The organism is Acidimicrobiales bacterium, from assembly GCA_025455885.1.
Taxonomy (GTDB): domain Bacteria; phylum Actinomycetota; class Acidimicrobiia; order Acidimicrobiales; family Acidimicrobilacustridaceae; genus Rhabdothermincola_A.
Map to the genome: position 1 here is coordinate 1 of JALOLR010000012.1, position 57671 is coordinate 57671.

54 protein-coding genes, 1 tRNA gene and 2 pseudogenes (1 of these 57 running past the window's edge) are annotated in these 57671 nt (G+C 72.1%); 30 read left to right on the plus strand and 27 right to left on the minus strand.

Annotated features, from left to right (window positions below; all coding sequences use genetic code 11):
• The 12 genes from MUE36_11325 to dnaA all read right to left on the minus strand — a co-directional run.
• Positions 1-710 (minus strand): sigma-70 family RNA polymerase sigma factor (locus MUE36_11325; protein ID MCU0311517.1); only part of this gene is annotated, 710 nt, incomplete at its 3' end.
• Between the two features lie 155 nt (positions 711-865).
• On the minus strand, positions 866-1873 hold the full coding sequence (locus tag MUE36_11330) for a hypothetical protein (protein ID MCU0311518.1): 1008 nt from the start codon (positions 1871-1873) through the stop codon (positions 866-868).
• Positions 1870-2007 carry a hypothetical protein gene (locus MUE36_11335; GenBank protein ID MCU0311519.1) on the minus strand — a complete coding sequence of 46 codons (138 nt, stop codon included), beginning with the start codon at positions 2005-2007 and terminating at the stop codon, positions 1870-1872. The genes MUE36_11330 and MUE36_11335 overlap by 4 nt, the downstream gene beginning before the upstream one ends.
• 2 nt (positions 2008-2009) lie before the next feature.
• Positions 2010-2083 (minus strand) — tRNA-Ile (locus MUE36_11340).
• 77 nt (positions 2084-2160) lie between these two features.
• Positions 2161-2775 (minus strand): DUF3566 domain-containing protein, encoded by a 615-nt coding sequence (locus MUE36_11345; protein ID MCU0311520.1) that lies wholly within the window; start codon positions 2773-2775, stop codon positions 2161-2163.
• A gap of 43 nt (positions 2776-2818) precedes the next feature.
• Positions 2819-3211, minus strand: a complete 393-nt coding sequence (locus MUE36_11350; protein MCU0311521.1) for a pilus assembly protein TadG-related protein — start codon at positions 3209-3211, stop codon at positions 2819-2821.
• Positions 3212-3304: 93 nt separating this feature from the next.
• Positions 3305-5764 carry a DNA gyrase subunit A gene (gyrA, locus tag MUE36_11355; protein MCU0311522.1) on the minus strand — a complete coding sequence of 820 codons (2460 nt, stop codon included), beginning with the start codon at positions 5762-5764 and terminating at the stop codon, positions 3305-3307.
• 67 nt (positions 5765-5831) lie between these two features.
• Positions 5832-7769, minus strand: coding sequence for a DNA topoisomerase (ATP-hydrolyzing) subunit B (gene gyrB / locus MUE36_11360; protein MCU0311523.1), 1938 nt, complete (start codon positions 7767-7769; stop codon positions 5832-5834).
• 202 nt (positions 7770-7971) lie between these two features.
• A complete protein-coding gene (locus MUE36_11365) occupies positions 7972-8298 on the minus strand; it encodes a DUF721 domain-containing protein (GenBank protein MCU0311524.1) in 327 nt (108 codons plus the stop codon).
• A gap of 59 nt (positions 8299-8357) precedes the next feature.
• Positions 8358-9440, minus strand: coding sequence for a DNA replication/repair protein RecF (gene recF / locus MUE36_11370; GenBank protein MCU0311525.1), 1083 nt, complete (start codon positions 9438-9440; stop codon positions 8358-8360).
• Between the two features lie 16 nt (positions 9441-9456).
• Positions 9457-10551: a DNA polymerase III subunit beta gene (dnaN, locus tag MUE36_11375; protein ID MCU0311526.1), complete on the minus strand. Its 1095-nt coding sequence runs from the start codon at positions 10549-10551 to the stop codon at positions 9457-9459.
• A 256-nt stretch (positions 10552-10807) separates the two neighbouring features.
• Complete coding sequence (dnaA, locus tag MUE36_11380; protein ID MCU0311527.1) at positions 10808-12247, minus strand: chromosomal replication initiator protein DnaA; 1440 nt, start codon at positions 12245-12247, stop codon at positions 10808-10810.
• Between the two features lie 299 nt (positions 12248-12546).
• Between dnaA and rpmH the strand changes: the two genes are divergently transcribed.
• From rpmH to MUE36_11400, 4 genes are all read left to right on the plus strand, one after another.
• A complete protein-coding gene (rpmH, locus tag MUE36_11385; protein ID MCU0311528.1) occupies positions 12547-12681 on the plus strand; it encodes a 50S ribosomal protein L34 in 135 nt (44 codons plus the stop codon).
• 343 nt (positions 12682-13024) lie between these two features.
• Positions 13025-13279 carry a membrane protein insertion efficiency factor YidD gene (gene yidD, locus MUE36_11390; protein MCU0311529.1) on the plus strand — a complete coding sequence of 85 codons (255 nt, stop codon included), beginning with the start codon at positions 13025-13027 and terminating at the stop codon, positions 13277-13279.
• A gap of 3 nt (positions 13280-13282) precedes the next feature.
• Entirely contained in the window at positions 13283-14464 is a 1182-nt protein-coding gene (yidC, locus tag MUE36_11395; GenBank protein ID MCU0311530.1) for a membrane protein insertase YidC, read from the plus strand.
• 8 nt (positions 14465-14472) lie between these two features.
• The gene (locus tag MUE36_11400; GenBank protein ID MCU0311531.1) at positions 14473-15387 is read left to right on the plus strand and encodes a Jag N-terminal domain-containing protein; all 915 of its coding nucleotides are present in this window, start codon (positions 14473-14475) and stop codon (positions 15385-15387) included.
• Positions 15388-15463: 76 nt separating this feature from the next.
• On the opposite strand, the gene MUE36_11405 is transcribed toward MUE36_11400, so the two are convergent.
• Positions 15464-16060, minus strand: a complete 597-nt coding sequence (locus MUE36_11405) for a class I SAM-dependent methyltransferase (protein MCU0311532.1) — start codon at positions 16058-16060, stop codon at positions 15464-15466.
• A gap of 354 nt (positions 16061-16414) precedes the next feature.
• Between MUE36_11405 and MUE36_11410 the strand changes: the two genes are divergently transcribed.
• Entirely contained in the window at positions 16415-17209 is a 795-nt protein-coding gene (locus tag MUE36_11410) for an AAA family ATPase (protein ID MCU0311533.1), read from the plus strand.
• Positions 17184-17795, plus strand: a pseudogene (locus tag MUE36_11415) (ParB/RepB/Spo0J family partition protein). The gene MUE36_11410 and the pseudogene MUE36_11415 overlap by 26 nt, the downstream one beginning before the upstream one ends.
• A gap of 379 nt (positions 17796-18174) precedes the next feature.
• On the opposite strand, the gene MUE36_11420 reads toward MUE36_11415, so the two are convergent.
• The 8 genes from MUE36_11420 to MUE36_11455 all read right to left on the minus strand — a co-directional run bounded on the left by MUE36_11420 (position 18175) and on the right by MUE36_11455 (position 26020).
• Positions 18175-18948, minus strand: coding sequence for a peptidoglycan-binding protein (locus tag MUE36_11420; GenBank protein ID MCU0311534.1), 774 nt, complete (start codon positions 18946-18948; stop codon positions 18175-18177).
• Between the two features lie 246 nt (positions 18949-19194).
• Entirely contained in the window at positions 19195-19521 is a 327-nt protein-coding gene (trxA, locus tag MUE36_11425; protein ID MCU0311535.1) for a thioredoxin, read from the minus strand.
• A gap of 80 nt (positions 19522-19601) precedes the next feature.
• Positions 19602-20567 carry a thioredoxin-disulfide reductase gene (gene trxB, locus MUE36_11430; GenBank protein ID MCU0311536.1) on the minus strand — a complete coding sequence of 322 codons (966 nt, stop codon included), beginning with the start codon at positions 20565-20567 and terminating at the stop codon, positions 19602-19604.
• Between the two features lie 70 nt (positions 20568-20637).
• Entirely contained in the window at positions 20638-21099 is a 462-nt protein-coding gene (locus MUE36_11435; protein MCU0311537.1) for a hypothetical protein, read from the minus strand.
• 11 nt (positions 21100-21110) lie between these two features.
• Entirely contained in the window at positions 21111-22292 is a 1182-nt protein-coding gene (locus MUE36_11440) for a protein kinase (protein MCU0311538.1), read from the minus strand.
• 22 nt (positions 22293-22314) lie between these two features.
• Complete coding sequence (locus MUE36_11445; protein MCU0311539.1) at positions 22315-23160, minus strand: DegV family protein; 846 nt, start codon at positions 23158-23160, stop codon at positions 22315-22317.
• Between the two features lie 53 nt (positions 23161-23213).
• Positions 23214-25292, minus strand: coding sequence for a DUF6049 family protein (locus MUE36_11450; protein ID MCU0311540.1), 2079 nt, complete (start codon positions 25290-25292; stop codon positions 23214-23216).
• Positions 25289-26020, minus strand: coding sequence for a GNAT family N-acetyltransferase (locus MUE36_11455; protein MCU0311541.1), 732 nt, complete (start codon positions 26018-26020; stop codon positions 25289-25291). The genes MUE36_11450 and MUE36_11455 overlap by 4 nt, the downstream gene beginning before the upstream one ends.
• Positions 26021-26088: 68 nt before the next feature.
• Here MUE36_11455 and MUE36_11460 point away from each other — a divergent pair, with 68 nt between their 5' ends.
• Both MUE36_11460 and MUE36_11465 read left to right on the plus strand, forming a co-directional pair.
• Positions 26089-27102, plus strand: a complete 1014-nt coding sequence (locus MUE36_11460) for a histone deacetylase (GenBank protein ID MCU0311542.1) — start codon at positions 26089-26091, stop codon at positions 27100-27102.
• A gap of 77 nt (positions 27103-27179) precedes the next feature.
• The gene (locus MUE36_11465) at positions 27180-28565 is read left to right on the plus strand and encodes a CCA tRNA nucleotidyltransferase (GenBank protein MCU0311543.1); all 1386 of its coding nucleotides are present in this window, start codon (positions 27180-27182) and stop codon (positions 28563-28565) included.
• A 9-nt stretch (positions 28566-28574) separates the two neighbouring features.
• Here the strand turns inward: MUE36_11465 and MUE36_11470 are convergent, their stop codons facing one another.
• Entirely contained in the window at positions 28575-29285 is a 711-nt protein-coding gene (locus MUE36_11470) for a class I SAM-dependent methyltransferase (GenBank protein ID MCU0311544.1), read from the minus strand.
• Between the two features lie 146 nt (positions 29286-29431).
• Here MUE36_11470 and MUE36_11475 point away from each other — a divergent pair, with 146 nt between their 5' ends.
• The 17 genes and pseudogenes from MUE36_11475 (at position 29432) to MUE36_11555 (ending at position 45772) form a co-directional block, all read left to right on the plus strand.
• A complete protein-coding gene (locus MUE36_11475; GenBank protein ID MCU0311545.1) occupies positions 29432-29830 on the plus strand; it encodes a DUF5318 domain-containing protein in 399 nt (132 codons plus the stop codon).
• 7 nt (positions 29831-29837) lie between these two features.
• Entirely contained in the window at positions 29838-32030 is a 2193-nt protein-coding gene (locus tag MUE36_11480) for a PBP1A family penicillin-binding protein (GenBank protein MCU0311546.1), read from the plus strand.
• 132 nt (positions 32031-32162) lie between these two features.
• Complete coding sequence (gene panB / locus MUE36_11485) at positions 32163-33026, plus strand: 3-methyl-2-oxobutanoate hydroxymethyltransferase (GenBank protein ID MCU0311547.1); 864 nt, start codon at positions 32163-32165, stop codon at positions 33024-33026.
• A gap of 56 nt (positions 33027-33082) precedes the next feature.
• Positions 33083-33634, plus strand: coding sequence for a DUF192 domain-containing protein (locus tag MUE36_11490; protein ID MCU0311548.1), 552 nt, complete (start codon positions 33083-33085; stop codon positions 33632-33634).
• Positions 33635-33961: 327 nt separating this feature from the next.
• Positions 33962-34306 (plus strand): 30S ribosomal protein S6, encoded by a 345-nt coding sequence (rpsF, locus tag MUE36_11495; GenBank protein ID MCU0311549.1) that lies wholly within the window; start codon positions 33962-33964, stop codon positions 34304-34306.
• A gap of 17 nt (positions 34307-34323) precedes the next feature.
• On the plus strand, positions 34324-34782 hold the full coding sequence (ssb, locus tag MUE36_11500) for a single-stranded DNA-binding protein (protein MCU0311550.1): 459 nt from the start codon (positions 34324-34326) through the stop codon (positions 34780-34782).
• Positions 34782-35030, plus strand: a pseudogene (gene rpsR, locus MUE36_11505) (30S ribosomal protein S18). Before ssb ends, rpsR begins: the two are co-directional and overlap by 1 nt.
• Positions 35031-35239: 209 nt before the next feature.
• Positions 35240-35686, plus strand: a complete 447-nt coding sequence (gene rplI / locus MUE36_11510) for a 50S ribosomal protein L9 (protein MCU0311551.1) — start codon at positions 35240-35242, stop codon at positions 35684-35686.
• A 368-nt stretch (positions 35687-36054) separates the two neighbouring features.
• Positions 36055-37413 carry a replicative DNA helicase gene (dnaB, locus tag MUE36_11515; protein ID MCU0311552.1) on the plus strand — a complete coding sequence of 453 codons (1359 nt, stop codon included), beginning with the start codon at positions 36055-36057 and terminating at the stop codon, positions 37411-37413.
• Positions 37414-37490: 77 nt separating this feature from the next.
• Positions 37491-40079, plus strand: coding sequence for a cation-transporting P-type ATPase (locus tag MUE36_11520; GenBank protein MCU0311553.1), 2589 nt, complete (start codon positions 37491-37493; stop codon positions 40077-40079).
• A 64-nt stretch (positions 40080-40143) separates the two neighbouring features.
• Positions 40144-41823, plus strand: a complete 1680-nt coding sequence (locus MUE36_11525) for an amidohydrolase family protein (GenBank protein MCU0311554.1) — start codon at positions 40144-40146, stop codon at positions 41821-41823.
• A 125-nt stretch (positions 41824-41948) separates the two neighbouring features.
• Positions 41949-42614: a helix-turn-helix domain-containing protein gene (locus MUE36_11530; protein ID MCU0311555.1), complete on the plus strand. Its 666-nt coding sequence runs from the start codon at positions 41949-41951 to the stop codon at positions 42612-42614.
• Complete coding sequence (locus MUE36_11535; GenBank protein MCU0311556.1) at positions 42611-43363, plus strand: aquaporin family protein; 753 nt, start codon at positions 42611-42613, stop codon at positions 43361-43363. Before MUE36_11530 ends, MUE36_11535 begins: the two co-directional genes overlap by 4 nt.
• Positions 43356-43790, plus strand: coding sequence for an arsenate reductase ArsC (locus MUE36_11540; GenBank protein ID MCU0311557.1), 435 nt, complete (start codon positions 43356-43358; stop codon positions 43788-43790). Before MUE36_11535 ends, MUE36_11540 begins: the two co-directional genes overlap by 8 nt.
• Complete coding sequence (locus tag MUE36_11545) at positions 43787-44440, plus strand: arsenate reductase ArsC (GenBank protein MCU0311558.1); 654 nt, start codon at positions 43787-43789, stop codon at positions 44438-44440. The genes MUE36_11540 and MUE36_11545 overlap by 4 nt, the downstream gene beginning before the upstream one ends.
• A gap of 103 nt (positions 44441-44543) precedes the next feature.
• Entirely contained in the window at positions 44544-44993 is a 450-nt protein-coding gene (locus MUE36_11550; protein ID MCU0311559.1) for a VOC family protein, read from the plus strand.
• A complete protein-coding gene (locus MUE36_11555; protein ID MCU0311560.1) occupies positions 44942-45772 on the plus strand; it encodes a zinc-dependent peptidase in 831 nt (276 codons plus the stop codon). The genes MUE36_11550 and MUE36_11555 overlap by 52 nt, the downstream gene beginning before the upstream one ends.
• Here the strand turns inward: MUE36_11555 and MUE36_11560 are convergent.
• Entirely contained in the window at positions 45747-46802 is a 1056-nt protein-coding gene (locus tag MUE36_11560) for a hypothetical protein (protein MCU0311561.1), read from the minus strand. The genes MUE36_11555 and MUE36_11560 overlap by 26 nt on opposite strands.
• Before the next feature lie 197 nt (positions 46803-46999).
• On the opposite strand from MUE36_11560, the gene MUE36_11565 reads away from it, so the two are divergent.
• Both MUE36_11565 and MUE36_11570 read left to right on the plus strand, forming a co-directional pair.
• On the plus strand, positions 47000-47887 hold the full coding sequence (locus MUE36_11565) for a fructose bisphosphate aldolase (GenBank protein MCU0311562.1): 888 nt from the start codon (positions 47000-47002) through the stop codon (positions 47885-47887).
• A 31-nt stretch (positions 47888-47918) separates the two neighbouring features.
• Positions 47919-48650 (plus strand): DUF1275 family protein, encoded by a 732-nt coding sequence (locus MUE36_11570; GenBank protein MCU0311563.1) that lies wholly within the window; start codon positions 47919-47921, stop codon positions 48648-48650.
• Here the strand turns inward: MUE36_11570 and MUE36_11575 are convergent.
• From MUE36_11575 to MUE36_11585, 3 genes are read right to left on the minus strand one after another with little or no spacing between them, the layout of a single operon-like run.
• Positions 48636-49601 carry a hypothetical protein gene (locus MUE36_11575; protein MCU0311564.1) on the minus strand — a complete coding sequence of 322 codons (966 nt, stop codon included), beginning with the start codon at positions 49599-49601 and terminating at the stop codon, positions 48636-48638. The two genes, MUE36_11570 and MUE36_11575, sit on opposite strands and share 15 nt — an antisense overlap.
• Complete coding sequence (locus tag MUE36_11580; GenBank protein ID MCU0311565.1) at positions 49598-50881, minus strand: cation:proton antiporter; 1284 nt, start codon at positions 50879-50881, stop codon at positions 49598-49600. Before MUE36_11580 ends, MUE36_11575 begins: the two co-directional genes overlap by 4 nt.
• Before the next feature lie 5 nt (positions 50882-50886).
• Positions 50887-51363 (minus strand): hypothetical protein, encoded by a 477-nt coding sequence (locus MUE36_11585; protein MCU0311566.1) that lies wholly within the window; start codon positions 51361-51363, stop codon positions 50887-50889.
• Positions 51364-51437: 74 nt separating this feature from the next.
• Here MUE36_11585 and MUE36_11590 point away from each other — a divergent pair, with 74 nt between their 5' ends.
• Entirely contained in the window at positions 51438-55265 is a 3828-nt protein-coding gene (locus MUE36_11590; GenBank protein ID MCU0311567.1) for an ABC transporter ATP-binding protein/permease, read from the plus strand.
• Positions 55266-55272: 7 nt separating this feature from the next.
• Here MUE36_11590 and MUE36_11595 read toward each other — a convergent pair whose 3' ends face one another.
• The gene (locus MUE36_11595; GenBank protein MCU0311568.1) at positions 55273-56577 is read right to left on the minus strand and encodes an inositol-3-phosphate synthase; all 1305 of its coding nucleotides are present in this window, start codon (positions 56575-56577) and stop codon (positions 55273-55275) included.
• A 95-nt stretch (positions 56578-56672) separates the two neighbouring features.
• Between MUE36_11595 and MUE36_11600 the strand changes: the two genes are divergently transcribed.
• Positions 56673-57581 (plus strand): LysR family transcriptional regulator, encoded by a 909-nt coding sequence (locus MUE36_11600; protein MCU0311569.1) that lies wholly within the window; start codon positions 56673-56675, stop codon positions 57579-57581.
• A gap of 70 nt (positions 57582-57651) precedes the next feature.
• Positions 57652-57671, plus strand: the 5' end (the start) of a protein-coding gene (locus MUE36_11605; protein MCU0311570.1) for a hypothetical protein. 1258 nt of this gene lie beyond the right edge of the window; only the first 20 of its 1278 coding nucleotides appear in the window; the start codon lies at positions 57652-57654; its stop codon lies off the right edge, out of view.

Consider the following 57671-nt stretch of genomic DNA (forward strand, 5'->3'; position numbering starts at 1 on the left):
CCGACCTTGAGCATCTCCAGGGCCTCGGAGCGGAGCTGGCTGACGCGCGATTCGGTGACGCCCAGGAACCGGGCGAGGTCCCCCGACGTCCGCCCCTCGAGGAAGTACCCGACGATCACCAGGCGGTGACGCTCCGGGAGCAGGCGCACGGCGTCCTCGAGGTACCCCATCAGCTCGCGCCCCTCGAGCACCTCGTCGGGACTCAACGAGTCCCGGTCGGTCAGCACGTCGACGAGGGTCAGCGTCTCCTCACCGCTCGTCTGGGTCGGGTGTTCGAGCGCAAGCACGACGGATCGGTAGACGCGATCGCTGAGACGGGCCAGCTCCTCGGGCTCGACGCCGAGGCCGGTCGCCATCTCGGCGGCCGAGGGGGGGCGCCCGAGCCGGGCGACGAGGGCCTGCTCGACCTCCCCGAGCTGCCGAGCGAGCGCTCGCACCGACCGCGGTGCCCAGTCCGCGGCGCGGACGGCATCGAGGATCGCCCCCTTGATGCGCCGGGCCGCGAAGCGGTCGAACGGCACCCCGCGGTCACCGTCCCACCGCCGAGCCGCCTCGACGAGCCCCAGCGCACCGGCGCGAGCGAGGTCCTCGCGATCGACGTGGCGAGGGAAGTGGACCGAGACCTGGAAGACGATGTGCTTGACGAGAGGGAGCTGCTCCTCGACGAGGCGCGTCATGGTCGGGTCGAGCCTCGCCGCCGTCTCACTCACGTCACGCCACCTCCGTCGGCCACCGTGCACCACGACCCGCGAGGAGCTGGCGGACCGACCCGCCCTCGACGAGCGACGCAAAACTACGGCAGCAGTTCGCCGATGTTGAGGACCGTTCGGCCCATTTTTCGATCGTGGCCCGGACGACGCCCGGGTCAGCGGGCGGAGGGGGCCTGGGCGCCGTGGCCCTCGAAGACGGCCGCCCGCACACCCCGTCGATCCAACTCGAGGAGGAACGCCAGGGGGTCGACGAGCTCCGCCAGGCCGGCCGCCCCGTCGCGGCGAAGGCGCCCGGCGAGGACCCAGTCGACCGCCACGGCCCCGACGGCACCGGCCGCGACGGCGGGACGGTCCATCGCCCCGAGGACCACCACGTCGGTGGCGCCGTCGCGTTCACCGCGCAGTTCCACCCGGATCCCGCCCGGACCACCCTCGGGGTGGGTGGGCCAGAGCATCGGCAGTCGGGCGGTGAGGCGGTCCCGGCGGGTGGCCGCCACGCGGGCGGTGACCCGGTCGACCCCGGGGAAGGCAGGGACGAGCAGGAGCGCGTCGGGCAGGGCTCCGCGATAGCAGTCCTCGGCGCCGATCGGGTCGGGGAACCAGCACAGCTCCCGACCGGAGCCACCGGGCCTCTGCTCCCACCCGCCACCCCGCCAGTCGACCGCCGTCCGGCCGAGCGCCCGATGGTGCTGGCGGGCGCACGCCGGGCCGCCCGTGCCAACCTTGGCGACGTGGACCTCCCGCACCGTGTCGAACCGGGCCGCGCCGTGGGTCGCCAGCACACAGGTCAGGCCGGGCGCGAAGCCGGCGCCGACCACCACGGACGATCCCCGCTCCCGTGCCTCGTGATCGAGGTCGAGAAGGGCACGCACGGTGTCGATGTCGTCGCTCGTCGAGACCACCGGTGTCCCGCGGCGGAGGAACGCCACCGCCTGGTCGGGGTGGACGCTGCCCGGCCCGGCCAGCACCGCGGCATCGACGTCGAGCGGATCGGTGAGCGCTCCGGGGTCGGCGATCGCTCCGTCGCCCAGGCTGGTCGCCACGGCGTGGAGCCGATCCGACCGTTCGTCGCGCAGGACGACCTCGTCGACACCGGTCGACAGCAGCTGGCGGGCCAGGCGGGCGCCGACCGCGCCGACCCCCAGGATGGCGACCCGGGTCACGTCAGCTCGGGGCCGGACAGCTCCCGCCAGCCCCCGGACTGAGGGGGCGTTCCCCCGGTGCCCCGCAGGCGCAGCGCCGCGGCGACCAGCGTCGCGAAACCAAGAGCCATGAACGCACGGCGGATCATCTTCATCGTGGGGCTAGCTGGAATCGAACCAGCGACCTCACCCTTATCAGGGGTGCGCTCTAACCAACTGAGCTATAGCCCCGCTGGGGCAAACGCGCACGATAACGGATCGCTCGGAGGCGGACCAAAGGGGTCGCCGCGGCCCTGACCGCGCCACCGTCACCGATCGCCGCGGGCGCGGCGGGCCGTCTCGAGCTCGATGACCGTGGCCCGGATCCCGCCCGTGAGACCCGAGATCAGGTTGAACAGGACGCTGAACGTGACGGCGAACAACGCCCCGGTGACGACCAGCACGAGACCGGCGATGACCGACCCGCGCAGGATCTGCATCCCGTCGATCACGAAGCTCTCCTCGGCGAGGAGCTGGGCCACGAAGTTCTCGAACTTGCCGATCGTGCCGGTGGCGACCGCCACCCGCCAGAGGACGATGCCCGCCACGACCAGGATCAACCAGAGGGACAGGGAGAGGAACAGCGCCACCTTCAGCACCGACCACGGGTCGATCCGGGTGAGGATCCGCTGGACCTGGCGGGCCTCGATCCGCGAGCGACCCGGGCCCGGGGTCCGCTTCGGCGCCTCGGAACGGGGGACCGCGAACCCCGGGGACCCGGAGGGCTCCGGCGGCCCCGATGGCGTCACCGGCCGGGCCCGCGCCGGCGCCGGACCCACGACCGGCGCGGAGATCTGCGCCGTGGGCGGACCATCCGGGGCGTCCACCGACGACGAGTCCGCTCCCACGAGGGGCGGAGTGTCGATCCGGGGGTCGAGCGACATCGGGCCGAGTGTAGGCACCTCGGCCGTCCGATCCCCGCCAGCCTCACCAGGAGAGCCGGGCCCGCGCCACCGCCTCGACGTCGCCGATGCGGACCGTCACCTCGACCTCCTCCCCCACGTCGACGAACTCGACGAGCGCACCGCCGTTGGCGTCGGCCACCTCGACCGCGGCCTCACGGCCCTCCGCGGCACCGGCCAGTGCGGCGGCGTCGGCGGCGGTGTGGGCCCGCGCCCGGTCGGTGACGACCCCGCCGACGCGCACCACACCGACGGCGAGCACCGCGGCGATGGCCAGCACCGCCGCCGCCACGACGACCGCGCTGCCCGCGTCGCCCGGCGCCCCGGCGGACCTTCGCTGATGCGGCCCGGACGGGGGCGGATCGACCGCCCGGAACGGTTCGACGGACGGTTCGGACGGGAACGGGTTGTGTGCCACTGCGGGCTCCTCGGGTGGGCGGCGACCGGCGCCGTCGGGGTGGGGCGGCCGGGGCCACCGAGGAGCCGCCGGAGCGGCGAGGGTGATCGGCGCTCAGTCGTCGACGCCGAGGACGGGTGCCACCGAGGCCACCGTCTGGTCGGCGTCGAGGGCCATCACCCGCACGCCGGTGGCGTCACGCCCCTGGGAGGAGATGTCGCGGACACCCATGCGGATGACCACGCCACCGCTGGCCACCACGAAGATCTCGTCCTCGATGCCGACCATGAAGGCGGCGACGACGAACCCCTTCCTGGCCGTCAGCTTGATGCCGCGAACCCCCTGGCCACCCCGACCCTGGACGTTGAACTTGTCGAGCTGGGTGCGCTTGCCGAACCCGGCGTCGGTGACGATCAGGATGGCCACGTCGTCCCGGGCGACGTCACACGACACCACCTCGTCGTCGGCCCGCAGCTTCATGCCCCGCACGCCTGCAGCAGCGCGGCCCATGGACCGCACGTCGTCCTCGCAGAAGCGGATGGTCATGCCGCTGCGCGACACCATGAAGATGTCGTCGCCGCCGTTGGTGGGCAGCACCCGCACCAGCTCGTCGTCCTCACGCAGGTTGATGGCGATGAGCCCCGCCCTCAGCGACGAGTCGTACTCGGTGAACTTGGTCTTCTTGACCTGCCCCTTCTTCGTGGCGAAGAACAGGAAGCGGTTCGTCTCGTAGTCGCGCGTGTCGATGACCGCCTGGATGTTCTCCCCCGGTTGCAGCGGCAACAGGTTGACCACGGCGGTGCCGCGGGCGGTGCGCTCCTTCATCGGGATCTCGTGGGCCTTGAGCCGGTACACCCGCCCGCGGTTCGAGAAGAACAGCAGGTACGCGTGGGCAGTGGTGTGGATGATGTGCTCGACCCAGTCCTCGTCCTTCAACTTGGCGCCCGCGACGCCACGGCCCCCCCGGCCCTGGACCCGGAAGGTGTCGGCGGCGACGGTCTTGATGTAGCCCTTGTGGCTCATGGTGACGACGAGGTCCTCGTCGTCGATGAGGTCCTCGATGTCGAGGTCGCCGACGTCGTAGGTGATCTGGCTGCGCCTCGGCTGGGCGTAGGAGGCCTTGATCTCGCCCAGCTCGTCGCTGATCACGCTGCGGAGCCTTCCTTCGTCGGCGAGGATCGCCTCGAGCTCGGCGATGGTGGCCAGCAGCGTGGCCAGCTCCTCCTCGAGGTTGGCCCGACCGAGGCGGGTGAGGCGACTGAGCTGCATGTCGAGGATGTGCTCGGCCTGGACCTCCGAGAACTCGAACGGAGCGGCCATGAGCGCTTCGCGGGCCGCCGCCTTGTCCTCGCTGGCCCGGATGGCGGCGATGATCTCGTCGATGAGGTCGAGGGCCTTGATGAGCCCCTCGACGATGTGGGCCCGGTCGCGGGCGCGGTCGAGGCGGTACTGCGACCGGCGACGGATGACCTCCTTCTGGTGGTCGACGTAGGCGACCAGGGCGTCGCGCAGGTTGAGCGTGCGCGGGATCCCGTCGACGAGCGCCACGGTGTTGACCGAGAAGTTCGTCTGCAGCGGCGTGCGCTTGTAGAGGTTGTTCAGGATCACCAACGCCGGGGCGTCCCGCTTGAGCCGCAGCACCAGGCGCATCTCGCCCTTGGCCGACTCGTCGTTGAGCTCGGCGATGCCGTCGAGCTCACGGTTGTCGACCAGTTCCTTCACCTTCACGATGAACTGGTTGGGGCTCACCTGGTAGGGCAGCTCGGTGATCACGATGTGGTCGGCCCGGGCGCCCTCCTCGATCTCGGCCTTGCCCCGCAGCTTGATGGAGCCGCGACCGGTGCGGTAGGCGTCCATGATCCCCTGGCGTCCCATGATGAGCGCCCCGGTGGGGAAGTCCGGGCCCTTCACGAACTCCATGAGGTCGTCGGGCGTGGCCTCGGGATGGGTGAGCAGGTGGTCGACGGCATCGATGACCTCGGCCAGGTTGTGCGGCGGGATGTTGGTGGCCATGCCCACCGCGATGCCCTGGGAGCCGTTGACCAGGAGGTTGGGGAACCGGGCCGGCAGGACCTCGGGCTCCTGGAACTCACCCGAGTAGTTGTCGACGAAGTCGACGGTCTCCTCGTCGATCCCGGCGAGCATGTCCATGGCGATCGGGGCCAGCCGGCACTCCGTGTAGCGAGCCGCCGCGGCCGGCTCGTCGAGGGAGCCGAAGTTGCCCTTGGGGTGGATGAGCGGGTGACGGAGGCTGAAGTTCTGGCCCATCCGCACGAGGGCGTCGTAGATGGCCGAGTCGCCGTGCGGGTGGTACTTCCCCATGACCTCGCCGGTGACCCGGGCGCACTTCATGGTCGGACGGTCCGGATAGGCGCGCAGCTGGTCCATGCCCCACAGGATCCGGCGGTGCACGGGCTTCAGACCGTCGCGGGCGTCGGGCAGGGCCCGCGACACGATGACCGACATCGCGTAGTCGAGGAAGGAGCGCTCCATCTCCTCCTGGATCTCGATCGGCTCGATGCCCCGGAGATCCGTGCCGCCGGGGCCGTCGGTCGGAGGTGAGGTGTCGCTCATCGGTGTGGTGGGTCCTCGATGGTGTGTGGTGTGCGGCGCAGCGCGGCGCGTGATCGGGACGTCGACCTCAGATGTCGAGGAAGCGGACGTCCTTGGCGTTGGTCTGGATGAAGTGCTTGCGCGACTCGACGTCGTCGCCCATCAGCACCGAGAAGATGTCGTCGGCGATCGCGGCCTGCTCGACCGAGACCTTCAACAGGGTGCGTCGCGACGCGTCCATGGTGGTCTCGCCCAGCTCGTCGAAGTCCATCTCCCCGAGGCCCTTCAGACGCTGGAAGTCCTTCTTGTGGTTGGGGTTCTCGGCGAGGAACGCCGCCTTGGCGGCGTCGTCCTTCAGGTAGGTCTTCTCCTTGCCCACCACCGTCGAGTACAGCGGGGGCTGGGCGATGTACACGTACTCGCGCTCCATGAGCTCGCGCATCTGTCGGAAGAAGAAGGTGAGCAGCAGCGTGCGGATGTGGGAGCCGTCGACGTCGGCGTCGGCCATCAGGATGATCTTGTGGTAGCGGATCTTGGTGACGTCGAACTCCTCACCGACACCGGCGCCGATGGCCGAGATCAACGCCTGGATCTCGTTGTTCTTCAGCATCCGGTCGAGACGGGCACGCTCGACGTTGAGGATCTTCCCGCGGATGGGCAGGATCGCCTGGGTGCGGGGGTCGCGGGCCGCCACCGCCGAACCGCCGGCGGAGTCACCCTCGACGATGAACAGCTCGCACTCGGCGGGGTCGCGGCTGGAGCAGTCCTTGAGCTTCTCGGGCATGCCCGCCCCCTCGAGCGCCGACTTGCGCCGGGTCGCCTCCCGGGCGTTGCGGGCGGCGAGGCGGGCGCGGGCGGCGTTCACCGACTTGGCGACCACCTTGCGGGCCTCGGTCGGGTTCTCCTCGAACCAGTCGGCGAGCCGGTCGTTGGTGGCCCGCTCGACGAGGGACCGCATCGAGACGTTGCCGAGCTTGCCCTTGGTCTGGCCCTCGAACTGCGGCTCACGGAGGCGCACCGAGATGATGGCGGTGAGACCCTCGCGGATGTCCTCGCCCTGGAGGTTCTCCTCCTTCTCCTTGAGGAGGCCCTTGGCCCGGGCGTACTTGTTGACGACGTTGGTGAGCGACTTGCGGAAGCCCTCGACGTGCATGCCCCCTTCGATGGTGGCGATGCCGTTGGCGAAGCTGTGCAGCCCGTCGGCGTTGAAGCCGGTGTTCCACTGGAAGGCGATCTCGACCTCTTGGTCGGACTCGGCCTGCTCGAAGTAGCCGACCCGCTTGAACAGGGCCTCCTTCGAGGCGTTGAGGTGGCTCACGAAATCGATGATGCCGCCCGAGTACTTGTAGGTCACGGCCTTGGCGGAGTGCGCGTCGGGTCGTTTGTCGGCGAAGCGGATCTCGAGGCCCTTGTTGAGGAACGCCATCATCTGGAAGCGCTCGAGCAGGGTCTGGGCGCGGAAGGTGGTGTCCTCGAAGATGGTCGGATCGGGCCAGAACCGCACGGTGGTGCCCGTACGACCCCGCGGCGAGTCCCCGACGACCGAGAGCTTGTCGAGGACCCTCCCGCCGTGCTCGAAGGTCATGCGATGGCGGGCGCCGTCACGGTCGATCTCGACCTCGACCCGCTCCGAGAGGGCGTTGACGACGGAGATCCCCACCCCGTGGAGGCCCCCGGAGACCTTGTAGCCGCCGCCGCCGAACTTGCCGCCGGCATGGAGGACGGTGAGCACGACCTCGGCGGCGCTCTTGCCCTTCATCTTCGGGTCGTTGGTGGAGTCCACGGGGATGCCGCGACCGTCGTCGACCACCTCGCAACCGCCGTCGGCGAGGAGCGTGACGTCGATGCGCGACGCATGGCCGGCCATGGCCTCGTCGACGGAGTTGTCGACGACCTCGTAGACGAGGTGGTGCAGGCCACCGACCCCGGTGGAGCCGATGTACATGCCTGGGCGTTTGCGAACCGCTTCGAGGCCTTCGAGGACGGTGATGTCCTTGGCTCCGTAGGTTTCGGTGGTCTGGGCCACGCGCGACCGATCCTCTTCGTCTGGTAACGGATGCCGGCGACGCGGGTCGGCGGCCGAGAACCGCGGGCCGGTGCACACACCGCCGCCCGAGCGGCTCGGAGGCCGGGTCTGGACCCGTGTCGCGAAGCCTTCAGCCTACCAGCGCGGTGGGACCTTCCCGGGGATCTCCGCCGGGTCTCCGGGGCCCGGAACCGACGACGGATCAGGCCCCCGTCCGGGGCCGGACGCGGACCTCGACCGAGGTCACGGTCACCCCCCCGAGACCGGTTCGCACCCGCTCGAGCAGGGCAGGGCCGAGGAAGCGGATCTCGGTCGACCACGCCGGGTCCTCCACGCCCACCACCAGTACCCCGTCACGCAGCGCCAAGGGTCGGCTGTGGGCGGCCAGACGCTCACCCACGACGCCCGACCAGCCCTCGAAGAGGCGGGTCAGGGCATCGACCGGGGGCCCGCCGAGGCGTCCGACCACCCGGTCGAGGGCGGCGCCCACCGGCGCGGGCTCCTCGTCACGGTCGTCGGGCAGCGGCATCCACGGCACGGCCGGAACTCTACGTTCGGATGCGGGTCACCCACCGGGGCCGATGCGGGTCACCCGCCGGTGGTCAACCGCCCCTCGGCCACCCGCACCACCACGTCGGGACGGGCTCCCGGCGGGAGGCCGGCGGCGCTGCTCAACAGCGTCTGGCCGGGAGGCAGGTGGGCGAGCAGGGCCGAGGACCGGACCGGGTCGAGCTCGGAGAACACGTCGTCGAGCAACAGCACCGGCGGCGAGCCCGTCGCCTCGGTCACCACGTGGTGGGCGGCGAGGCGCAGGGCGAGCGCGAGCGAGCGCTGTTCTCCCTGGGAGGCGTGGGTCCGCGCCGGGAGCCCGGCGATGGTCAGCTCCAGGTCGTCACGGTGGGGACCCACCAGACTCACCCCGCGGCGGAGCTCGTCACGCCGAGCGCCGACCAGCGCCGCGGCGAGACCGGTCGCCCGCCACGGTGCGACGTAGGTCGCGGCCACCTCCTCGCCGCGGTGCGCGACCTGCTCGTAGGCGGTGGCGAGTGCCGGGGCCAGTCGGGCGACGAGGGACGCACGAGCGTCGGCGAGGGCCTCGCCCACCTCCGCGAGCTTGGTGTCCCACACCGCCAGGGTGAGCTCGACCTCGTCGGTGAGCCGTCCACCGGACTGCCGCAGCAGGGCGTTGCGCTGGCGCAGCACCCGTTCGAGGTCGGCGCGGAGGAGGTCGAGGCGGGGCTCGGTGGCGACGAGGGTCTCGTCGAGGTACCGACGCCGTTCGGCCGGTCCGCCCTTGACCAGCTCGAGGTCGTCGGGCGCGAACACGCTGACCCGCAACGCCCCGAGCAGGTCGCGTGTCCTCGCCAGACGCTGCCGGTTGACCTGGACCCTCCCCCGCCCGGTCGGCGTGATCTCGGCCTCGATCAGCAGTGACCGGCCGTCGCGTTCACCCTCGGCCCGCACGACGGCCTGCGCCGCCCCACGTCGCACGAGGGCCTCGTTGGGAGCCCCCCGGAACGACGAGAGCGTCGCGAGGTACCCCACCGCCTCGAGCAGGTTGGTCTTGCCCTCACCGTTGTCGCCCAGCAGGGCGGTGAGCCCCGGGGCGAGCTCGAGCTCCGCGGACGGGTACGACCGGAAGTCCGTCAACCAGAGGTTGCGGAGCAGCACCGGCGGTCGGCGACGTTCAGGAGACCCGGACGGGCATCAGGAGGTACAGGAACTCCGGCGTGCCGACGGCCCGGATGAGCGCCGGCTTGAGCGCGTCGATCGTCTCGAGGGTGATCTCGTCACCGGGGGTGACGTCGATGCCGGCGATCAGGTACTCGGGGTTGAACGCCACGGTGAGCTCGTTGCCGTCGTAGTGGGCGTCGACCTCCTCGCGGGCCTGCCCGACGTCCTGGGTGATGGCGATCAGCTCGAGGGTCTCGCCGTTCATGACGAGGCGCACCGGCGTCGCCTCGCGAGCGAGCAGGCGGACCCGGCGGAGCGCGTCGAGCAGGACCTCCCTGCCGACCCGGAGCTGATTCGGCTGGCTGGCGGGGATGAGCCCTCGGTAGTTCGGGAAGTCGCCCTCGATCAGGCGGCTCGTGACCCGCACGTCGCCCACCTCGAAGGCCACGTCACGCTCCCCCAGGCGGAGCGTCACCGACGTCGCGGACCCGAGCAGACGGGACAGCTCGCGTAGGGCCGTGGACGGGACGAGCACCTGTTGGCCCTCGTCGAGCACCGACGTGCCGGGAAGGTCGCGGACCGCCAGCCGATAGCTGTCGGTGGCGACCAGGCGCAATCCGTCGCCCTCGGCGGCCAGCAACACGCCGGTGAGGATTGGCCTCGACTCGTCGCTGCTCGCCGCGGACACGACCTCACGCAGGGCGTCCGCCAGCGCGGTGGCGTCGAGCTCGACCGACCGGTCAGCCGGTTCGGGGAGGTTCGGGAACTCCTGGGCGGGGATCGTGCGCACCGCGAACTGGGAACGCCCCGACGTGATCCGGGCCTCGTCCTCGGCGACCTCGACGGTGACCGCACCCGGCGGCAGCGCCCGGGTGATGTCGGACAACAGCTTGGCCGGGACCACAGCGATCCCGTCGACGTCGCCGCTCACCGCCGTGCGCACCGAGATGGTGAGATCGAGGTCGCTCCCGGTGACCGAGAGCTGGTCGCCCTTCACCTCGAGGCGCAACCCGGTCAGGACCGGCAGGGAGCTGCCTCGGCTGGTGACCGCACGCCCGGCGGCGTTGAGTGCCTCGACCAGGGGGTCGCGCTCGCATCGGAACTTCACACCGGCTCGCTTTCTGCTGGACCTACAGGATGATGATCTCTCGACAGCGGTAGTAGTAGGGGGTGTGGATCGTGGAAAACCCCGCGTCGTCCCTGCTCAGGGCGGTTCTTCGGCCGCGCATGTCGTCCACAGCGGTGCACAGCGCGTCGGGTCGGGCGGCGGTCGCGGTGGATGACGGCGATGTCGTCCACCGGTCGGGCGCGCCGCGGCGCGGTGTCGTCCACCGGGTTGTCCCCAGGGTCGGTCGACGGGGGCGTCATCCGGCCTTGATCCTCTGGATGAGCTCGGTCACCTGGTCGTAGATCTGACGACGTTCCTTCATCAGGCCGCCGATCTTCTCGACGGCGTGGATGACGGTCGTGTGGTCCCGGCCCCCGAACTCGCGGGCGATGGCGGGGTAGCTGAGGTCGGTGAGCTCCCGGAACACGTACATGCTGATCTGGCGGGCGGTGACGAGGGGTCGGCGCCGGCTCTTGCCGGTGATCTCCTCGATCGGGTAGCCGAACATCTCGGCGGTCCGTTCGAGGATGAGATCGGGGGTGATCGGCCGCGGCTTGGTGTCGGACAGGATGTCGTCGAGCACCTCCTGGACCAACGGGACCGAGAGGGGCTGACGGGTGAGGCTGCCGTAGGCGCACACCCGGATCAGGGCGCCCTCGAGCTCGCGGATGTTGTTCGTGATGTGGGTGGCGATGAACTCGAGGACCTCGGCGGGCGGGTCCACCGGTTCACGCTCGGCCTTCTTGCGCAGGATGGCCAGGCGGGTCTCGAGCTCGGGGTGGTTGATCTCGGTCGTCAACCCCATCTTGAACCGGCTCCGGAGCCGGTCCTCCAGCGTGGAGATGGCGTCAGGAGGTCGGTCGGAGGACAACACCACCTGGCGGTCGGCCTGGTGGAGGGACTCGAAGGTGTGGAAGAGCTCCTCCTGGAGCTGCTCGCGACCCTCGATGAACTGGATGTCGTCGAGGAGCAGCACGTCGACGGCCCGGTAGTGCTCCTTGAAGTCGGCCATGCGGGCTCGCCCGAGGCGGATGGCGTCGACGAACTGGTTCAGGAACTGCTCGGTGGAGACGTAGCGGACCCGGTAGGACGGGTAGTTGACGGCCACATAGTTGGCGATGGCCTGGAGGAGGTGGGTCTTGCCCAGGCCGGCGTCGCCGTAGATGAACAACGGGTTGTAGGACCGGGCCGGGGTCTCGGCGACGCTGAGGGCGGCGGCGTGGGCGAAGCGGTTCGACGTGCCGGTGACGAAGGCCTCGAACGTGTAGCGGCTGTTGACCGGCTGTCCGGGGAGGGCCCCGCTGCGGGTGTCACCGATGTCGGCGGCCGGACGATCGGGGAGCGGAACGGGCGATCGAAACCCGGTGTCGGGGGCGAGGAGCTCGTCGTCGAGGCTGGGGACGGCACTGTGGACATCGTCGAGGTCCGAGGCGTCGTCGTCGGCGATGGCGGTGCGCACCTGGAGCTCGAGGCGCAGGCCCGGCCGTCCGATGTCGGCCAGCGCCCCTTCCACCAGGGTGAGGTACCGGTGCTCGATCTTGTCCTTCACGACGCTGCTGGGTACGGCGAGGCTGAGCCGGCCGTCGTGCAGGTCGAGCGGCGCGACGGATGAGAACGTCGTGAGCCAGACCGCTTCCGAGACCTGTTCCCTGAGCACGTCGGCGCAGGCTGTCCACAGCGGTTCGGCTTGATCCACCTGTACGGGCGCCTTCGATCGACGAGCTCGGTCCACAGCCACGTCCACACGTGTGGACAACGGATCGGACCGCTGCCCGCGGGCACTGCGTGCGGGACGTTCCGGACGTGGCCCCGCCGGGTCGGCCGAGGCCGGATCGACGGGTGCCGGACCGTAGCATCCCGGCGATGTTGCCGCACCGGCCGCGCGCCCTCTACCGTGTGCACAGCCGTCACCGGGCCGCCTCGTTCGTCGCGGCCGGTGGGCACCACTCGTGACAGACCTGGGCCAACGTCGGCCGTTCGGTCGAGGAGGCAGACGTGAAGCGCACCTACCAACCCAACAAGCGGCGCCGGGCCAAGCGGCACGGGTTCCGTCACCGCATGTCGACCCGCGCTGGTCGAAGCGTGCTCCGGGCCCGTCGGCTCAAGGGCCGTCAGCGCCTCTCGGCCTGATCTGGCGCATCCGTGACCGCCAGACGTTCCTCGACCTCCGCCGGCACGGTCGACGCGTCCGGAACGGCCCCGTCACGGTGATCCACCTCGCCGAACCGACCGGTACCCCCGGCCAGCCACCACGATTCGCGTTTGCAGTCCCACGCAAAGTGGGAAACGCGGTGCACCGGAACCGGGTGCGCCGGGTGATCCGGGGTCGATTGACCACTCGCTGGCCCGCGTCGACGGCTTCCCCGGTCACCGGGGCGTATCTCGTCACCCTTCGCGCCGATGCGGCCACACTCAGCCCTCACGAGGTGGCCGACCACGTCGAGGCGTGCCTCGACCGGCTGGGAGCACGATCATGACCACCGTCACCCGCCCCCGACCCGCCTCCCTCGTCGCCCGCGCGCTGCACGCCCTCATCCGCGGCTACCAATGGGTCTTCGCCTGGCGGCCGTCGCCGTGCCGCTACGACCCGTCCTGTTCCACCTACGCCCTCGAAGCCCTCGAGGTGCACGGTTCCGTCCGAGGCTCCTGGTTCGCCGTCCGGCGCCTGGCTCGCTGCCACCCCTGGGGTGGCCACGGATGGGACCCCGTCCCCCCTCGGAAGGCCTAGCCCATGCAGGTGTTCTTCGAAGCGTTCGGCACGGCCCTGGCCTTCTTCTACGACCTGGTGCCGAACTACGCGTTCGCCATCGTGATGCTGACGCTCTGCGTGATGATCGTCGTCACGCCGCTGACCCTCAAGGGCACGCGGTCGATGATGATGATGCAACAGCTCCAGCCGGAGATGAAGAAGATCCAGACCCGCTACAAGGACGACCGCCAGAAGCTCAACGAGGAGCTGCTGAAGTTCTACAAGGAGAACAGCATCAACCCGCTGGGCGGGTGCCTTCCCCTCCTCGTGCAGATGCCGGTCTTCCTGGTGCTCTACCAGGTGCTGTCCGGGCTGACCCGAAGGGTCAGCGACGTCGGGTACGACGTCGGCTGGTCGGTGAACCAGTTCGTGGCGGGGATCCCGATCACGAAGCCTCCCTCGATCGATCGTGCGTTCGATCCGGCCTTCATCGAGCCCTCGACCTCGCTCTACCAGAGCCTCGCCGGGGCCACCACCATGCCGGCCCTGGGGCTCGACCTGAGTGAGAGCGCCAGCCAGGCGCTCCAGATCGGCCTGCTGCACGCCATCCCCTACCTGGCCCTGATCCTCATCGTCGGAGCCACCGGGTTCATCCAGCAGCGCCAGATCCAGGGCCGCAACACCGGGGCGTCGATCAACCCCCAGCAGCAGATGATCATGAAGATCATGCCGATCTTCCTGCCGGTCATCTCGTTCGGGCTCCCCTCCGGCCTGGTCATCTACTTCGCGGTCTCCAACCTCTACCGCATCGGGCAGCAGGCATTCATCACCCGCAGCATCTACGGCGGCAAGGGTGCCGTCCGCCCCGAGGGTTCCGAGCCCCTGGAGGTGACCCCCCAGCCCACGTTCCGGGAGATGTTCGGGCTCGCCAAGAAGAACGCCGCCAACGCCGCGGAGAACAAGGCCAAGAAGAAGGTCCCGGCCAAGAGCGGGGCCACCGCGCGCGCCACCGTGAAGACCTCGGCCAAGGCGACGCCGAAGTCGACCGCCAAGGCGACCCCGAAGGCCGCATCGTCGACGACCGCCAAGCCGGCGAAGTCGACCGCCAAGGGTTCGGACGCCTCGAGCGGGCGACGCACCACACCGAAGAAGCCCTCGTCGGGCAACGGTGGGGCCACCCCGCCGACCCTGCAACCGCGGGCTCGCAAGAACAAGAAGGGCTAGGCAGAATCGTGGAGTGGGTCGAGACCACAGGAAAGACGCTGGAGGACGCCAAGGAGGCGGCCCTCGACCAATTGGGGGTGACCGAGGACGAGACCGAGTTCGAGGTCCTCGCCGAACCGAAGCAGGGCCTCTTCGGGCGCACCCGAGGTGAGGCCCGGGTGCGGGCGCGGATCCGTCCGGTGCAGCCCCGGCCCAAGGTCGAGCGCCGGGATCGCAAGCGTCGGGGCGGGAAGGCCGAGAACGGTCGCTCCCCGAAGGGTGCGAAGCCCACGTCGGGGAACGGCACCACGACCGAGCCCACCGAGCCCACCGGGGCCGCCTCCCCTGCCGAGGGCCGCCCGACCCGCGACACCGCGCCATCGGCCACCGGCGACGCACCTGATCGCTCGACCTCGGGTTCCTCTCGACGTCGTTCCGACACCACCAAGGGAGCTCCAGTGAGCGAAAGTGACCAGAACGTCGATCTCGAGGCCCACACGGCCATCGTCACCGAGTTCGTGATCGGGCTCGTCGATGCCTTCGGCTACGACGCGTCCGTCGAGGCCGACGCCCTCGACGACGAGAACGTCGAGGTCCGCGTCGACGGCCAGGATCTGGGTCTCCTCGTCGGCCCCAAGGGCGCCACTCTGGCCGCCGTCCAGGAGCTGTCCCGCACGGTCGTGCACCGCAAGGTGCCGGGCACCGCCGAGGGTCGGGTCAGGGTGGACGTCGCCGGCTACCGCCAGCGACGCCGCGAAGCCCTCGAGCGCTTCGTCGTGCAGGTGGCCGAGCAGGTGAGGGAGTCCGGTGTGGCCAAGGCGCTCGAGCCGATGGGCCCGCCCGATCGCAAGGTGGTGCACGACACCGTCAACGAGATCGAAGGAGTGGGCACGATCTCCGAGGGCGAGGAGCCCCGGCGCCGCGTCGTCGTCGTCCCCAGCTGACCACCTCACGCCGTCCTCCGAGGCCCGCCCGTCCGGGGCGGGCCTCGTCGCGTCCGGGATGTTCCACGTGGAACAGTCAGAAGAGGGGCCGCTTGGCCGGCATCCCGTCCCGACGGGGGTAGCGATCCGGGCACGGACCGGTGGCATGGAGGTGCTGGATGCCGTCGACGAGCTCGCCCCGCCGGAGGCCGAGCTCGGCAAGGCCCTCCTCGGGCCAGCGGGGCGGAGCGTCCGGCGGTTCGCTCACCAGCAGCAGCCCGTCGGGGCCCAGGAACCCGACGGCGCACTCCGCCACGACCCCCGGGGGGCCGAAGGACCGGGCGACGACCGCCTGATAGGCCCCTCGTTCGCCCGGGAGTCGGGCCACCACTTCGGCGCGGCCGTGCCGGGCGGTCACCCGGTCGGCCAGGCCCAGGCGGGCCACGGCGGTGTGCAGGACCTCGACGCGGCGAGCTTGCGCGTCGAGGAGGGTGACGAGGAGATCCGGTCGCTGCTCGGCGATCACCAGACCGGGGAGGCCGTTGCCCGATCCGAGATCGAGCACGCGGCCGGTCGTGTCCCCCAGGGCGTGGACGAAGCGCTCGGCGTGGGCGAGGTGGTCGGCGATGGGGCCCGGGCCGAGGGCCCCGATCGCCTGGGCCTCCTCGAGCACGGTGGTCAGGTCGGCGGACATGGGGGCACAGTGGGTCACCGACCCGGGCCGTGTCCACTCCGTCGCTGTTCCACGTGAAACACGGTCGAGGGTCCTTGACCTGAGCCGGTGGCGGAGCGAGGATGGCCGCGGCTCGTTCCGGACCGGGGTGGGTCGTTCGGCGTCGGGGGTCGCCCGGCGTTCGCCTCACCTCCCGAGTGGTGCATGGAACCCCTGGAACATCCGATCCCCGAGACACCGACTCGTCTCGAGCCCCTTGATGAGCCCGCAGCCGAGTCTGCTGTCGAGCCCGACAGCCCGTCCGCCACGGACGCCGTCCCCACGGTGAGCATCCCGCCCGGCCTCCCCACCGAGATCGTCACCGCCGGCACGCCGATCTCCCGGGAGCGGGACTTCCCCCGGGTGATCGCGGTGGCCAACCAGAAGGGCGGCGTGGGCAAGACCACCACCGCCGTCAACCTGAGCGCCTGCCTTGCCGAGCTGGGCTATCGGACGCTCGTCGTGGACCTGGACCCCCAGGGGAACGCGTCCACGGGGCTCGGGATCAATCCGCGCGAGCTCGAGTTCTCGATGTACGACGTGCTGCTCGCCGACACACCCCTCGAGGACTGCATCGAGGGCAGCTCGGTGCGCAACCTGTTCGTGGCGCCGGCCAGCCTCGATCTGGCCGGGGCGGAGATCGAGCTGGTTCCCGCCTTCAGCCGCGAGCTGAAGCTGCGCAACGCCCTGGCCACCGTGCACGACGACTACGACTTCGTCTTCATCGACTGCCCGCCGTCGCTCGGTCTGCTCACCGTGAACGCCCTGGCTGCCGCCTCGGAGGTGCTCGTGCCCATCCAGTGCGAGTACTACGCCCTGGAAGGCCTCGGCCAGCTGCTGCGCAACGTCGAGCTGGTCCAGAAGAACCTGAACCCGTCGCTCGACGTCAGCGCCATCGTCCTGGTGATGTACGACGCCCGGACGAAGTTGGCCGACCAGGTGGCGCTCGAGGTGCGGGCCCACTTCGGGGAGAAGGTGTGCCGGCAGGTCGTGCCTCGCACCGTGCGGTTGTCGGAGGCGCCGTCGTTCGGCCAACCGATCATCACGTTCGATCCGAGCAGCCGGGGCGCCATCGCCTACCGGCAATTGGCCAAGGAGGTCAGCGGTGGCGCGCCGAAGCGGGTTGGGTAAGGGACTGGGAGCACTCATCCCCACCGAGGACGGCGAGGAGGTCGCGGTCGACCGTCCCGACGCCCATCTCCGGGAGCTCGGGGTCGACCAGATCGTCCCGAACCCGTACCAGCCCCGGCGGGTCTTCGACGAGGAGGAGCTGGTGAGCCTGGCGGCCTCGATCCGAGCCGTCGGTGTCCTGCAGCCGGTCCTGGTCCGCCCGGTGGGGACCGACCGCTTCGAGCTCGTCGCCGGGGAGCGCCGGTGGCGGGCCGCGCAGCGCGCCGGGCTGCGGGTCGTCCCGGCGGTCGTCCGTCCGACCGAGGACGTCCGCTCGCTCGAGCAGGCCCTCGTCGAGAACCTCCACCGCGCCGACCTCAACCCGCTCGAGGAGGCGGCCGCCTACCAGCAGCTGATCTCGGAGTTCGATCACACCCAGGAGGAAGTGGCCAGCCGGGTGGGGCGGAGCCGGTCAGCGGTGGCCAACACCCTTCGACTGCTCCACCTGCCCCCCGAGCTCCAGCGCCTCCTCCACGACGGCAGCCTGTCGGCCGGGCACGCCCGGGCCCTCCTGGGCTGCACCGATCCGGCCGTGCAGGAGCGACTCGCGCAGCAGGCGGTCCGTGAGGGACTGACCGTCCGCGAGGTCGAGGAGGCCGTGCGCCGATCCCAGGAGCCCGACGCGCCCGTCTCCCCGACGACGCCGGGGGTGGCGGCCGTGCGGCCCGCCGCGGTCCTCGAGCTCGAGGAGCTCCTCTCGGACCTGCTCGACACCCGGGTGCACGTCACGGTGGGCGCCAAGCGGGGGCGTCTCGTCGTCGACTTCGCGACCCTCGAGGACCTCGAGCGGATCTCGCAGGTGATCGCCCGCGGCCCCCGGTCCGAGGGCTGAGGATCAAGCCTCGGTGACGGTCGAGGCTTCTCCACAGCCTGTGGCCAAACCTGTGGTCAACCTCGACGTCGGGGTGTGATCCGCACCGCCGCCGTCAACCCTCGACCGGCGCGGCCACCCAGGTCCGGACGGCCTCGACCAGGTTCACGGCCAGGCCGGCACTGCGCTCCACGACCACGGTGGGAGGACCGAGGATGCATACCACGGCCGGCATCCTCGTCTCCCTGAGAACCGGGAGGCGCAGGCCGGCGGCCGTGCCGGCCACCAGCCCCGTGGCCTCGGGCAGGCCGGAGGCGACCAGTGCGGCCAGCGTCGCCCCGCCGACCGAGCGGAACCCGGTCGTCTCGTAGAACGCCACCCGACAGGTCGGTTCGGCGTCCATCTCCAGACCGATGAAGAGCTCGGCCTCGAAGGCGTTGGCCTCGCGGGCCTGGGTCGATGCGTCGGGATGGTTCAGCACGGCGACCACCGCGCCGGCGTCCTGGAGGAGTCGACTGACGCTGGACGCCAGCGCGTCGAGGCCTCCCTGGTGCCCGACGACCACCCGCCGCGCGTCGAGGCTCGGGGGTGAGGACCGCAGCCGTTCGAGCTCCCGGACACCGGCGACCGTGGCCGACTCGGTGCGGCCACCGAGACGGGCGAGCGCCGCGCACACCTCGGGCCCGCAGCGGGCGTCGACGGTGAGCCCGGCGTTGCGCTGGAACTGGGTCAGGGCCCGTTCGGTCTCGGGGCCCAGGATGCCGTCGACCCACCCGGCGTCGAAGCCGAGGGCGCCGAGCGACTGCTGCAGCTCGTGGACGTCGTCGCCGCGGAGCATGGGCGTGCGGAGGTAGAGAAGGCGGTCGCCGAGGCGGTAGCCGGATTCCACGAGCGCCTGCCAGGTGAGGGTGTCGCACGTCCCGCTGACGAGCAGGCCCCGGCGTTCCTGGAACGCGGCGACGGCCGCGCTGGTCGACGGTCCGAACGTGCCGCCCTCGGAGCGGTCGACGGGATGTCCTGCCGCGGACAGGCGACGCTGGACGTCGGCGACCGCCGCGCCGCTGTCACCCGGCCCCAGGGGGAGGTGGTCGTCGTCGATGGCGGTGCCCGCAGGGTCCGGTGAGGTCTGGACGGCTCAGAGGAAGGGGCGCAGGTCCTCGAGGAGCTGGCCCTTGCCCTTGGCGCCCACGATGCGGGCGGCTTCCTGGCCGTCCTTGAAGACGATCATGGTGGGGATGCTCATGACCCCGTAGCGCATGGCGGTGTTGGGGTTGTCGTCGACGTTGAGCTTGGACACCGACAGCTTGCCGGCCTGTTCGGTGGCGATCTCTTCCAGGATGGGGGCGATCATCTTGCAGGGCCCGCACCACTCGGCCCAGAAGTCGACGATGACCGGTTCGGTGGCGGCGCCGATCTGCTCGTCGAAGGTGGCGTCGGAGAGGGTGGAGATGGCGTCGGACATGGGGAACCTCGATGGTGGGGAGGGTGGATGGCGGGTGTCGATCGGGCGACCACGGTACCGCCCGTGGGCCCGGGCGGGGGTCAGTGGTCCTGGGCTTCGAGCCAGCGTTCGGCGTCGATCGCCGCCATGCAGCCCGAGCCGGCGGCGGTGATGGCCTGGCGGTAGACGTGGTCCTGGACGTCGCCGCAGGCGAAGACGCCGTCGACGTCGGTGTGGGACCCGTCGTGGGTGACGAGGTAGCCCGTCTCCTCCATCTGGAGCTGGCCCTTGAACAGGTCGGTGTTGGGCTTGTGACCGATGGCGACGAACAGCCCGGAGACGGCGAGGGAGCTCTCCTCGCCGGTGACGGTGTCGCGCAGGCGGATGCCCTCCACCGTCGTGTCGCCGTCGATCCCGACAACGGTGCTGTTCCACTGAAAGCGAATCTTGTCATTGGCGCGGGCCCGGTCCTGCATGATCTTGGAGGCGCGGAGCTCGTCGCGGCGATGTACGAGGGTCACCGAGCGGGCGAACTTGGTGAGGAACAGGGCCTCCTCGAGTGCCGAGTCGCCGCCGCCCACGACGGCGATGTCGTGGTCTCGGAAGAAGAAGCCGTCGCAGGTCGCGCACGTCGAGAGGCCGTGGCCGAGCAGCCGGCTCTCCTCGGGCAGGCCGAGCAGGAGGGACTGCGCGCCGGTGGAGACGATGACCGAGTGGGCACGGTGGCTGGGCTCGGCGGCGTCGGGATCGCCCACCCAGACCCCGAACGGGCGGGCCGACAGGTCGACGCGGCTCACCTTCTCGGTGCGGATCTCGGTCCCGAAGCGGGCGGCCTGCTCCCGGAAGCGCATCATGAGCTCCGGGCCCATGATCCCGTCGGGCCAGCCCGGGAAGTTCTCGACCTCGGTGGTGAGCATGAGCTGACCACCCGGCTGGTCCGATGTCGACGACGGCTCGCCCTCGAAGAGGAGCGGCTCGAGGTTGGCCCGGGCGGTGTAGATGGCTGCAGTGAGCCCGGCCGGACCCGAGCCGATGATGATCACGTTGCGGATGCGGGAATCGGTCATTGGGGCTCCGGGGAGAAGGGATACCTGCCGGGGGTATGGGGAACCCAGCGGGTCGGGGGATTGTTCCCGATCAGACGGGGACCGGTCGTCGGCGTCGGTAGACGAGCGCGCCGCCCGCCACGAAGAGCACGCCGAGGATGAGATAGGGCAGCCAGACGCCGGAGGGCAGGGCCTCGTCCATGAGTCTGACCACTCCGATCAGTGCCATCACGATGACGATGGTCGCCACGACGGCGAGGAAGAGCCCGAAGACGGCCCCGCGGGCGACCTTGGTGATCGGGCCGGTGGTCTTGTCGCGGACGGTGCCGACGAGCTCCACGATGGTGTCGGCGGCCTGGGCGGGCCACTCCCCGGCTGCGAGGCCGATCGGCGGGCGGGTGTCACGCGGGTCGGCGGTGGGGGAGGTGGTCGGGGACGGCGCCGAGGCGGTCGGCGCGCTCGAGGCCGGCGAGGGGGTGGTGCCCGGGTCCGGTGCTCCCACTGGTCCGGGCCCGGGCGCGGGTCCGGACCCGTCGTCGCCACTCGTCTCCATGGGGCCGGAGCCTAGCCCTGGGGGCCCGACCCGATGCCCGGTACGGCGGACCGTGCGGTGACGAGCGACAGCACCTCTCGGCCGAGCGCGGTGGTCGCCACGAGGGTGGCCGCCACGATCAGCGCGGCGAGCACGAGGATCAGGGCCGCCAGGGTGGCCCGCCGTGGCCGACCGCCCCGCGCGGGCTCGGCTCGGCTCGCCGCCGTCCGTCCGGCCGGGCTCGGTGGGAGGGTCGGCGGCGTCCGCGCCACGATCGTGTCGTCGACGGTCGGGGAGGGAGGCGGGGGCGACGGCGGGACGAGCGCGGTCGCCGGGACCGCCGGACCCGGCTCGCCCCGTGGGACGACGGTGTGGTCGTCCGGACGGGCAGGCTCGCCGCGGAGGGCTCGCCGGAGGTCGTCCGCGCTGGCGAAGCGATCGTCGGGATGGCGGGCCAGGGCACGGACGATGGCGGCGTCGAGCTCGGGAGCCACGCCGGCGACCTTCGTCGTGGGCGGGTCGGGCACCTGGGTGAGCCGGGCGAGGGCCACGGTCGCAGGGCTGTCCCCGCCGAAGGGGGGCGCACCGGTCAGGCACTCGTAGAGGACGGCGCCCAGCGCGTAGACGTCGGTGCGGGCGTCGACGCCGCGGCCCTCGACCTGCTCCGGGGCGAGGTACTTCACGGTGCCCAGGAGCGTGGAGGTCGTGGTGAGGTCGGGGTCGTCGAGCAGCTTGGCGATCCCGAAGTCGGTCACGAGGAGTCGGCCGTCGTCGGCGAGCAGGACGTTGGCCGGCTTGATGTCACGGTGCACGAGCCCGGCCCGGTGCGCGCAGGTGAGTGCCGCACCCACCTCGTCGCCGATCAGCACCACCTCGACGGGGTCGAGGCGGCCGCGTCGGTCGAGGAACGTGCGCAGGGTCTGGCCCCGAACCATCTCCATGACGATGGCGTCGAGCCCGCCGTCACTGACGACGTCGTGCACCGCGACGATGTTGGGGTGTACGAGGCGGGCGGCGGCGACACCCTCGCGGCGGAACCGGTGCTGGAAGCCGGGGTCGTCGGCGAGGTGCGGGTGCAGCACCTTGACGGCCACCTCGTGGTGGCGGGTCGTGTCGGTGGCCTCCCAGACCTCGGCCATCCCCCCTCGGGCGATGGGGCGGTCGAGGAGGTAGCGCCCGCCGATGAGACGACCCGGACCGATGCCGCGGGTCACGTGTCGACGGGTCGACGTCCCGTCACGTCGCGGGGTGCAGGAAGCACACGCCGATCACCCCGGGCCCGCCGTGGGCGCCGATGACCGCCCCGATCTTGCCCACCCGGATGGTGTCGCGGGGGTGGAGGTGGGAGATCATGTCGAGGAACTCGTCGATGTCGCCCGCCTCGCCGTGCAGCACCGCCACCGATTCCACCGCCCCGGCTTCCTCGAGCTTGTCGCGAAGTGCTTCGAGGGCGCGCTTGCGGGTGCGGGGCTTGCCCGCCTCGGCGACCGCTCCGTCCACGATGCGGATCAGCGGCTTCACGGACAGCATCGAGCCGAGCATGGCCTGCGCCCCGCCGATGCGACCGCCCTTCTTGAGGTTGTCGAGGGTGTTCAGCGCGCCGTAGACGTCGGAACGGGGGATCATCGCCTCGACGAGGGCGACGACGGCGTCGGCGTCGGCGCCCGCCGCGGCCTGCTCGGCGGCGGCGAGGACCATGGTGCCGAGGCCGCCGGTGATGGAGCGGCTGTCGATCACTCGGACGTCGACCTGGCCCTCGAGCGCCTTGGCGGCGGCCTGCGCCGACTGCATCGTGGCGGACAGGGCGCTCGACAGGTTGATGCAGACGACGGCGTCGGCACCGTCGTCGGCGGCGGCGCGGAAGGCCTGCTCGAACCGCCCGGGGGACGGGGCGGCCGTCTCGGGCAGGAGGCCGGTGCTGTCCATCAGCGCGTAGAACCGCTCGACGCTGAGCTCCTCGCGGTCGACGTACTCGTCCGTCCCGAACCGGATGCTCAGCGGTACCACCGCGATCCCGTGCTTCGTGACGTCGTCGTCGCTCAGATCGCACGCGCTGTCGGTGACGATGCGGACTCCGCTCATGGTTCCCCCTGGTTCCGGCTGACAGGCGGAGCGTACCGCCCCGCTCCTGTGCGTCAGGTGCGATCGCGGGGGGCGGCCAGCGCCGGATGGGCGGAGTCGACGAGGGCCTTGGCCCGTCGGGTCCGGCGGAAGTGGCGGGCCCACCAGACCAGGAGGAACACCCCGGCGCCGACCGAGAGCACCAGGCCGATCCCCGAGATGGCCGTCGAGCGCACGGTGAACTGGGTGTTGGTGATCTCGAGGATCCCGTCCGGGGAGCGGACGTCGACGCGCAGGGGGAACGCACCCGACGCCCGCGTGGTGACCTGCACGTCGAGGCGGGTGGTGGTGGCCGCGGGGAGGAGCGCGTCGATGACGTTGCCGTCGGGGAACTCGAGCTTGTCGCTCTCGAGGACGACGTCCACCCTGACGGGCAGGGTCGAGCGGTTCTCGAGGTTGAGGGGGATCTTCCCGGACCGGGAGGTGAGGGTGACGAACTGTTGGAGGGGGGCGACGATCTCCGAGGTGATGCCGTCGATGCCCGAGCTGATCCCGTCGAGGATCGCGGTGCGTTCGGCCGGCGTGAGATCGGCTGCGCCGGACAGGAGCAGCGCCTGGTCGAGTGGTGCCGACACGTTGCCGACGGGTTCGGTGAGCGACCGGAAGCCCTCCACCTCCCGGGCGGTGGCGCGGAGCTGGGTGGGGTAGTCGCCGAGCGACCCGGGGGGCGGCGAGAGGTAGGGGCGGACGAGGGTCGTGGTGCGGCCCTGGGTCTGCGTGGTGGCGGTCTGCGTGGTGCGGAAGAGGTCGTCGAGGGTGACCGGGCCGACGACGGCCCGCCCGTCGCCCCCCGGGGGGGTCCGCTCGGTGAGCCCTGCGAGCACGACCTCCAGGGAGACGGGGTCGACGTCGACGCCGAGGTCGAGGGCCACGCCCCGGTTCACGGCGGGCTGGTCGTTGTAGAGCACGGCGAGGTCGGCGAGCAGCAGGTGGCCGTTCAGGACGGGATCGTCGGAGGCCGTCAGCCGGGCGGTCAGCTCCTGGTCGGCGGTGATGGCCTGGATCGTCGCACCGGCGCTGTCGGTGATGTCGAAGAGCTCGGTGAAGGTGACGTTGCCCTCGCCTTCGGGGAGGGGGCCGAGCTGGTCGGCGGGCACCACCAGTCGGTCGAGGCCGAGGTCGTTCAGCCGGGTCAGGGCCTCGGGGGTGAGGGTGGGGTCGGCCACGGCGGTGCGACCGTCCGGCGTCGTGGTGAGGGCGGCGGAGAGGGCGGCCGATCCCGCGGCGATCTGGGTGTCGAGCTCGGCGAGCATCCCGTCGGCCACCCACGCGCCGGTGTCGAGGCCGACGTAGGGGCTCCCGAGGAGTTGGCGTCCGGTCAGGGCGGCGGCCAGCTCGGTCACGGCGCCGCGGTCCCCGGGGTCCTGTTCGAGGGCCACCAGGACCGCCGGGGTGGGATCGACGGTGAGGGGGACGGCCGGCCAGTCGGCGAGCGCGGTCATCACCGCCGTCACCTCGGTCGCCTGTTCGGCGGTGAGCGTCGGCGTTCCTGCGGCGTCGGGCCGGACGGGTTCGTCGAGCGCCACGACCGTCCCCACGGCGAGGGACGGACCGTCGGTGTCGTCGGTGGGGAGTCGGATCAGGTGGGTGACGAAGCGGCCGATCTCCCCGCCGGACGGTGTGGTGGCGGTGACGACGACCGGGTGGACCCCCGGTCGGGTGAGGACGACGCCGCCGTCGGGGGCGGGGCCCGTCCGGCTCACCGGGATGGTGATCGGGATCGATCCGTCGGCGAGGGGGGTCGCCGTGGCCAGCTCGACCGGTGCGGGTCCGGGGCCGATCGTCGGGCCGAGGTCCTCGCCGCGGATCGAGCGGTCGAATCGGATGCGCCCGTCGACGGCGGCGTGCACCTCGGCGCGCAGCACGGTGTCGACCGGGAGTCCGTTGCGACGGACCCGGAGCGTGAACTGCCCGGTGGGCGCGACCCACGGGGTCTGGCCGACGAGTCGGAGGGAACTGGCGGGGGCGACGCCGGTCGCGGGCTGAGCGCCGGTCGGAGCGGTCACCACCGGCACTGCGAGCGCGACGAGGGCGGTCCCGGCCAGGAGGGCACGGGCGAGACGGGCCCCGCCCCGAGGCGAGGGACGGGTCATCCGGTCGACTCGGCGGCCGCCGGGTCGAGGCGATGCTCGAGCACCGCCAGCCCGTGGGGCTCCGGGCGGAACCCGAGGTGCTCGTAGAGGCGCAGCGCCCGCCCGTTGGCCTCCTGGGTGTTCACGAGCACCGAGGTGCACCCCCGTCGGCGGCACCACCCCAGGGCGTCGCCGACCAGGCCGGTGCCGATGCCGGCGCCGTCGTGGCTCGGGCTCACCGCGAGGCGCTGGAGGTAGCCGAGCCCGCCGGCGCGGCCGGTGACGTGGTAGCCGACGACGGTCCGGTCGTCGACGGCGACCCGGAACCGGTGGGTGGGGGTGGCGGCGCGGGCGTCGGCCAGGCCGCCGCGGTCGAAGCGCCAGAAGGCGTCGAAGGCCGCTCGGTCGACGTCGAGGACGGCGTCGACGTCACGCTCCCGGCCGCGTCGGAACCGGACCCGGGGGTGCCGTGAGATCGGAAGCGCACGCAGGGGGTGGCGAAGCAGGTGGAGGCGCTCGTGCACGACGAAGCCGTGGGCGAGGAAGGGTGCCTGCTCGAGGGGGGTGAGCGCGGGGGTGAGCACCGCCCGGTACCCCTGGCCGGTGAGCTCGTCGAGCGATCGGTTCAACGCGCTGCGGGTGGGGGTCACGCCGGGGACCGGGCTCAGCAACGCGACGGTGTGGTCGCCCCTCCAGGGGCCCATCCGCAGGCGGTCCGGGTTGGCGGACAGGGTGTCGAGTCGTCGCATGGTGCCGGCCTCACGATACGACCGTTGGACCCTGGGGTTCCGTGCAGCGGCATCGGTATCGTTCGGAGGTGACCATCCTCGTGGCCTCGCACCCGCAGTTCCTCCTCCACGACACCGGTCACGGCCACCCCGAACGTCCCGCCCGCCTGACGGCGGTGATGGCGGGTCTCGACGCGGCCGGCCTCCGCGAGGAGATGGTGGTCTTCGAGCCGGAGCCGGCGCCATGGGAGGCCGTCGAGCGGGTGCACCCCGGTCGCTACCTGCTCGCCCTCGAGGAGCTGGCGGCGGTGGGCGGCGGGCACCTCGATGCCGACACGGTCGTCAGCGAGGACAGCTTCGCAGCCCTGCTCCGGGCCGCCGGGGCCGGGCTCGACGCGGTGGCCCGCCTCGATGCCGGCGAGGGGGACGCGGCGTTCTGCGCGGTTCGCCCACCCGGTCACCACGCCACTCCGCGCAAGGCGATGGGGTTCTGCCTCGCCAACAACGTGGCGGTCACCGCGGCGGCGTTGGCCGACCGGGGGGAGCGGGTGCTCGTGGTCGACTACGACGCCCACCACGGCAACGGCACCCAGGACGCCTTCTACGGCGACCCCCGGGTGGTGTACGTGTCGTTCCACGAGTACCCGCTCTACCCCGGGACCGGCGCGATCGACGAGGTCGGCTGGGGTGAGGGGTCGGGGAGCACCGTCAACTTCCCGCTGCCCCAGGGGGCGACGGGTGACGTGTTCCGTGCGGGGCTCGACGAGGTCGTCCGGCCTCTCGTCGAGCGGTGGGAGCCGACCTGGTTGATCATCTCGGCGGGCTTCGACGCCCACCGCCTCGATCCCCTCACCGGGTTGGCGCTCTCGGCCGGCGACTACGCCGACCTCACCGCCGACCTCGCCGGGATGGTGCCGGGGGGGCGGTGCATCGTCTATCTGGAGGGGGGCTACGACCTCGACGCGCTCGCCATGTCGAGCGGCGCTGCGCTCAGCGCGCTCGCCGGCGGGTCGTACCGGCCCGAGCCGGCGACGTCGGGAGGTCCCGGCCGGTCGGTCGTGGCCGCCGTGGGCCGCATGCGCTCCGCCGCCGGCTTCGACTGACGCCCCGGTCGTCGTCGGTCCTCGAGGGTTCCGACGCCGCCCGTCGGCACGCGACCCCGCCGGTAGCCTCCACCGCCGTGATCCCCGATCGTCTGAAGCCCGTGCTCGATCGGGTGGCGCCGCTCGCCGAGCGCTTCGCCGCCGACGGCTTCGCGCTGTACCTGGTGGGGGGCGTGGTGCGTGACCTGCTGTTGGGACGCGATCTCGCCGGGGGCCGCGACATCGACCTGACCACCGACGCCCGTCCCGCCGACACCAAGCGGCTGGTGAAGGGGTGGGCCGAGTCGGTGTGGAGCCAGGGCGAGCGCTTCGGGACGATCGGCTGTCGGGTCGACGGCTGGGACTACGAGATCACCACCCACCGGGCGGAGGCCTACGCGCCGGACTCACGCAAGCCCGAGGTGGTGTTCGCCGACGCCGTCGAGGCCGATCTCTCCCGGCGGGACTTCACGGTCAACGCCATGGCGCTGCGGTTGCCCGAGCCGGAGCTCGTCGATCCCTTCGACGGCGCCGCCGACCTCGTGGCGCGTCGCCTGCGCACCCCACTCTCCCCGGAGGAGTCGTTCTCGGACGACCCGCTACGGATGCTGCGGGCGGCCCGTTTCGTCGCCGGCTACGGCCTGGAGCCGGCCCCCGAGCTCGTGTCGGCCGTGGAGGCGATGGCGGACCGCCTGGGCATCGTCTCCGCGGAGCGGATCCGCGACGAGTTCGACAAGCTCGTCGTGGTGCCGGATCCCGCGCCCGGCCTGTGGTTCCTCGTCGAGACCGGACTCGTCGACCAGTTCCTGCCCGAGCTGGCGAAGATGCGCCTCGAGCAGGACCCGATCCACCGCCACAAGGACGTGCTCACCCACACCATCGCCGTGGTGGGCAACACCCGTCCGGAGCGGATCGTGCGCCTCGCCGCGCTCTACCACGACGTCGGGAAGCCCCGGACGCGGTCGTTCGACCAGGGCAAGGTCTCGTTCCACCACCACGAGGTGGTCGGTGCCCGCATGACCCGGGAGCGGATGAAGGCGCTCAAGTACTCGACCGACGACATCGAGGCCGTCTCGCGTCTGGTGTACCTGCACCTCCGCTTCCACACCTACAAGATGGGCTGGACCGATTCGGCGGTGCGCCGCTTCGTCCGCGATGCCGGTCCGCTGCTCCCGGAGCTGATCGAGCTCACGCGATGCGACTGCACCACGCGCAACGAGCGCAAGGCCCGCGTCCTGGCCCAGCGCATGGACCACCTCGAGGAGCGCATCGAGGAGCTCGCCGCACGCGAGGAGCTGGCCGCCCTCCGTCCCGATCTCGACGGGAACGCCGTGATGGCCCACCTGCAGCTCGCCCCGGGCCCGGAGGTGGGGAGGGCGCTCGACTTCCTCCTCGAGCTGCGCCTCGACGAGGGTCCCCTCGGCGAGGAGGAAGCCACCCGCCGCCTCGACGCCTGGTGGGCGGCCCAGCAGCAGGGCCGCTGAGCCGGCGGGTCAGATGCCTTCCTTGCGGGCCCGCAGCACCAGGGTGGCCGGCACCCGGCGCATGGCCTCGCTCCAGTAACGACGGCGACCGCCCTGGGGGGTGGGGCCCGGTTCGAGGACGGCGTCGACGCGGAAGTTGGCCCGGTGGAAGGCGCCGAACACCTCGGCGAGGCTCCGCGGGTACACGACGGCGGCGTCCTCGCCCCGGGGCGAGCGATCGAGGTAGGTGTGCACCACCCGGAACGGGTCGTCGGCCCTGGGTTCGAGCAGGAGGAACGCCGGGTGGGGGAGCGAGCAGGTGAGCGCCCCGCCGGTGCGCAGCACGCGGTGGGCCTGGCGCAGCACCCGGTCGAGGTCGGACTGGCGGCCCAGCTCGTAGACCGAGACGACGCCGTCGACGGTGTCGGCCCGGATGAAGGCCAGGTCGGCGAGGTCGCCGTGGTGGAGCTCCAGGCGCCGTTCGAGGCGGTCGGCGCGGTCGCGGGCCTCGTCGAGGGCCCGATGGTCGTTGTCGACGACGATCACGTGCGCGCCCTGGCCGGCCAGTGCGACGGCGGCCTGGCCTCCGCCGGCGCCGAGCACGAGCAGCCGCTTGCCCGAGACGTGACCGATGAGGCGCAGCTCGTCCTCGTCGGCGATGTCGGGGCCGTAGACGACGACGTCGTCGGGGAGCTCGGGGTCCCCGGCCGGGAAGCTCGCGGCAGCGCTCGGCGATGGCATCCCACCAGTCTCCCAGACCGCTGCCCGCACTCCGCGGACGGCGCTGCGCCGATGGTGCGGACGGCGCTGCGGCGGGGATGCGCACGGCGGTCCCGGCGCCCCCGCGCCGCCCGACGGACCCCCCGTCCTGGGTACCCTCGGTCCTCGTGAGCTTCGGACCCGGTGCGATCAAGGGGGCAGCGTCTCCCGGTGAGATCGACTACCGCTTGGCGCGCCAGCACCTGGTGGCGGAGTACCGGCGGGGACGCCTCGCCCGCCACGAGGTGTGCGACGCCCACCCCGAGCTCGTGCGCGCCGCTCGTGAGGTGGGTGAGCCCTCCCGTCTCGACTGCCCGATCTGCGACGACCACAAGCTCGTCCTGGTCTCCTACGTCTTCGGCCCCCGCCTCCCCAGCCACGGTCGCTGCATCACCTCGGCCGCCGAGTTGAAGGGCTTCGCCCGGCGCTCCGGCGAGTTCTCCTGCTACGTCGTCGAGGTCTGCCCGGCGTGCCACTGGAACCACCTCGCCCGCACGTTCGTGCTGAGCCCGGCCCGCTCGGCGTGAGGCGCTGATGGCCGCCTCTCCGTCCTCCGGCGCGCGTCCGGTCGGCCGGCGCGAGCGTCGCCGTCGCCGCCGTGCCGAGCAGGGCACGGTGGTGTGGCGCTGGCGGCGGGCCTGGTTCGTGCTCGCCGTGCTCTTCGTGTTCGCCGTGTCGGGAGCGGGCTATCTCTTCAGCCAGGTGCCGCTTCCCGACACCGACCCGCCGCAGCTGCAGACGACCTTCATCTGTCCTGCCGAGGTGACCACCGACTGCAACCAGGACAACTCGATCGCGCAGCTGAGCGGCGGGGTCGACCGGGTCAACGTCACCTACGACCGGTTGCCGCCGGTGCTCATCGACGCCGTGCTGGCCGCCGAGGACCGGGAGTTCTACGACCACAGCGGCGTCGACCCCGTCGGCATCGCCCGGGCGTTGTGGGCCAACCTCCGCAACCAGGACGTCCAGCAGGGCGGGTCCACCATCACCCAGCAGTACGTCAAGAACGTGTATCTCACCCAGGAGCGCACCTACACCCGCAAGATCAGGGAGGCGGCCCTGGCCGTCAAGCTCGAGCGGGAGCTGCCGAAGCAGGAGATCCTGCTGCGCTACCTCAACACCATCTACTTCGGTCGCGGCGCGTACGGGGTCGAGGCGGCGTCGCGCACGTACTTCGACAAGCCCGTGGAGCAGCTCACCCTCCCCGAGGCGGCCTACCTCGCCGGGCTCATCCGGGCCCCCGAGACGGCCGACGCCAACCGGGCGGCCGACGACGCCGTCAACGCCTCGAACCTCCTCACCGCCACGCGGCGTCGCGACTCGGTGCTCGACGCCATGCTCGAGGTGGGCTCCATCACACCGGAGGAGCACGCCGCGGCCACGGCCTCGGCGTTCGAGACGGTCGTCCCCCGCACGGTCCAGCGGAACTTCGGTCGGGTCGCCAACCCCGAGTGGGGCACGGAGTACTACGTGGACCACGTCCGCCAGTGGCTCGTCCGTGAGGCGGGCTTCACGGACGAACAGGTCTTCGGCGGCGGTCTGCGGGTGTACTCCACCATCCAGATGGATCGGCAGCGGGCGGCCGCGGAGGCCGTGAACTCCACCCTGGACGACCCGGACGACCCGGCGGGTGCCCTGGTGGCCATCGACGACGTGGGTGCGGTGCGGGCCATGTACGGGGGCGACGACTACCAGGCGTCGGAGGTCAACCTGGCCACCGGCGTCCTCGGGGGTGGTGGGGGTCGTCAACCGGGGTCGTCGTTCAAGCCGTTCGCGCTGGCCGAGGCCGTCGCCCAGGGCATCCCCCTCGACAAGACCTACAACGCGCCCGCCAAGCTCGTGATCCCCGACGCCAACGAGGGTGAGGACTGGGAGGTCGGCAACTACGGCGACGCCGGGCTCGGTCGACTGGACCTCGTCGAGGCGACGGCGAAGTCGTCGAACACGGCGTACGCCCAGTTGATGCTGGAGGTCGGTCCCGAGAACGTGGTGGCCATGGCGAAGCGGTTGGGCATCACCAGCCCCCTGGATCCGTATCCGGCCACGGTCCTCGGCACCGAGGAGGTCTCCGTGCTCGACATGGCCTCCGCCTACTCGACCTTCGCGGACGGTGGCGTCCACATCGATCCCTACGTCGTGACCCGTGTGACCGACGCCCTCGGGGTGGTGCTGTGGGAGAACGAGGTGACGCCCGACCGGGTGCTCGACGCCGAGCAGGTGAAGCAGGTCAACTGGGCGCTCAACCAGGTCGTCGAGGGCGGGACGGGCACCGAGGCCCGGTTCGGCCAGCCGGCGGCCGGCAAGACGGGCACCACCGACGAGTACAAGGACGCATGGTTCGTCGGTTACACGTGTCGGCTCACCGCGGCGGTGTGGGTCGGGTACCCCGGTACCGAGGAACGGCTGATGAAGGACGTGAAGGGCATCGAGGTCACCGGGGGCTCGTTGCCGGCGGAGATCTGGCGGAAGTTCATGGTCGAGGCCACCGACGGCCTCGAGGCCTGTGAGTTCGAGCGGCCCGCGGCCGGCTCCGAGGTGCAACCCGACGACACCACGCCCCCGGCGGCGCCGCCGCCGTCCGAGGCCCCGCCCGCCGACGAGCCTCCTCCGCCCACTACCGCGCCGCCGACCACGGCCCCCGCGCCGCCGCCGACCACCGCGCCGCCCCCGACGCGCCCCCCGCCCTCGACGGCGCCGCCGGGCACCCCCACGACGCTCGCCGGCTGAGGCCCCGGGCTCCACGTCGGCGCGCCCCGCCGCCGGGGCGCAGCGCCATCTGGCGGTCCGCCGTCGACCGTGGGTAGCGTTCGGGTACCGCCGGCAGCCGAGGGGCGCCGGACGGACAACTGGAGGCTCAGAATGAGCGCACGTCACACCGTGCCCTCCGTCCAGGCCCGCAAGGCCGGACGGGGTGGCGAACCGCTGGTGATGGTGACCGCCTACGACGCTCCCGGGGCGCGGATGGTCGACGAGGCCGGGGTCGACATGATCCTGGTGGGCGACTCGTTGGCCATGGTGGTGCTCGGCTACGACGACACCCTGTCGGTGACCGTCGAGGACATGGCGCACCACACGGCCGCAGTGGCCCGGGCGAAGCCGTCGGCGTTGGTGGTGGCCGACCTCCCGTGGCTCAGCTACCACGTCTCGGTGCCGGACACCGTGGTCAACGCGGCGTCGCTGGTGCGGGCGGGCGCCCAGGCGGTGAAGCTCGAGGGCGGCCGCAAGCGGGTGCCGATGGTGGAGGCGCTCGTCGATGCCGAGATCCCGGTCATGGGCCACATCGGGCTCACCCCCCAGTCGGTGAACGCCATGGGCGGGTTCAAGGTGCAGGGTCGACGCCATGCCGCGGCGCTCGCCCTCGTCGACGACGCCAAGGCGCTGGCCCACGCCGGTTGCTTCGCCCTCGTCCTCGAGGGCATTCCCGACGAGGTCGCTGCCATGGTCACCGACGCCGTCGACATCCCCACGATCGGGATCGGGGCCGGCGCCCACTGCGACGGCCAGGTGCTCGTGCTGCACGACCTGTTGGGCATCGAGGACCGCATCACCCCCAAGTTCGTGCGCCGCTACGCCTCGGTGAAGGCCGATGCGGTGGACGCCATCGGCCGGTTCGCCCGTGACGTGCGCGAGGGGCGATTCCCGGCGGCCGACGAGAGCTACCACCTGTCCGGCGCCGAGGCCGAGAGCCTGGGCCTGTACGGGAGCGCTGCCGAGACCGCGTGACCGGCCCGATGTCGGCGAGGGGTCGTTCCCCCGGAGCACGGTGGGCCCGATCCGCGGTGCTCGCGCTCGCCCTCCTCGCCCTCCTCGCGGCGACGGCGCTGTCGGGTTGTTCGGACGAGTCGCCCTCCGCCGGCCCGTCGCTGGTGGCGCCCGAGGGCTTCACGGCCGTCACGCTGCTCGTCACGCGAGCCGACGGCGAGGTGGTCGAGTGGTGCGTCTGGTTGGCCGACGACGCCGCCGAACGGGCCCGGGGGCTGATGGAGGTCACGGACCCCGGACTCGGGGGCAGGGCGGGGATGGCGTTCGTGTGGCCCGACGACACGAGCGGCAGCTTCTACATGCGCAACACCCGCCTCCCGCTGTCGATCGCCTTCATCGACGCCTCGGGGCGGGTGGTGTCCGAGGCCGACATGGAACCGTGCCCCGACGAGGTGGCGGACTGTCCGCTCACCGGCGCGGCCGGGCCCTATCGGTGGGCCCTCGAGGTGCCCCAGGGCGGGTTGGCCCGACTCGGGATCGAGGAGGACAGCACCCTGCGGTTGGCCGGGGACTGCGCGTCGGGGCCGTCGTCGGCGCCGACCGGGGCGGGCCCCGTCGCCGCGGTGTGAGCCGGGCGGCCGAACGTCGGGTCGGCGCACCCTCGGCCCACTCGGGGATCCGTCCGCTGTCCCACCCCCCGGGCACACTGCTCTCGTCGGGCCGGCCGGTCGGCCCCACGCAACGGCGTCGTCCACGAGCCGGCGCGAAGCGTCGGGACACCTGGCGCCGGGACAGCTGACGTCGGGACGGCTCCGGTGCGCAGTCGGGACGCCTTTGGGAACCAGGCGCCCCGTCCGGTAGGGTCCCAGGGTCCAATCAAGCCCTGCTCCGTGCTGACGGGGCCCCGCTGGTCCCCGAGGAGGGCCCACGGGTCCAGAGGGAGGTGTGCGCTCGCCATGCGGGCCTACGAACTCATGATCATCTTCGACGGCGATCTCGACGACGCCGCCGTGACCGAACAGCTGGCCTCCGTCGACACGGCCGTCCAGGCCGGCGGCGGGCGCATCGCCAACCGCGACCTGTGGGGCCGTCGGCGTTTCGCCTACGAGATCAACCACAAGTGGGAAGGCATCTACGTCGTGCTCGAGATCGTGACCGAGGGTCGCGACCTGCACGAGGTCGAGCGTCAGCTCCATCTCGCGGACGCCGTCGTCCGCCACAAGGCACTGCGCCTCCCCGACCGTGAAGCGGCCCGTCGTGGCCTCGTCGGCGAGGCGACCCCGGTCGCCGAGGCCGGCTGAGTCAGGAGGTCCGTTCCATGGCAGATGCACAGACGACGTTGGTGGGGAACTGCACCCGCGATCCCGAGCTGCGGTTCACCGCCTCGGGGATGCAGGTGACCACCCTGGGTCTGGCGGTCAACAACCGCCGCAAGAACAACCAGACGGGTGAGTGGGAGGAGGAGACGTCGTTCGTCGACGTCACCTGCTTCGGGCAGATGGCCGAGAACGTGGCCGAGTCCTGCACCAAGGGCAGCCGTGTGCTGGTCACCGGCCGCCTGCGGGTGCGCACCTACGACAAGCGGGACGGGGGCACCGGGGTCTCCGTCGAGGTCGTGGCCGACGAGATCGGCCCGAGCCTGCGGTGGGCGACCGCCCAGATCACCCGCAACGAGCGGCGCGAGGGCGGCTACGACGGCGGGCCGGGCGCGAGCGCTCCCCGTCCCCAGGCCAGCGCCCCGGCCGCCGGCTACGACACCGACGAGGAGCCCTTCTGATGGCGAAGACCACCGCCCCCAAGCGGGGCAAGAACAAGGACAACGCTCGCAGGAGCAAGAAGAAGATCAGCGTCCTGAACCAGGAGAAGATCGACTACGTCGATTACAAGGACATCAACCTCCTGCGTCGCTTCATGTCCGATCGGGCCAAGATCCGGGCCCGTCGCGTCACCGGCAACGACTCCCAGCAGCAGCGCGAGATCGCCCGGGCCATCAAGAACGCCCGGGAGATGGCCCTGCTCCCCTACGCCACGAAGGTCACGACGCAGCGAGGCGGTCGTGACCGTGGCGAGCGCGGCGACCGGGGCGACCGGGGCGATCGCGGGCCCCGTCCCGAGGCCGCCATCGAGACCGAGACCGTGGCCGTCGAGGGTGTGACCGTCGACGGTGAGGAGACCTTCGAGGTCGTCGAGACCGTCGAGGCCGTCGAGGCCACGATCGCGGAGGAGGCGTCGGAGTGAAGCTCCTGTTGCGAGCCGACGTCCAGGGCGTCGGCAAGAAGGGCGACCTCGTGGAGGTCGCCGACGGCTACGGACGCAACTTCCTGCTCCCGAAGGGCTTCGCCGTCGTGGCCTCGCCGGGCGTCGAGCAGCAGGCCGCGGCGATGCGCCGCAGCCGTGACCTGAAGGACGCCGCCGACCGCGCCGGCGCGGAGGAGATCGCCAAGGTGCTCGTCCCCGCCGTCGTCACGGTCACCGAGCGTGCATCCGAGGAAGGCCGGCTCTTCGGGTCGGTGTCGTCCCACGACGTCCTCGTGGCCGTGGCCGAGCAGACCGGCATCGAGCTCGAGCGCCGCCACCTGCTCCTCGACGAGGCCATCAAGACCGTCGGCACCCACGCCGTGCCGGTCCGCCTGCACAGCGACGTGGAGTTCCAGGTGACCCTCGAGGTGGTCGCGGGCTGAGTCGCCGCGACCGTCGGGTGCTCCAGCGAGGGGGCCGGCCGCGAGGCCGGCCCCTCGCCGTTCCCGCCCCCACCAGCGGCTTCGTGCCCAGCGTGACGACCGACACTTTTGCGCTCCAAGTCGTGCTCGGGGGCTCGGATCACAGTGACACTCGTCCACAGACGGCGGCACTGCTGAACCGGGTGCACTGTCGCGCGGGGTGGGGAGACTCTTGCCATGTCCGGCATGGGCTCGTCTGACCCCGATCTTCTGTGCCCGCCCACAGCCGGCGGAGGTTGTCCACAGCCCGTCCACAGGGCTGTACGGGAAAAGTCCCAGGGTTGTCCGTCTAGCGATGCACAGCCCGGATGGGCGAGGGTGGCAGCGCCATGACCTTCCCCGACGACGACCGTCCCGCGCCCCCCTCGGCACGGGTCCCCCCGCAGAACCTCCAGGCCGAGGAGTCCCTCCTCGGGGCGATGCTCCTGTCGAAGGACGCCATCGCCGTGGCCGCCGAGACGCTCGAGGCCGAGAACTTCTACAAGCCGGCCCACGGGCACATCTTCGACGCCATCACCTCTCTCAGTGCCGCCGGCGAACCCGCTGATCCGGTCACCGTGGCGGACGAGCTGCGTCGCGCCGGCCTGCTCGACGCCGTCGGCGGTTCGGCCACGCTCGTCACGCTCCAGGCGGCCACGCCGGCGATCTCCAACGCCGCCCGCTACGCCAAGATCATCGAGGAGCACGCCCTGCTGCGCCGGCTCATCGGCGTGGCCGGTGAGATCGCCGAGATGGGGTTCAGCCTCCCCGACGACGTCACCAAGACGATCGACACCGCCGAGTCCATGGTCTTCGAGGTCGCCCAGCGCCGCGTGACCGACTCGATGGCCCCCATCCACGACCTGCTCACCGAGAACCTCGATCGCCTCGAGAGCCTCTACGACAAGGGCGACGCCATCACCGGCCTGCCGAGCGGCTTCGTCGACCTCGACGAGCTCCTCTCGGGGCTCCAGCCCAACGCCCTGCTCGTGCTCGGTGCTCGTCCGTCGATGGGCAAGACCGCCCTGGCGCTGGGCATCGCCACCCATGCCGCCATCGAGGCACGGCGTCCGGTCCTGGTCTTCAGCCTCGAGATGGGCCAGCTCGAGCTGACCCAGCGCATGTTGTGCGCCGAAGCGCGGGTCGACTCGAAGAAGGTGCGCAACGGCAACCTCAACGAGGCCGACTGGGGCAAGATCGCCCACGCCACCGGGCGCCTCGCCGAGGCCCCGATCTGGATCGACGACAACCCCAACCTGACGATCATGGAGATCCGCTCCAAGGCCCGCCGTCTGCGCAGCCGACTCGGCGACCTGGGCCTCGTGGTCGTCGACTACCTCCAGCTGATGACGGGCCGCTCGAACGCCGAGAACCGCCAGGTCGAGGTGTCGGAGATCTCCCGGGGCCTGAAGATCCTCGCCCGTGAGCTCGAGTGCCCGGTGCTGGCGCTCTCCCAGCTCTCGCGTGGGCTCGAGATGCGGGCCGACAAGCGGCCGATGCTCGCCGACCTCCGCGAGAGCGGATCCATCGAACAGGACGCCGACGTGGTGATGTTCATCTACCGCGACGACGTCTACAACCTCGATTCCCCCGACCGGGGCACCGCCGAGATCCTGGTGTCGAAGCACCGCAACGGCCCCACCGGGGTGGTCCGGCTGGCCTTCCTCGACCACTACACCAAGTTCGCCAACATGGCCCGGGGGTCCTGAGACCCGACGTCGCGGTTCGGGTCGTTCGCCCGTGTCCTCTCGGAGGTGCGGTGTCTACCGTCGATGTGTGACGTGCGGTGCGTGAACCGGTCGATGCGCGGGGCCTGAGCTCGGAGGAGGCCGTCGCGCGTCGGCGAGCCGACGGATCCAACGCCCTGCCGTCGCCCCGGCCGCCTCCGGCGTGGCGAGAGTTCGTCGGCGAGTTCACGCACTTCTTCGCGCTGCTCTTCTGGGTGGCGAGCGGCTTGGCGTTCGTCGCCGGCCTGCCCCAGCTCGGCGTCGCCGTGCTGCTCGTGCTCGTGCTCAACGCCGTCTTCGGGTTCGTGCAACAGCAGCGGGCCGAGCGCGCCGCGGAGCGCCTGAAGGACCTGCTGCCCAGGCGAGCCACGGTGGTCCGCGACGGAGTGGCACGGGTCGTCCCCGCCGAGGACCTGGTACGGGGTGATCTGGTGAAGCTGGTCGAGGGGGATCTCGTCTCGGCCGACGCCGACATCGTCGAGGCTCACGGGCTCGCCGTCGACGTCTCGTCGCTGACGGGGGAGAGCGTTCCCGATCACCCTGGCGTCGGGTCGTCGGTGTTCGCCGGGTCCTTCGTGGTCGAGGGCGAGTCGTTCGCGGTCGTCACCGCCACCGGGGCGCGCACCCGGCTCGCCGAGATCGCCGGGATCACGTTCACGGCACATGCCCCCGTGACACCGCTGCGACGGGAGCTGGACCGCCTGGCGAAGACCCTGGCCGTCGTCGCCGTCGTCGTGGGCATCGCCTTCTTCGTCGTGTCGCTCGTGGTCGGGACGCCGGCCTCGGACGGTTTCCTGTTCGCCGTCGGCGTGACGGTGGCGGTGGTGCCGTGCGGCCTGCTGCCGACCGTCACGCTGTCCCTCGCCATCGGCGCACAGCGCATGGCGGGTCGACACGCGTTGGTCCGCAACCTCGAAGCCGTCGAGACGTTGGGTTCGACGACCTTCATCTGCACGGACAAGACCGGCACGCTCACCCGCAACGAGATGGCGGTGGTCGAGGTGTGGGCTCCGCAGGGACGGGCCCGGATCACCGGGGAGGGCTACGAACCCGTCGCCGAGGTGACGTGCGAACCCTCGGAGGCCCGAGCCGCGGTCCGCCACATCGCCTCGGTCGGTCGCGCCTGTTCGAGCGGACGCATCGTCGAGTCGGCAGGACGGTGGGGTCATCACGGGGACCCCATGGAGGCCGCCCTGGATGCGCTCGCCCACCGTGTCGGCGCTGACGACGTGATCGGGCAGGTGACCGCTCGGTTCCCGTTCGATCCGCGGAGGCGTCGCATGTCGGTCGTCGTGGGCGACTCGGTGCTGGTCAAGGGCGCTCCCGATGCTCTGCTCGGATCGTGCGGCCCCGTCCCGGGAGCGCAGGAGGCGCTGGAGCGGATGGCCGGGGAGGGCCTCCGGGTCCTGGCGCTCGCCACCCGGTCGATCGACGGGGCCGAGGTGCCTGCGACCGCCGAGGCGGCCGAGCGGGATCTCGAGCTCCTGGGGCTCGTCGGACTGGAGGATCCCCCCCGGCAGGAAGCGGCGGCCGCCCTCGCCGCGTGTCGGCGCGCCGGGGTGTCCGTCGCCATGGTGACCGGCGACCACCCGGCCACCGCGGCGGCGATCGCCCGTGAGGTCGGGCTGGCCGGCAACCAGCCCGTGGTCGTGCTCGGCGAGGCGCTCCCCGCGGACGACGCCGACCTCGGGGTGCTGGTGGATCAGGACGGCATCGTGGTCGCACGCGTCGCCCCCGAGGACAAGCTCCGCATCGCTCGGGCGCTGCAGGTCCGCGGGCACGTGGTCGCCATGACCGGTGACGGGGTCAACGACGCGCCGGCGCTGCGCGAGGCGGCCATCGGGGTGGCCATGGGCGCCTCGGGCACCGATGTGGCCCGTGAGGCCGCGGATCTCGTGCTGCTCGACGACGACTTCGCCACGATCGTGGTCGCCATCGAGCAGGGCCGTGCGACGTTCGCGAACATCCGCCGGTTCCTCACCTACCACCTCACGGACAACGTCGCCGAGTTGGCCCCGTTCGTCGTGTGGGCGCTGTCCGGGGGGCGGTTCCCCTTGGCCATCGGGGTGCTCCAGGTGTTGGCGCTCGACATCGGTACGGACATCGCCCCGGCGCTGGCGCTGGGCGCCGAGCCCCCCGCGCCGCACCTGCTCGACCGGAAGCCCACCCGTCGCCACCTCGTCGATCGGGGGCTCCTGGTACGCGCGTTCGCCTGGTTGGGGCCGACGGAGGCCGCGGTCTCCCTGGCCGCGTTCGTCGCGACCTTCCTGGCGGTGGGGTGGCGACCGGGCGAGAGCTTCCCCGAGGGCCCCGTCATGGCGGCCGCGTCCGGAGCGGCCTTCACGGGCATCGTCCTCGGGCAGATGGCCAACGCCGTCGCCTGCCGGAGCACCCGCGAGCCTGTGTGGCGGCTGCGAGGCCGACGCAACCCTCTGCTGTGGTACGCCCTCGTCGCCGAGGCGGCGATGCTCCTGATCTTCCTCCTCGTCGAGCCGGTCGCGTCCCTGCTCGATCAGGCCCCGCCGAGCAGCGCCGGCGTCGCGGTGGCGGCGCTGGCCCTTCCGGCGGTCGTGGTCGTCGATGCCGTCCAGAAGCGGATGCGATGGCGCGGGGTGAGCTCTTCGCCGGCGCCGCCGAGGGGGTCGTGAGGCGGGTCGTCGCTACCGTGGTCCCGTGGCGTCCGCACCGAGGTCGCCCGGTCGAGGAGGGGTGATGGCCGAGCACGACGTGGTGATCCGCGGGGGCACGGTGGTCGACGGGACCGGCGCGCCGCGGCGGCGCGCCGACGTGGCCATCGACGGGACGGTGGTGACCCGGGTCGGCGACGTCGACGGCCGCGGTCGCCGGGAGCTCGACGCCGACGGCCTGCTCGTCACGCCGGGGTGGGTGGACGTGCACACCCACTACGACGGCCAGGCCACCTGGGACCCGATGCTCACCCCGTCCTCGTGGCACGGGGTGACGACCGTGGTGGCCGGCAACTGCGGGGTCGGCTTCGCGCCCGTCCGGCCCGATCGCCACGAGTGGTTGGTGGCGCTCATGGAGGGGGTCGAGGACATCCCGGGCACCGCTCTGCACGAGGGCATCACCTGGGAGTGGGAGTCCTTCCCCGAGTACCTCGACGCCCTCGAACGCTCCCCCAAGGCCATCGACCTGGCGGCACAGGTGCCCCACGCCGCGCTGCGGGGCTACGTGATGGGTGACCGCGGTGCCGAGCACGACGCCCGACCCACCGACGCGGAGATCGAGGTGATGGGTCGGCTGGCCGCCGAGGCCGTCGTGGCCGGGGCACTCGGCTTCTCCACCTCCCGGACGGTCGCGCACCGCTCGACCGACGGGCGGCCCACCCCCAGCCTCACCGCCGGAGCCGACGAGCTCCTCGGCATCGCCCGCGCGGTGGGGGCCACCGGTCGGGGCGTGTTCCAGGCGGTGGCCGACTTCGACGACCTCGACGGGGAGTTCGCCCTCCTGCGGGCGATGGCCGAGGTGGGCGGTCGCCCCCTGTCGATCACCACGCTGCAGCGCCCCGATCAGCCCGTTGACGCCTATCGGAGGTTGCTCGACCTCATCGACGCCGCCGCCGCTGCCGGCCTGGAGATCCGCGGCCAGGTGGCGTCGCGGCCCGTGGGGCTGATCCTGAGCCTCGAGGGGCGGGTCCATCCCCTCCTCGGGTCGTCCACGTACCGGTCCCTCGCCGGGCGGCCCCACGCCGAGATGGTTGCCGAGCTGGGCCGGCCCGAGGTGCGCGCCGCGGTCCTCGCCGAGCTGGCCGACCCGGCCACGGACCTGCTCGCCCGGCTGGGCCCGGCCTTCGCCCTCGGAACCGAGCCCCGGTACGACCCGCGTCCCGAGGAGGCCCTCGACCTCGCCGACGCGTACGACGTGCTCGTCGCCGACGGGGGCACGGGCACCTTGTACGTGCCGGTCATGAACTATGCGGAGGGCGACCTCCGCGCCGTCCGCGAGATGCTCGTGCACCGTCGCACCGTCCCGGGCCTGGGCGACGCCGGCGCGCACTGCACGATGATCTGCGACGCCAGCTTCCCCACCCACCTCCTGTCGTACTGGGGCCGCGACGTCGCCGAGGAGCAGCGACTCCCGGTGGAGTGGATCGTGGCGCAGCAGTGTGCCGCCACCGCGGCGCTGGTCGGTCTGGGTGACCGGGGCGTGCTCGTGCCGGGCCGACGCGCCGACGTGAACCTGATCGACCTCGACGCCCTGGGCTTCGGGCGGCCCGAGATGCTCCACGACCTGCCCGCCGGCGGGAAGCGCCTCGTCCAGCGACCCACGGGCTACCGGGCGACGCTGGTGGCCGGCCGGGTCGTGATGTCCGACGGCGAGCCCACCGGTGAGCTGCCCGGCACCCTGGTCCGCGGCGCCCGCCCGGCCTGAGCCGTCCACCTCCGCCCGAGCTGCTCCGCCCCGGGGGAGCCACCGTCGCGGGTGGCTTCCACGATGAACGCCGAGTTCACTCAATCGATCTTGAGTCATCGGCGCCGGCGCGCCATGATGGCGACATGGACGGGGACGATCTCGAGTGCCGGGCGGCGCGGCATGCGGCGCTCGGTGAGCCCGCCCGGCTGGCCATCGTCGAGGAGCTGCTCGTCTCCGACCGCGCCCCCGTCGAGCTGACCCGCCGGCTGGGGCTGGCGTCGAACCTCCTCGCCCATCATCTCGACGTGTTGGAGCGGGTGGGCCTGGTCGAGCGGTCCCGCTCGAGCGGCGACGGGCGACGCCGCTACGTGCACCTGCACCGATCGGTGCTCGAGACGCTGGTGCCGTCCCCGACGGTCGCCGTCGGTCCGGCGCTCTTCGTCTGCTCCGCCAACTCGGCGCGCTCCCAGCTCGCCGCCGGGCTCTGGCGGGCCGCGACCGGCGCCGAAGCCCTGTCGGCGGGCACGCACCCGGCCGGGGAGGTCCACCCCGGCGCCGTGGCCGCCGCCGAGCGTTGCGGCGTCGACCTCTCGGGCGCCGTGCCCCGTTCCCTCGCCGAGGTCGAGTCGCTCCCCTCGCTGGTCGTCACCGTCTGCGACCGGGCGCACGAGGAGCTCGACCCGTCGGACTCGTGGTGGCACTGGTCGGTCCCCGATCCCGTGGCCCTCGGCACCGAAGGCGCGTTCGACGCCACCGTCGCCGAGCTGCGGGCCAGGGTCGGGTCGGTCGTCGGGAGGAGTGCGGCGTGACCGACGATCTCAGGCCCACCGAGGCCGACCTCGAGGTCGCCGTCGAGACCGGGACCGGGTCCTTCGGCCTCGACCTCGGGCGGCGCCTCGCCGCCGAGGCGCTCGGCACCGGGCTGCTGATCGTGGCCGTCATCGGGTCGGGGATCATGGCCGAGCGCCTGTCGAGCGGGGACGTCGGCCTCCAGCTCCTCGAGAACGCGATCGCCACTGCGGGAGCGCTGGTCGCCCTGATCCTCGTCTTCGGCTCGGTGTCCGGCGCGCACTTCAACCCGGTGGTCACCCTCCTCGACCGGTTCCTCGGCACCACCACCACTCGCGACACGGGTCTCTACGTGGTCGCCCAGGTCGTCGGCGCCTGTCTGGGGGCGATGTTGGTCAACCTCATGTTCGAGCTGCCGGCGGTGAACCTCTCGACGAAGGACCGGTCGTCGGGGGCGTTGTGGCTCTCCGAGGTGGTGGCCACGGCGACGCTGCTGCTCGTCATCCAGGGGTGCGTGCGTTCCGGGAAGGCCCGGATGGTGCCCTTCGCGGTCGCCGCCTGGATCGGCGGCGCCTACTGGTTCACGTCGTCGACGAGCTTCGCCAACCCGGCGGTGACGGTGGCCCGGATGTTGTCGGACACCTTCGCCGGGGTCGCCCCGTCGTCGGCCCCCCCGTTCATCGCCATGCAGCTCGTCGGGGCCGTCGTCGCGTTCGGTCTCGTGCGCTTCTTCTACCCGACCGCCGAACCGGAGGATCCCGATGAGTGACGAGCGACCCGAGGTGCTGTTCGTGTGCGTCCACAACGCCGGTCGGTCCCAGATGGCCGCCGCGCTGCTGGCTCACCACGCCGGCGATGCCGTCGTGGTCCGATCGGCGGGCACCGCCCCGGCCGAGGAGATCAACCCGGCGGTGGTCGAGGCGATGGCCGAGCTGGGCATCGACCTGCACGCCGCGGGGGCACGACCCAAGCGCCTCGAGGACGCGGCCGTCGAGGCCTCCGACGTGGTCATCACGATGGGGTGCGGTGACGAGTGCCCGTTCTACCCGGGCACCCGGTACCTCGACTGGGAGCTCGACGACCCGGCCGGACAGGGCGTCGACGCCGTCCGACCGATCCGCGACGAGATCGACCGCCGCGTCCGCGGCCTCCTCGCAGAGCTGTCGCCCACCACCCCGACCGGAGAGCGCCCATGACCGACACCGAGATCGACGATCTCCCCCTGAGCTACCGCCAGATGGCCCGCAGCGTGGCGGTCCGCCTGGAGCGCGAGTTCGCGGGCGTCTTCGGCCGCGAGACCATCGAGCGCTTCGTGGTCGACTCCCACAACCTCCTCATCCCCACGTCGAAGGTCCCGAACTTCCTCCCGCTCCTCGCGGAGCGCTTCGCACGTGAACGTCTCGACGCGCTGGCCCGGGTCGACGATCCCGACGCCACCGGCACTCCGGGCGTCCTGTTCCTGTGCGTGCACAACGCCGGCCGCTCCCAGATGGCGGCCGGCTGGTTGCGCCACCTCGGCGGTGAAGGGGTGACGGTCTGGTCCGGGGGGTCGGAGCCCGCGTCGGAGGTCAACCCGGCGGCGATCGAGGCGATGGCCGAGGTGGGGATCGACATCACCGAGGAGTTCCCCAAGCCGTGGACCGACGAGGTGGTCCGCGCCGCGGACGTCGTCGTCACGATGGGGTGCGGCGACGCCTGCCCCGTCTACCCGGGCACCCGCTACGAGGACTGGGCCCTCGAGGACCCCGCCGGCCAGGACGTGGCCGCGGTGCGGCCGATCCGCGACGAGATCCGGGGGCGGGTCGAGGCGCTCATGACGTCGTTGGGTGTGGTCCCGGCCGAGTGACCGCGTCGTCCGGGGTCCTGCGGTCCGGGTGCCGGGCCGTCGAGGGCGTCGACCCGGCCCGGTAGGGTGATCGTTCATCCGTCGATGCCGTGGAGGTACCGCCGTGGCCAGGGTCCAGCTCGCACTCGATGTCACCGACCTCGAGGGGTCGGTCGCCTTCTACACCGCGTTGTTCGGGGTCGGCCCCGCCAAGCGCAAGCCGGGGTACGCCAACTTCGAGGTCGCCGACCCGCCGCTGAAGCTGGTCCTGTTCGAGTCGGAGGTCGGGGGTCGTCTGAACCACCTGGGCGTGGAGACCGACGGTGCGCCGGAGGTCGAGGCGGCCGACGCCCGCCTCCGAGGTGCAGGGCTCGACACCACCGGGGTCGACGACACCATCTGCTGCTATGCCGAGAAGGTGGAGACCTGGGTCAGTGACCCCGACGGTGCCCGGTGGGAGTGGTACGTGAAGACCGCCGACGCCGACGACATGGGCCAGGGTGGAACCGTCGAGGAGGCGGTGTGCTGCGCGGCCCCCGCCGAGCCCGTCGTGCTGGGCCGCACGGGACCCTGATCTTCGGCGCCCGGAGGCGGGCGCGCCGGGAGCGCTACGCGGCGGGGTTCCTCCCCGAGTGGCGCGCCCTGCTCGCCGAGAGGGTGGTCCACTGGAACCTCCTCTCCGACGACGAGCGGACGCGCCTCGAGGCGCTGGCGCTCGGGCTCATCGCCGAGAAGCGTTGGGAGGCGGCGCGCGGGTTCGCACTGACCGACGAGATGCGGGTGCTCATCGCCGCGCAGGCGGCGCTGCTCGTCCTCGGTCTCCCCGACGACTCCTACCGCGACGTCGGTTCGATCCTCGTGCACCCCACCACGATGGTGCTCACCGGACCCCGGTCCCAGGGCGGCGGCCTCGTGTCCGACCACCCGATGCCCATCCTCGGCCAGGCCTCGTTCCAGGGTCCGGTCGTCATCGTGTGGGACACGGTCCGGTCCGAGGCCCGGCATCCCGGGCGGGGCCACAACGTCGTGTTCCACGAGTTCGCCCACAAGCTCGACATGCTCGACGGCACCGTGGACGGCACACCGCCGCTCGCCGACCGGGACCGCTTCGATCGCTGGGTGGAGGTCTGCACCGCCGTCTACGAACGGGTGGTGGTGGGCGAGGGCGGCCGGACGCTACGGGCCTACGCGGGGGTGAACCCCGGGGAGTTCTTCGCGGTCGCCACCGAGGCGTTCTTCGACGCACCGGGCACCCTCCGGGCCGAGCACCCGGATCTCTACGAAGTCCTCGCCGACTTCTACCGGCAGGACCCGGCGGCGCGGGAGCTCAGAACGCCTGACGGGGCAGGGTGAGCGGCAGGTCGAGCGAGCTCACCAGCCCCGGCGCCGCGGCGACCACGGCGGGGACGGCGTTCACGGTCCGCATGGTGGTCGCCACCATCCCCTGGTCGGAGAAGGTCTCGGTGGTCCCCATCATCAGCTCGCAGACCGAGTCGGGTTCGCCGTCGATCGTGATCCGGTAGGTGCCGTTGCGGTCGGCCGCCGGCCACTCCGGGGCGAGGTCGGCGGCCATGCGGTTCACGTGCTCGATCACGATGGCGTCGCGGCCGTCCACCACCCCGATGGTCTCGAACCGGATGGCGCCGACCGTCCCCGCCTCGATCGTGCCGCAGGCCACCTCGAGGCGGCGGGGGGTGAGGGACCGTTCGAAGGTCTCGCGGATCTCGTCGAGCTCGACCTCGAGGGCGTCGGCGACCATGCGCACCGGCGGTCCCCACGTGCCGAGCTGGGCGCCCCTGGTGGCCATGAGAGGGGTGTGGTCGAGCTCGTGGCCGAACCCCATGACCTCACGCATCATGAACTCGACCGGGTACTCGTCGTAGCTGAAGAACTCCTGGACCCGCACCGAGGTGATGCGGGTCGACATCGTCAGCAACGTCAGCACGAGCTGGTCGGCGGCGAAGCCGGGTTCGATGCCCGACGCGTAGAGCGACGCCCCACCCTCGGCCGCCGCTGCGCCGAGCCGGTCGCGTGTGGCCGGCGCCGCGGCCGGCGGGTAGACGAGGCCGGGCGAGGACACCGTGACGACGTTGATGCCGGCGCGCAGGAGGCGTTCGTAGTCGGGCACGGCGACGGCATCCAGCTCGGGACCGCTCGCCGTGTACACGACGCAGTCCGGGCGGGCGGCGACCAGCGCGTCGGCGTCACCGGTGGCGGCGATCCCGACGGGGTCGATGCCGGCGAGGGTGCCTGCGTCGACGCCCGCCTTGGCCTCGGAGTGGACCCACACCCCGGTCAGCTCCAGGTCGTGGCGCCGCGCGATCGCCGGGATGGCGAGCGAGCCCACCCCTCCGGTCCCCCACACCTGCACATCCAGCGTCATGTCGCCCCCTCGTCGATGCCCCCCGGCGTCCCGATCCGCCCCAGCCTGCACGTCCTCCCGGCGGGGTGCCACTCCCTGCTGGAGGAGCGGGCCGTCCAGGTGGTACAGACTGGGGGAGCGGGGCCGTGCGGGTCCCGACCGCGGCACCGGCGTCGCCGGCAGGCGGGCGTCAACCTCGACCAGACGGGATCCCCCTCGTGAACGATGCTCAGTTCCAGAAGGTCAAGTCCGCCGACGGCTTCATCGCCGCCCTCGACCAGAGCGGGGGGAGCACCCCCAAGGCGCTGAAGTTGTACGGGCTCGACGAGTCCGCCTACGGCAACGAGGCGGAGATGTTCGACCGGATCCACGAGATGCGCAGCCGCATCATCACCAGCCCGTCGTTCTCCGGCGACCGGATCCTCGGGGCGATCCTGTTCGACATGACGATGGAGCGCGAGATCGCCGGCAAGGGCACCGCCGAGTTCCTCTGGGAGGACAAGGGCGTGGTGCCGTTCCTGAAGGTCGACAAGGGCCTGGCCGACGAGGCCGACGGCGCGCAGGTCATGAAGCCGATCCCCGACCTCGACGACCAGCTCAGCCGGGCCAACGGCCACGGCGTGTTCGGCACCAAGATGCGCTCGGTCATCAAGCTGGCCGACCCGGCGGGGGTCGACGCCGTGGTGAGCCAGCAGTTCGAGATCGGGGCGACGATCCTCGACGCCGGCCTGGTCCCGATCATCGAGCCCGAGGTCGACATCAACAGCCCCGAGAAGGGCGGTGCCGAGGAGCTGTTGAAGGCGGCCATCCTCGCCGAGCTCGACGCCGTGGGCGCCGACCGCCACGTGATGTTGAAGCTCACCCTCCCCGAGGTCGACGGGTTCTACACCGATCTCGTCGAGCACCCCAAGGTGCTGCGCGTGGTGGCGCTCTCGGGCGGCTACACGCGGGAGGACGCCAATGCCCGCCTCGCCCGGAACCACGGTGTGGTGGCCAGCTTCTCGAGGGCGCTCACCGAGGGCCTGACCGCCCAGCAGAGCGACGCCGAGTTCGACGCCGCCCTCGACGCGGCGATCGCCAGCATCTACGCGGCGTCCATCACCTGACCCTCCCTCCCCGAGCCGTAGGGTCGCCGGGGTGCCGTCCGCGTCGCCGTCGCCGCTGAGCGGGAGCCTCGCCTTCGCGGCGATCCTCGCCGCAGTGGCCGGGTTCGTCGACGCCCACGGCTTCGTGAACGTCGCCCCGGTCTTCGTGGCGAACATGAGCGGCAACCTCGTCCTGCTCGGCATCGCCGCAGGGGAGGGCGCATGGGGGGTGGTGGCCCGCCACGGCACCGCGATCGCGGCGTTCGTGGTGGGCGTCGCGGTGGCCAACTTGGTCCACGAGCGGCGTCGACGGGGTGGTCGCGAGCTGCGTCCCGATCTGCTCTTCGTGGTCGAGGCGGTGCTCCTCCTGGCCGTCACGGGGTGGCTCGCCCGGTTCGGCGGTGACGGGGGGAACCTCGTCGTCGAGCCGGTGGTGGTGGGTGGCGCCCTGGCCATGGGCCTGCAGACCGCGGCGTTGCTGCGGGTGGGGTCGGTGGCGGTGGCCACCACCTACGAGTCGGGCGCGGTGGCCCGCGTGGGGGAGGGTCTGGGGAGGTCGGTGGGTTCGCCCGACGCCGCCGCCCGCCGCCACACGGTCGCCGTCCTCGCCGTCGTCCTCGCCGGCTACGTCGCCGGTGCGGCCCTGGCGGCATGGGCGGGCGCGGCGCCGGCCTGGCTGCTGCTCCCGGTCGGTGTCCTGGTGGTCTCGGCCGCCGACCTTCACCGGCGGGTCCGCTCGGCGCGGGTGCCCGGGCCGACCGCGGCCGGCTCAGAGCGGCGGTAGCTCCTGGGGGAGGCCGACGAGCGGGGCGAGCGGGTCGCCCACGACGTCCAGGCGCTCTCGGGCGACGGCGACCGTCCACCGGTCCGGCGTGAGCTCCGGGTCGTCGAGCTCGTCCCAGGTGATCGGCACCGAGACGGGTGCGCCGATCGCCGCCCGGGTGCTCCACGGCGCGACCAGCGTCTTGTTGACGGCGTTCTGCGTGTAGTCGAGCCGGGCCCGCCCGCCCCGCTCGCGCGTGCTCCACTTCCAGCTCACCAGCTCGGGCACGGTGGCGCCGACGGCCCGCGACAGCGACTCCACCCAGTCACGCGTCTCGTCGAAGGCGTATCGGGGCGCCACCGGGACCCAGATCTGGATGCCTCGGCGCCCGGTCACCTTGGCCCCGGCCCGCACGCCCAGGTGATCGAGGGCGGTCCGGTGCAGTCGGGCGAGCACGAGGAGGTCGTCGAAGGACGTGGCGGACCCGGGGTCGAGGTCGATCATCGCCCAGGTGGGGCGGTCGGGGTGCGACGCCGTCGACGTCCACGGGTGGAGCTCGACGGCGCCGTAGTTCGCCATCCACGCCATGGCCGCGGGGCTGTCGATCACGAAGTACCACCGGGTGTCGCCCGACCGGGCGCCGTCGTGGTGCCAGCGGGTGAGCCACTCCGGGGCGTGGTCGGGGACCGCCTTGTGCCAGAAGCCGGGCTCGGTCACCCCGGCCGGGAACCGGTGCAGGTTGACGGGCCGGTCGTGCAGGTAGCGCAACGCCCACGGGGACACGGTGGTGAACCAGCGGACGAGGTCGCGCTTCGTGACGTCGGCGCCGCCTTCGCGCCCCGGGAACAGGACCTTGTCGAGGTTGGTCAGCTTCAGGGTCGTGCCCTGCAGCTCCCACGTCCCGTTCGTGCCGAGCGCGTCGAGCGCGGCGAACTCGTCGGCCGTCGGTGCTTCCCACGGCGGTCCGGTCACCCCGCGTCCTCGTCGGCCGGGTTGCGGCGTTCTGCGTCGGCGGCGGCGGCCGCGGCCGCCGCCCGGGCCGTGGCCCGCCGGGTGCGTCGCGCCAGGACGCGCGACGCCGCGGGATCGGCGAAGCGGGTGAGGAGCGGACCGGCCACGGCCAGGACGAGCACGTAGCTGGTGGCCAGCGCGGCCAACCCGTCCTGGACCGCCGATGCGGTGGCCAGTCCGGCGATCACGATGGAGAACTCACCCCGGGCGACGAGCACGGTGCCGGCTCGGATCTGGCCACGCGCCGCCACGCCCGCCCGACGGGCGGCCCAGGCGCCGGTCACCGTCTTCGTGACGGCGGTCAGCACGGCCAGCCCGATCGCCACGGGCAGCGCGTCGACGATCTCCCCGGGTTCGATCGTGAACGTGAAGACGACGAAGAACACGCCCGCGAAGAGGTCTCGCAGGGGCGCGAGGACGGTGCTGCCGGTGCGCGCCGCCGCCCCCGACACCGCGATGCCGACGAGGAAGGCGCCGACGGCGGCCGACACGTTGAGCAGCTCGGCGGCGCCGGCGACCACGAGAGCGAGGCCCAGCAGGCTCCAGAGGAGGACCTCGTCGGAGCGGCTGAAGACGACTCGGCCGAGGAGGTGCTCGTGGCGCACGGCGAGGAACAGGGTGAGGCCCACCACGGCGACCGCCACGACGACGGACACCGCGACACCGGCCAGGGCCCCCCCGATGGCCAGGCCGGTCACGATCGGCAGGTAGAGGGCCATCACCAGGTCCTCGATCACGAGGACGGCCAGGACCGACGGCGTCTCCCGGTTGCCCATGCGTCCGAGGTCGTTCAACAGCTTGGCCACGATCCCCGACGAGGAGATGTAGGTGATCCCCCCGAGGAAGACCGCGCCGAGCAGCGACCATCCGAGGAGCAGCCCGACCACCACCCCGGGCGTGGCGTTCAGGACGAGGTCCACCACCCCGGCGCGAGCGGAGCTGCGCAACGAGCCGACCAGCTCGTCGGGGGTGTACTCGAGTCCGAGCAGCAGGAGGAGCAGGACGATCCCGATCTGGGAGCCCACCTCCAGGAACTCGTCGGTGACGGTGAGGTCGAACGGTCCGCCGTCGCGGAGCACCAGCCCGACGAGCAGGAACGCGGGGATGGCCGACAGGCCCAGGCGGGAGGCGCCGCGGCTCAGCGCGGCGAGGACGAGGAACACGAGCCCCAGCTCCAGCAGGATCCGGGCGGTCTCGCCGCCGGTGGCGGCCAGGACCGTCGTGGCCGCGTGCGCGGTCACGGGGTTCAGGTCCCCAGCAGGTCGCCGGCGGCGGCGATGCCGTCCCTCGTGCCGACGAGCACCACCGTGTCGCCGCCCTGGAGCACGTCGTCGGGTCCCGGGGCGGGGACGGCGGTCCCGTCCCGGATGATGGCGATGACCGACGAGCCGGTGGTGGTGCGCATGGCGGTGTCGGCGATGCTCTTCGGGGTGAAGGCGGGTCCGAGCGGGACCCAGTCGATGAACAGCCCCTCGATCTCCGCCGAGAGCTCGGCGAGCTGGGTGGTGACCGTCGTGCCCCCGAGGAGCTCGGCCACCGCGGAGCCCTCGGCGGCGGTGAGCTCGATCCGGCAGGCCACGGCGTCGGGGTCGTCGTCGTCGTAGACGACCACTTCGCGGCGGCCCGAGTGGCGGGAGATCACACCGACGTGGTCGCCGCTCTCGGAGGTGAAGTCGAACTCGATGCCGACGCCGGGGAGCTTGGTCTCGCGGATCTCGGGCATCCCCCATTGTGGGTCACGGTGGCGCCGCGACGCTCCCCGCCGCCCGGGGAGGGGCGGTCGTTAGCCTCCAGGAGGTGATCGATCGGCCGGTGCCCGAGCCTGCGGCCACCGGGGGGTGGATCCGGCGGCTCGCCCCGTTCCTGGGGGCTCACCGGCGCAACGTGGTCGTGGCGCTGGGCGCTTCCGTCGTCGGACAGGGGCTGATGGCCGTCGCGCCGCTCCTGCAGAAGGTCGTGGTCGACGACGGCCTGGTGGGGCGCACCCGTCCGGTGGCGCCGTGGTTGGCGGCGTTGGCCGTCGTCGGTGTGGTGTCCTTCGGGGCGGCGGTCGTGCGCCGGTGGGTGGGCGGCCGGGTCAGCCTCGACGTGCAGTACGACCTGCGCAACGCCATCTACGAGCGACTGCAACGCCTCGACTTCGCCGGCCACGACCAGCTCCGGACGGGCCAGCTCGTGTCCCGGGCCTCCTCGGACCTCGGACTCATCCAGGGCCTGCTGGCCTTCCTGCCCATCATGTTGGGCAACCTCGTGATGGTCGCGTTGGCCCTCGTCATCATGACGGTCCTCTCCCCGGCGCTCACGCTCGTCGTCGTGGTCGCCCTCCCGTTGCTCGGGTTCGTGGCGCTGCGGCTCCGGCGGAAGGTCTTCCCGGCGACCTGGGACGCGCAGCAGCGCATGGGCGAGGTGGCCGGCGTCGTCGACGAGGCGGTCAGCGGGGTTCGGGTCGTGAAGGGGTTCGGCCAGGAGGACCGTGAGCTGGCCCACCTGGCCGAGACCGCCGAGGGCCTCTACGCCGCACGGGTCAGGCTGGTGCGCCTCCAGGCGAGGTTCACCTCGACGATGCAGGCCATCCCGGCGCTGGCCCAGGTGGCGGTCCTCGCCCTGGGTGGGTGGATGGCGATCGAGGGCAACCTGACCCTCGGCACCTTCCTGGCCTTCTCGGCCTACCTGGTGCAGCTCGTCGCCCCCGTGCGGATGCTGGCGGGGCTCTTCACGGTCGGCCAGCAGGCGCGGGCGGGTGCCGAGCGGATCCTCGACGTCCTCGACGCCAACGCCGTCGTCGTCGAGGCACCCGGGGCCGTCGACCTGCCCGACGCCGTGGGCGAGGTGCGCTTCGAGGACGTCCGGTTCGGCTACACCCGCAGCCAACCGGTGCTCGACGGGCTCGACCTGCGCGTGCGCCCGGGAGAGGTCGTGGCCCTCGTCGGCACCAGTGGGTCGGGGAAGTCCACGATCACCGCGTTGCTGCCCCGGTTCTACGACGTCGCCGCCGGCCGGGTGACGCTCGACGGACACGACGTCCGCGACCTCACGCTCGACTCCCTCCGCCGTCAGGTGGGCGTCGTGTTCGAGGACGCCTTCCTCTTCTCCGACACGGTGCGGGCGAACATCGCCTACGGGCGGCCGGAGGCGACCGACGCCGAGGTCGTGGCGGCGGCGGCCGCCGCCGGGGCCGCCGGGTTCGTGGCGGCGCTCCCCGACGGCTACGACACGTTGGTCGGCGAGCGCGGTCTGTCGCTCTCGGGCGGGCAGCGCCAACGCCTGGCCTTGGCCCGCGCCATCCTCACGGACCCGCGGGTCCTCGTGCTCGACGACGCCACCTCGGCGGTCGACGTGACCACCGAGGAGGCCATCCACGCCACCCTCCGGCGACTCATGCGGGACCGGACCACGATCCTCATCGCCCATCGGCGCTCCACGCTGCGCCTGGCCCACCGGATCGTGGTCCTCGACGCGGGGCGGGCGGTGGCCGACGGCACCCACGAGGAGCTGATCGCCACCAGTGCCGTCTACCGCGACCTGTTCTCCGGTCCCGACGACGAGGTGGAGGGTCTCGGTCCCCTCGCCGACGACGTCGTCGACGAGGAACGCCGCGAGGAGCTGCTCGCCGTGGCGGTGACCGAGGCGGCGTGGCCGGTGGACGCGCTCGACGGGCAACCGCGGGCCTCGGCGATCGTCGACGGTCCGGCCCGCAACCCAGGTCCCGGTGGCGGGCAGATGGCGTCGATGGCGCTGAGCGCCACACCGGACATGCTGGCCGCGCTCGACCGGCTCCCGCCCGCCGACGACACCCCCGGCGTCGACGTCGCGGCGGTGACCGCCGACGATCCCGGGCCGTTCCGGATCCGCCGGTTCGTCCGACCGTGGGTGCTCGGCCTGGCCGTCGGGCTGGGTCTCGTCGTGCTCGACACGGTGCTCACGCTGCTCGGACCGGTGTTCGTCAGCCGGGGCATCGACGACGGCATCACCCCGGGCGACCCGGCGGCGCTCTGGCTCGCCGTCGGGCTCTTCCTCGCCGCGGTCGTGACCGACTGGGGCGTGGTCTGGGCCTACACCGCGGTCACGGGACGCACCGCCGAGCGGATGCTCTATGCGCTCCGTCTCAAGATCTTCGGCCACCTCCAGCGGATGTCGCTGCACTACTACGACGACGAGCTCGACGGCCGGCTCATGACCCGTATGACGACCGACGTCGAGGCGCTGTCCCAGCTCGTGCAGACCGGGCTCGTCAACGCCGTCGTCGGCGTGTTCACGTGCGTCGGGGTCTTCGTGTTCCTCGTCGTCCTGTCGCCTCCGCTGGCGCTCGCCGCGGCCACGGTCCTCCCGCCGCTGGTGGTGGCGACGTGGTGGTACCGGCGCCGGTCCTCGGCGTCCTACGAGAAGGCCCGGGAGGCGATCGCCGACGTGAACGCCAACCTCCAGGAGAGCCTGTCGGGGGTGCGGGTCGCGCAGGCCTACTCCCGCGAGGACCGCAACATCACGGGGTTCCGCTCGGTCAACCGGCGCTACCTCGAGCACCGGGTCGGCGCGCAGCGCCTGGTCGCCCTGTACTTCCCCTTCATCCTGCTGCTCTCCGACCTCGGCGCGGTGGTGGTGCTCGGCGCCGGGTCGGTGCTCGAGCAGGAGGGTGTGGTGACGACCGGCGTCGTCATCGCGTTCCTGCTCTACCTCAACCAGTTCTTCTCCCCGCTCCAGCAGCTCTCCCAGGTCCTCGACACCTGGCAGCAGGCCTCGGCGTCGGTGGTCAAGATCGAGGAGCTGTTGGCCACCCCGTCGAGCACGCCACCCCCCGCCCGACCGGTCGACCCGGGGCGCCTCCGCGGCGAGATCCGGCTGCAGGACGTCCACTTCCGCTACGAGCCGGTCACCGGGGGCGGCGGTGCCGGCCGCGCCGAGACGACCGAGGCCCTGTCCGGTGTCGACCTGCACGTCCGCGCCGGCGAGACGGTGGCCCTGGTGGGCGAGACCGGCGCCGGGAAGTCGACGATCGTGAAGCTGCTGGCCCGCTTCTACGACCCCACCGGCGGACGGGTGACCGTGGACGGCATCGACCTGCGTGACATCGACCTCGGCGCCTTCCGGCGTCAACTCGGGGTGGTGCCCCAGGAGGCGTTCCTGTTCACGGGCACGGTGCGCGACAACATCGCCTACGGCCGTCCGGGCGCCCGCGCGGCCGAGGTGGAGGCCGCCGCCCGGGCCGTCGGGGCCCACGACTTCGTGGCCTCGTTGCCCCAGGGGTACCTCACGCCGGTCAGCGAGCGGGGCCGGTCGCTGTCGTCGGGCCAGCGCCAGCTCATCGCCCTGGCCCGGGCCCGACTCGTCGATCCGGCGATCCTGCTCCTCGACGAGGCGACCTCGCAGCTCGACCTGGCCAGCGAGGCCCGGGTCCAGCGGGCCATGACGGCCGCCTCGACGGGACGTACCACCGTGGTGGTGGCCCACCGCCTGCCCACCGCCCGCCGAGCCGACCGCATCGTGGTGATCGGCGACGGCCGCATCCTCGAGGAGGGGCCCCACGATGTCCTCGTGACCTCCGGGGGTCCCTACGCGGCGATGTGGGCGGCGTTCGCGGACTCGGCCGACGCTCCGGCCGTCGGCACCGTCGGGGTCCCGACGGCGTGACCGATCGTCAGCCGGCTTCGGAGTGGGTGACCGGCTCCTCGCCCATCCACTCGCGCAGCGTGTTCTTGAGCTTGGTCTGCTGGATGAACAGGTCGTGCTCGGCGGGCACCGGCGTCGCCGCCTGGGGGGCCTTGAAGTAGAAGCTCAGCCACTCCTGGACCCCGTGCTGCCCCGCTCGGGCCGCCAGGTCCATGAAGAGGGCCAGGTCGAGCACGATGGGCGCGGCGAGGATGGAGTCGCGGCACAGGAAGTTGACCTTGATCTGCATCGGGTAGCCCATCCACCCGAAGATGTCGATGTTGTCCCACCCCTCCTTGTTGTCGCCGCGGGGCGGGTAGTAGTTGATGCGGACCACGTGGTCGATGTCGCCGTACAGGTCGGGGTACACCTCGGGCTGGAGCACGGAGTCGATCACGCCGAGCTTCGAGACCTCCTTGGTCTTGAAGTTCTCCGGGTCGTCGAGCACCTCGCCGTCGCGGTTGCCGAGGATGTTCGTGGAGTACCAGCCCCGCAGGCCGAGCATGCGTGCCTTGATGCCGGGGGCGAGCAGCGTCTTCAGCCAGGTCTGGCCGGTCTTGAAGTCCTTCCCGGCGATCGGCACGCCTTCGCGGGCGGCGAGCTCGCGCATGCAGGGCAGGTCGACGGAGAGGTTCGGTGCGCCGTTGGCGAAGGGCACCTTCGACACCAGGGCGGCGTAGGCGTAGATCTGGCTCGGGGCGATGTTCTCGTCGTTGTCGCGCAGGCCGGCCTCGAAGCTCTCGACGGTGGCGTGGACGGCGCTGGCCTCCTGGTAGGCCTCGGTGCTCCCGCACCAGACCATGACGAGACGGTCGCAGCCGTGTTCCACGCGGAAGCGCTCGATGTCGGCGATGAGGGCCTCGGCCTGGGCCCACTTGTCGGTCACGTCCTTGACCCGGGTCCCCTCGAGGCGCTTGACCCAGCGTTGGTCGAACACCGCGTCCATCGCCACGACACCTTCGAGCTCGGCGGAGATGGGGTTGAGGTCGCGGTCCTCGAGGACACCGGCGTTGCGCGCCGCCTCGAGGACGTTGGGGCTGATCGGGTCCCAGCCGCCGAAGACCAGGTCGTCGAGGTCGGCGAGGGGCACGAACTCCTTGATCATCGGGTTGCGGCCCTCGTCGCGGGTGCCGAGGCGGATGTGGGCGAGTTGGCTCAGCGACCCGACGGGGACGGCGGTGCCGGCCCGGGCGGCGAGCACGCCGGCGATGAAGGTGGACGCCACGGCGCCCATGCCGGGGGTGAGCACGCCGAGGCGGCCGGTGGGCGGGGCGATGGTCACGGGTTCGGTCATGTCCCGAGGCTAGGGCTTCCTGAACGGTTGATCTTGTCTGTACAGTGATACTGAACAATTGACCCGGCGGGTCCGCCGGGGTGAGGAGTCGAGAGGTGCGGGACGCGACACCGCTGCCGGCGGTCACGGTGGCGCAGCTCTCCTATCTGGTGGCGGTGGCCGAGTCGGCCACCTTCTCGGTCGCCGCCGAGTCGGTGGGGGTCACCACCTCGGCGCTGTCGCAGGGCCTCGCCGAGCTCGAACGGCGCGTCGGCGTGACCTTGTTCGAGCGGGTCGGTCGCCGCCAGGTCCTGCGTGAGGAGGCCGGAGAGGTCGTCGCCTATGCCCGGCGCGTCGTGGCCGAAACCGCCGACCTCGGTCGGTGGGCGGCGGCGGTGCGCGCCGGCGGGGCGGGGCGACTCCGGGTGGGCATGATCGATGCCGCCGCCCTCCACCACTGCGTCGACGCGCTGCGGGGCTTCCGGCGTGCCCACGCCGGGGTGGACCTGCGCCTCCGGGTCGGTCCCTCCGGGGAGCTGGTTGACCAGCTCCTCGCGGGGGCCCTCGACCTCGCGGTGGTGGTGGAACCTCCCTTCGTCGACCCGTCCCTGGAGCTCCAGCCGCTGGTCGAGGAGCCGCTGGTGGTGGTGCCGGCCGAGGGCGCGACACGCGCAGGGGGCGGGCTCGGGGATCCGGCCGGGTGGGGGCCGTGGGTGCTGTTCCCCACCGGGTCGCACACGCGCACCGTGATCGAGGAGGCGTTGCGGGCCCGCGGGGCCCCGAGGCAGGTCGTGGCCGAGTCCCACCAGCCCGAGGTGCTGCGTGAGATGGCCCGCCTGGGAGTGGGGTGGACCGTCCTGCCCGAGATCCAGGCCCACGGCCGGCGGTCGAGGGCCGGGGATGCGCCGCTGGTCGAGCTCGCCGCGCGTCGCCTGGTGCTCGCCCGCCGGCGGGGCCGCCTCGCCAACCCGCCCGCCGAGGCCCTCGTCGACCGGCTGGGTCCGCCACCCGGCGCGGGATCCTGACGGGCGACGCTGGTAGGGTGGGGGCACATACCGTCCGGGGTATCGCCCCGGGCAGGACGGGGACGGTGCCGTGCACGCACGACTCGAAGG

Coding starts and splice junctions, on each gene's coding strand:
- MUE36_11335 (MCU0311519.1), bottom strand. CDS start 2,007: ATGAAGATGATCCGCCGTGCGTTCATGGCTCTTGGTTTCGCGACGCTG.
- MUE36_11345 (MCU0311520.1), bottom strand. CDS start 2,775: ATGTCGCTCGACCCCCGGATCGACACTCCGCCCCTCGTGGGAGCGGAC.
- gyrA (MCU0311522.1), bottom strand. CDS start 5,764: ATGAGCGACACCTCACCTCCGACCGACGGCCCCGGCGGCACGGATCTC.
- MUE36_11365 (MCU0311524.1), bottom strand. CDS start 8,298: ATGCCGCTGCCCGACGACCGTGACGAGGAGCCCGCGCCGGTGGGCGCC.
- yidD (MCU0311529.1), top strand. CDS start 13,025: ATGACCACCGTCACCCGCCCCCGACCCGCCTCCCTCGTCGCCCGCGCG.
- yidC (MCU0311530.1), top strand. CDS start 13,283: ATGCAGGTGTTCTTCGAAGCGTTCGGCACGGCCCTGGCCTTCTTCTAC.
- MUE36_11405 (MCU0311532.1), bottom strand. CDS start 16,060: ATGTCCGCCGACCTGACCACCGTGCTCGAGGAGGCCCAGGCGATCGGG.
- trxA (MCU0311535.1), bottom strand. CDS start 19,521: ATGTCCGACGCCATCTCCACCCTCTCCGACGCCACCTTCGACGAGCAG.
- trxB (MCU0311536.1), bottom strand. CDS start 20,567: ATGACCGATTCCCGCATCCGCAACGTGATCATCATCGGCTCGGGTCCG.
- MUE36_11435 (MCU0311537.1), bottom strand. CDS start 21,099: ATGGAGACGAGTGGCGACGACGGGTCCGGACCCGCGCCCGGGCCCGGA.
- MUE36_11445 (MCU0311539.1), bottom strand. CDS start 23,160: ATGAGCGGAGTCCGCATCGTCACCGACAGCGCGTGCGATCTGAGCGAC.
- MUE36_11450 (MCU0311540.1), bottom strand. CDS start 25,292: ATGACCCGTCCCTCGCCTCGGGGCGGGGCCCGTCTCGCCCGTGCCCTC.
- MUE36_11455 (MCU0311541.1), bottom strand. CDS start 26,020: ATGCGACGACTCGACACCCTGTCCGCCAACCCGGACCGCCTGCGGATG.
- MUE36_11470 (MCU0311544.1), bottom strand. CDS start 29,285: ATGCCATCGCCGAGCGCTGCCGCGAGCTTCCCGGCCGGGGACCCCGAG.
- MUE36_11480 (MCU0311546.1), top strand. CDS start 29,838: ATGGCCGCCTCTCCGTCCTCCGGCGCGCGTCCGGTCGGCCGGCGCGAG.
- panB (MCU0311547.1), top strand. CDS start 32,163: ATGAGCGCACGTCACACCGTGCCCTCCGTCCAGGCCCGCAAGGCCGGA.
- rpsF (MCU0311549.1), top strand. CDS start 33,962: ATGCGGGCCTACGAACTCATGATCATCTTCGACGGCGATCTCGACGAC.
- ssb (MCU0311550.1), top strand. CDS start 34,324: ATGGCAGATGCACAGACGACGTTGGTGGGGAACTGCACCCGCGATCCC.
- dnaB (MCU0311552.1), top strand. CDS start 36,055: ATGACCTTCCCCGACGACGACCGTCCCGCGCCCCCCTCGGCACGGGTC.
- MUE36_11525 (MCU0311554.1), top strand. CDS start 40,144: ATGGCCGAGCACGACGTGGTGATCCGCGGGGGCACGGTGGTCGACGGG.
- MUE36_11530 (MCU0311555.1), top strand. CDS start 41,949: ATGGACGGGGACGATCTCGAGTGCCGGGCGGCGCGGCATGCGGCGCTC.
- MUE36_11540 (MCU0311557.1), top strand. CDS start 43,356: ATGAGTGACGAGCGACCCGAGGTGCTGTTCGTGTGCGTCCACAACGCC.
- MUE36_11545 (MCU0311558.1), top strand. CDS start 43,787: ATGACCGACACCGAGATCGACGATCTCCCCCTGAGCTACCGCCAGATG.
- MUE36_11560 (MCU0311561.1), bottom strand. CDS start 46,802: ATGACGCTGGATGTGCAGGTGTGGGGGACCGGAGGGGTGGGCTCGCTC.
- MUE36_11585 (MCU0311566.1), bottom strand. CDS start 51,363: ATGCCCGAGATCCGCGAGACCAAGCTCCCCGGCGTCGGCATCGAGTTC.
- MUE36_11595 (MCU0311568.1), bottom strand. CDS start 56,577: ATGACCGAACCCGTGACCATCGCCCCGCCCACCGGCCGCCTCGGCGTG.